The sequence below is a fragment of the Clostridium aciditolerans genome (assembly GCF_016316925.1).
GTDB lineage: Bacteria > Bacillota > Clostridia > Clostridiales > Clostridiaceae > Clostridium_AM > Clostridium_AM aciditolerans.
This window is the reverse complement of record NZ_JAEEGB010000004.1, coordinates 173,015-223,118: the sequence shown is the minus strand read 5'-3', so window position 1 is coordinate 223,118 and position 50,104 is coordinate 173,015. Positions and strand designations below refer to the sequence as shown.

General features: G+C 31.7%; 49 protein-coding genes and 1 pseudogene (1 of these 50 only partly in view). 41 read left to right on the top strand and 9 right to left on the bottom strand.

Annotated features, from left to right (window positions below; genetic code table 11):
- Nucleotides 1-112 precede the first annotated feature (112 nt).
- From I6U51_RS03750 to I6U51_RS03725, 6 genes are all read left to right on the top strand, one after another.
- Nucleotides 113-1,018 (top strand): hypothetical protein, encoded by a 906-nt coding sequence (locus I6U51_RS03750; RefSeq protein ID WP_211141249.1) that lies wholly within the window; start codon nucleotides 113-115, stop codon nucleotides 1,016-1,018.
- Nucleotides 1,019-1,202: 184 nt separating this feature from the next.
- Nucleotides 1,203-1,382, top strand: a complete 180-nt coding sequence (locus tag I6U51_RS03745; protein WP_211141248.1) for a uracil-DNA glycosylase — start codon at nucleotides 1,203-1,205, stop codon at nucleotides 1,380-1,382.
- 128 nt (nucleotides 1,383-1,510) lie between these two features.
- Nucleotides 1,511-2,014: a hypothetical protein gene (locus I6U51_RS03740; protein WP_211141247.1), complete on the top strand. Its 504-nt coding sequence runs from the start codon at nucleotides 1,511-1,513 to the stop codon at nucleotides 2,012-2,014.
- Nucleotides 2,015-2,126: 112 nt separating this feature from the next.
- Nucleotides 2,127-3,350 carry an SGNH/GDSL hydrolase family protein gene (locus I6U51_RS03735; RefSeq protein WP_211141246.1) on the top strand — a complete coding sequence of 408 codons (1,224 nt, stop codon included), beginning with the start codon at nucleotides 2,127-2,129 and terminating at the stop codon, nucleotides 3,348-3,350.
- A gap of 469 nt (nucleotides 3,351-3,819) precedes the next feature.
- The gene (locus I6U51_RS03730) at nucleotides 3,820-5,727 is read left to right on the top strand and encodes a [Fe-Fe] hydrogenase large subunit C-terminal domain-containing protein (protein WP_211141245.1); all 1,908 of its coding nucleotides are present in this window, start codon (nucleotides 3,820-3,822) and stop codon (nucleotides 5,725-5,727) included.
- A 177-nt stretch (nucleotides 5,728-5,904) separates the two neighbouring features.
- Nucleotides 5,905-6,204: a hypothetical protein gene (locus I6U51_RS03725; RefSeq protein WP_211141244.1), complete on the top strand. Its 300-nt coding sequence runs from the start codon at nucleotides 5,905-5,907 to the stop codon at nucleotides 6,202-6,204.
- A gap of 192 nt (nucleotides 6,205-6,396) precedes the next feature.
- Here the strand turns inward: I6U51_RS03725 and uppS are convergent, their stop codons facing one another.
- From uppS to I6U51_RS03710, 3 genes are all read right to left on the bottom strand, one after another.
- Nucleotides 6,397-7,116: an undecaprenyl pyrophosphate synthase gene (gene uppS / locus I6U51_RS03720; RefSeq protein WP_211141243.1), complete on the bottom strand. Its 720-nt coding sequence runs from the start codon at nucleotides 7,114-7,116 to the stop codon at nucleotides 6,397-6,399.
- A 257-nt stretch (nucleotides 7,117-7,373) separates the two neighbouring features.
- The gene (locus I6U51_RS03715; RefSeq protein ID WP_211141242.1) at nucleotides 7,374-7,802 is read right to left on the bottom strand and encodes an OsmC family protein; all 429 of its coding nucleotides are present in this window, start codon (nucleotides 7,800-7,802) and stop codon (nucleotides 7,374-7,376) included.
- Nucleotides 7,803-8,089: 287 nt separating this feature from the next.
- Nucleotides 8,090-8,695 (bottom strand): GNAT family N-acetyltransferase, encoded by a 606-nt coding sequence (locus I6U51_RS03710; protein WP_211141241.1) that lies wholly within the window; start codon nucleotides 8,693-8,695, stop codon nucleotides 8,090-8,092.
- Between the two features lie 565 nt (nucleotides 8,696-9,260).
- On the opposite strand from I6U51_RS03710, the gene I6U51_RS03705 reads away from it, so the two are divergent.
- The 24 genes and pseudogenes from I6U51_RS03705 (at nucleotide 9,261) to I6U51_RS03595 (ending at nucleotide 29,303) form a co-directional block, all read left to right on the top strand.
- Complete coding sequence (locus tag I6U51_RS03705; RefSeq protein ID WP_211141240.1) at nucleotides 9,261-9,689, top strand: CGGC domain-containing protein; 429 nt, start codon at nucleotides 9,261-9,263, stop codon at nucleotides 9,687-9,689.
- A gap of 415 nt (nucleotides 9,690-10,104) precedes the next feature.
- Nucleotides 10,105-10,734, top strand: a complete 630-nt coding sequence (locus I6U51_RS03700; protein ID WP_211141239.1) for an Rv1352/Rv1906c domain-containing protein — start codon at nucleotides 10,105-10,107, stop codon at nucleotides 10,732-10,734.
- A 346-nt stretch (nucleotides 10,735-11,080) separates the two neighbouring features.
- A complete protein-coding gene (locus I6U51_RS03695; protein WP_211141238.1) occupies nucleotides 11,081-13,237 on the top strand; it encodes a cell division protein FtsA in 2,157 nt (718 codons plus the stop codon).
- Between the two features lie 25 nt (nucleotides 13,238-13,262).
- On the top strand, nucleotides 13,263-14,435 hold the full coding sequence (locus tag I6U51_RS03690; RefSeq protein ID WP_211141237.1) for a M20 metallopeptidase family protein: 1,173 nt from the start codon (nucleotides 13,263-13,265) through the stop codon (nucleotides 14,433-14,435).
- A 124-nt stretch (nucleotides 14,436-14,559) separates the two neighbouring features.
- Nucleotides 14,560-14,739: a hypothetical protein gene (locus I6U51_RS03685; RefSeq protein WP_211141236.1), complete on the top strand. Its 180-nt coding sequence runs from the start codon at nucleotides 14,560-14,562 to the stop codon at nucleotides 14,737-14,739.
- Nucleotides 14,740-14,741: 2 nt separating this feature from the next.
- Entirely contained in the window at nucleotides 14,742-15,167 is a 426-nt protein-coding gene (locus tag I6U51_RS03680) for a YxiG family protein (RefSeq protein WP_211141235.1), read from the top strand.
- Between the two features lie 177 nt (nucleotides 15,168-15,344).
- The gene (locus I6U51_RS03675) at nucleotides 15,345-17,441 is read left to right on the top strand and encodes an RHS repeat-associated core domain-containing protein (RefSeq protein ID WP_246517056.1); all 2,097 of its coding nucleotides are present in this window, start codon (nucleotides 15,345-15,347) and stop codon (nucleotides 17,439-17,441) included.
- A 10-nt stretch (nucleotides 17,442-17,451) separates the two neighbouring features.
- The gene (locus I6U51_RS03670; protein WP_211141234.1) at nucleotides 17,452-17,784 is read left to right on the top strand and encodes a hypothetical protein; all 333 of its coding nucleotides are present in this window, start codon (nucleotides 17,452-17,454) and stop codon (nucleotides 17,782-17,784) included.
- Between the two features lie 753 nt (nucleotides 17,785-18,537).
- Nucleotides 18,538-19,962: an RHS repeat-associated core domain-containing protein gene (locus I6U51_RS03665; RefSeq protein WP_474234142.1), complete on the top strand. Its 1,425-nt coding sequence runs from the start codon at nucleotides 18,538-18,540 to the stop codon at nucleotides 19,960-19,962.
- Between the two features lie 12 nt (nucleotides 19,963-19,974).
- A complete protein-coding gene (locus tag I6U51_RS03660) occupies nucleotides 19,975-20,400 on the top strand; it encodes a hypothetical protein (protein ID WP_211141233.1) in 426 nt (141 codons plus the stop codon).
- A gap of 109 nt (nucleotides 20,401-20,509) precedes the next feature.
- On the top strand, nucleotides 20,510-20,797 hold the full coding sequence (locus I6U51_RS03655; protein ID WP_211141232.1) for a hypothetical protein: 288 nt from the start codon (nucleotides 20,510-20,512) through the stop codon (nucleotides 20,795-20,797).
- 559 nt (nucleotides 20,798-21,356) lie between these two features.
- Nucleotides 21,357-21,488, top strand: coding sequence for a hypothetical protein (locus tag I6U51_RS25010; RefSeq protein WP_281395923.1), 132 nt, complete (start codon nucleotides 21,357-21,359; stop codon nucleotides 21,486-21,488).
- A gap of 98 nt (nucleotides 21,489-21,586) precedes the next feature.
- Entirely contained in the window at nucleotides 21,587-21,766 is a 180-nt protein-coding gene (locus I6U51_RS03650) for a hypothetical protein (RefSeq protein WP_211141231.1), read from the top strand.
- Between the two features lie 13 nt (nucleotides 21,767-21,779).
- Nucleotides 21,780-21,971 (top strand): hypothetical protein, encoded by a 192-nt coding sequence (locus I6U51_RS03645; RefSeq protein WP_211141230.1) that lies wholly within the window; start codon nucleotides 21,780-21,782, stop codon nucleotides 21,969-21,971.
- A gap of 123 nt (nucleotides 21,972-22,094) precedes the next feature.
- The gene (locus I6U51_RS25290) at nucleotides 22,095-22,769 is read left to right on the top strand and encodes an RHS repeat-associated core domain-containing protein (RefSeq protein ID WP_211141262.1); all 675 of its coding nucleotides are present in this window, start codon (nucleotides 22,095-22,097) and stop codon (nucleotides 22,767-22,769) included.
- Nucleotides 22,770-23,043: 274 nt separating this feature from the next.
- Nucleotides 23,044-23,433, top strand: a complete 390-nt coding sequence (locus I6U51_RS03635) for a hypothetical protein (protein ID WP_211141229.1) — start codon at nucleotides 23,044-23,046, stop codon at nucleotides 23,431-23,433.
- Nucleotides 23,434-24,160: 727 nt separating this feature from the next.
- Nucleotides 24,161-24,313, top strand: a pseudogene (locus I6U51_RS25470) (RHS repeat-associated core domain-containing protein); the annotation flags it as partial.
- Between the two features lie 154 nt (nucleotides 24,314-24,467).
- Nucleotides 24,468-24,782 carry an immunity 53 family protein gene (locus I6U51_RS03625; RefSeq protein ID WP_211141228.1) on the top strand — a complete coding sequence of 105 codons (315 nt, stop codon included), beginning with the start codon at nucleotides 24,468-24,470 and terminating at the stop codon, nucleotides 24,780-24,782.
- Nucleotides 24,783-24,914: 132 nt separating this feature from the next.
- Entirely contained in the window at nucleotides 24,915-25,235 is a 321-nt protein-coding gene (locus I6U51_RS03620) for a hypothetical protein (RefSeq protein ID WP_211141227.1), read from the top strand.
- Nucleotides 25,236-25,320: 85 nt separating this feature from the next.
- The gene (locus tag I6U51_RS03615; RefSeq protein WP_211141226.1) at nucleotides 25,321-25,791 is read left to right on the top strand and encodes an Imm26 family immunity protein; all 471 of its coding nucleotides are present in this window, start codon (nucleotides 25,321-25,323) and stop codon (nucleotides 25,789-25,791) included.
- Between the two features lie 95 nt (nucleotides 25,792-25,886).
- A complete protein-coding gene (locus tag I6U51_RS03610; RefSeq protein WP_211141225.1) occupies nucleotides 25,887-26,111 on the top strand; it encodes a hypothetical protein in 225 nt (74 codons plus the stop codon).
- Nucleotides 26,112-26,275: 164 nt separating this feature from the next.
- Nucleotides 26,276-26,428, top strand: a complete 153-nt coding sequence (locus I6U51_RS03605) for a hypothetical protein (protein ID WP_211141224.1) — start codon at nucleotides 26,276-26,278, stop codon at nucleotides 26,426-26,428.
- A 254-nt stretch (nucleotides 26,429-26,682) separates the two neighbouring features.
- Entirely contained in the window at nucleotides 26,683-27,642 is a 960-nt protein-coding gene (locus tag I6U51_RS03600; RefSeq protein ID WP_178907387.1) for an RluA family pseudouridine synthase, read from the top strand.
- Nucleotides 27,643-27,695: 53 nt separating this feature from the next.
- The gene (locus I6U51_RS03595; protein WP_211141223.1) at nucleotides 27,696-29,303 is read left to right on the top strand and encodes a putative polysaccharide biosynthesis protein; all 1,608 of its coding nucleotides are present in this window, start codon (nucleotides 27,696-27,698) and stop codon (nucleotides 29,301-29,303) included.
- Between the two features lie 46 nt (nucleotides 29,304-29,349).
- Here I6U51_RS03595 and I6U51_RS03590 read toward each other — a convergent pair whose 3' ends face one another.
- Nucleotides 29,350-30,243 (bottom strand): sulfite exporter TauE/SafE family protein, encoded by an 894-nt coding sequence (locus tag I6U51_RS03590; RefSeq protein WP_211141222.1) that lies wholly within the window; start codon nucleotides 30,241-30,243, stop codon nucleotides 29,350-29,352.
- Nucleotides 30,244-30,710: 467 nt separating this feature from the next.
- Between I6U51_RS03590 and I6U51_RS03585 the strand changes: the two genes are divergently transcribed.
- Nucleotides 30,711-31,766, top strand: coding sequence for a uroporphyrinogen decarboxylase family protein (locus I6U51_RS03585; protein ID WP_211141221.1), 1,056 nt, complete (start codon nucleotides 30,711-30,713; stop codon nucleotides 31,764-31,766).
- 195 nt (nucleotides 31,767-31,961) lie between these two features.
- Here I6U51_RS03585 and spoVB read toward each other — a convergent pair whose 3' ends face one another.
- Nucleotides 31,962-33,467: a stage V sporulation protein B gene (gene spoVB / locus I6U51_RS03580; protein WP_211141220.1), complete on the bottom strand. Its 1,506-nt coding sequence runs from the start codon at nucleotides 33,465-33,467 to the stop codon at nucleotides 31,962-31,964.
- A 207-nt stretch (nucleotides 33,468-33,674) separates the two neighbouring features.
- Nucleotides 33,675-34,841 carry an SH3 domain-containing protein gene (locus I6U51_RS03575; RefSeq protein ID WP_211141219.1) on the bottom strand — a complete coding sequence of 389 codons (1,167 nt, stop codon included), beginning with the start codon at nucleotides 34,839-34,841 and terminating at the stop codon, nucleotides 33,675-33,677.
- Between the two features lie 200 nt (nucleotides 34,842-35,041).
- Between I6U51_RS03575 and I6U51_RS03570 the strand changes: the two genes are divergently transcribed.
- From I6U51_RS03570 to I6U51_RS03555, 4 genes are all read left to right on the top strand, one after another.
- The gene (locus tag I6U51_RS03570) at nucleotides 35,042-35,614 is read left to right on the top strand and encodes a ferritin family protein (protein ID WP_211141261.1); all 573 of its coding nucleotides are present in this window, start codon (nucleotides 35,042-35,044) and stop codon (nucleotides 35,612-35,614) included.
- Between the two features lie 33 nt (nucleotides 35,615-35,647).
- Nucleotides 35,648-36,037, top strand: coding sequence for a bacteriohemerythrin (locus I6U51_RS03565; RefSeq protein WP_211141218.1), 390 nt, complete (start codon nucleotides 35,648-35,650; stop codon nucleotides 36,035-36,037).
- Between the two features lie 158 nt (nucleotides 36,038-36,195).
- On the top strand, nucleotides 36,196-36,960 hold the full coding sequence (locus tag I6U51_RS03560; protein ID WP_211141217.1) for a MerR family transcriptional regulator: 765 nt from the start codon (nucleotides 36,196-36,198) through the stop codon (nucleotides 36,958-36,960).
- 184 nt (nucleotides 36,961-37,144) lie between these two features.
- A complete protein-coding gene (locus tag I6U51_RS03555) occupies nucleotides 37,145-38,257 on the top strand; it encodes a helix-turn-helix domain-containing protein (protein ID WP_211141216.1) in 1,113 nt (370 codons plus the stop codon).
- A gap of 76 nt (nucleotides 38,258-38,333) precedes the next feature.
- Here I6U51_RS03555 and I6U51_RS03550 read toward each other — a convergent pair whose 3' ends face one another.
- On the bottom strand, nucleotides 38,334-38,723 hold the full coding sequence (locus I6U51_RS03550) for a rhodanese-like domain-containing protein (protein WP_211141215.1): 390 nt from the start codon (nucleotides 38,721-38,723) through the stop codon (nucleotides 38,334-38,336).
- A 499-nt stretch (nucleotides 38,724-39,222) separates the two neighbouring features.
- Here I6U51_RS03550 and I6U51_RS03545 point away from each other — a divergent pair, with 499 nt between their 5' ends.
- The 6 genes from I6U51_RS03545 (at nucleotide 39,223) to I6U51_RS03520 (ending at nucleotide 47,103) form a co-directional block, all read left to right on the top strand.
- Nucleotides 39,223-40,698 (top strand): protein adenylyltransferase SelO, encoded by a 1,476-nt coding sequence (locus tag I6U51_RS03545; protein ID WP_211141214.1) that lies wholly within the window; start codon nucleotides 39,223-39,225, stop codon nucleotides 40,696-40,698.
- 288 nt (nucleotides 40,699-40,986) lie between these two features.
- Nucleotides 40,987-42,147, top strand: a complete 1,161-nt coding sequence (locus I6U51_RS03540) for a MerR family transcriptional regulator (protein WP_211141213.1) — start codon at nucleotides 40,987-40,989, stop codon at nucleotides 42,145-42,147.
- Between the two features lie 226 nt (nucleotides 42,148-42,373).
- Nucleotides 42,374-43,423 (top strand): tyrosine-protein phosphatase, encoded by a 1,050-nt coding sequence (locus I6U51_RS03535; RefSeq protein WP_211141212.1) that lies wholly within the window; start codon nucleotides 42,374-42,376, stop codon nucleotides 43,421-43,423.
- A gap of 56 nt (nucleotides 43,424-43,479) precedes the next feature.
- A complete protein-coding gene (locus I6U51_RS03530) occupies nucleotides 43,480-44,991 on the top strand; it encodes a sensor domain-containing diguanylate cyclase (protein ID WP_211141211.1) in 1,512 nt (503 codons plus the stop codon).
- A gap of 224 nt (nucleotides 44,992-45,215) precedes the next feature.
- On the top strand, nucleotides 45,216-45,980 hold the full coding sequence (locus I6U51_RS03525; RefSeq protein WP_211141210.1) for a DUF2087 domain-containing protein: 765 nt from the start codon (nucleotides 45,216-45,218) through the stop codon (nucleotides 45,978-45,980).
- Between the two features lie 328 nt (nucleotides 45,981-46,308).
- Nucleotides 46,309-47,103: a glycerophosphodiester phosphodiesterase gene (locus I6U51_RS03520; RefSeq protein WP_211141209.1), complete on the top strand. Its 795-nt coding sequence runs from the start codon at nucleotides 46,309-46,311 to the stop codon at nucleotides 47,101-47,103.
- A gap of 325 nt (nucleotides 47,104-47,428) precedes the next feature.
- Here the strand turns inward: I6U51_RS03520 and I6U51_RS03515 are convergent, their stop codons facing one another.
- On the bottom strand, nucleotides 47,429-50,005 hold the full coding sequence (locus tag I6U51_RS03515; protein ID WP_211141208.1) for an ABC transporter permease: 2,577 nt from the start codon (nucleotides 50,003-50,005) through the stop codon (nucleotides 47,429-47,431).
- Nucleotides 50,002-50,104 carry the final stretch of an ABC transporter ATP-binding protein gene (locus I6U51_RS03510; RefSeq protein ID WP_211141207.1) on the bottom strand. 581 nt of this gene lie beyond the right edge of the window, so only the last 103 of its 684 coding nucleotides appear in the window; the start codon falls outside the window, past its right edge; its stop codon occupies nucleotides 50,002-50,004. The genes I6U51_RS03515 and I6U51_RS03510 overlap by 4 nt, the downstream gene beginning before the upstream one ends.

Genomic DNA, 50,104 nt, shown 5'->3' with positions numbered 1-50,104 from the left:
ATTAACAAGTTGGTTATAGAATGCTAAAGAATTATTTACCATTATTTCATTTTTTGTTATACTTGTGTATAAGTGATTGATGAAATACAATACAGAAAGGTAAAGATTATATATGGAAAAAAGTAAAAAGTTAAAAATAATGGCTGGAGTAATAAGTATATTATTTTTAGGCTCTGTATTTGGAGGTTATAAGGTAATAAAGGCTAAAAAATTTAATGATTTAGTTAATTCTGGCAATAATAAATTTAAAGTAGGTAATTATGATGCAGCTATAGCATCATATAGTGAAGCTTTGCAAATAAAGGATGACAATGAAGTTAAGAAGCAAATATTAGTTGCCCAAAATTTAAAAGTATTTTTATCAAATAGTGTTAAAACTAATGAAAAAAGTGTTACTGGAGATAAAGAGGAAAGTACACCATTTAAAGATGCCGAGGGTAATGCTTTTGATGGTTTTACTGAAGAAGAGAAAAAAATATTGGCACAAGTTTCTAATATTAATATAAATGATCCAGTTGTTAATGGCTATGATGGTACTTCTAGTAATAATATAAGCAGTAATAAAAAGAACTATAGTTATACAACACAAAAAAATGTACAAAGAAATACTAAAGTAAATACAAGTAATGCCTCTAGTGCAGCTGGAAATATCAATACAAGCTCTAATAGCTCAAGTAATAATACAAGTGCTAAATCAAATAATAGTCAAAGTACTGATTCAAGTAGTAATGCAAATACTAACTCAAATAGTGGAGCAAATAAGCAAGAAAGAATTAATGCTTTGTACCAACAAGAACAAAAAGATTTAGCACCATACATTGAAAAAATAAATAAATTACAGCAAGAATCAAGTCAGTTAATGCTGCAAGTTGATGCACTTCCTCAAGATAGTGCAAGTAAAGCTGAACTATTAAAAAAGAAGGCAGATGTTGAACAAGAAGTAGCGAAACAACTTGAGCAATGTAAAAAAATTGCTAATGATTATTTACAAAAAGCAGAAGCCATTCAAAATGAATAATCTAAGTTATGAATTATTAAAATTTAAGTTTTATTAAGAATGAAGTAGGAGAAATCCTACTTTTTTTATTATCCTTCAGTAAAATAAACATTTGTGAATATTAGGTCTGAGATATAATTGGAGTAATATGGTATAATCCTATTAGTAGCAATTATATTTAAATGAAAGGTAAAGGCAGTAGATAATGGGTGGGAAAGAAGTACAGTGTCACAATTGTAAATATTATTATATTACATGGGATATGCAGTTCCCCTATGGATGCAAATTATATGGAATCAAATCTAAACAAATTCCGTCTATAGTTGTTTCTAAGTCTATAGGAATGCCCTGTAATGAATTTATAGAGAAATATAAAGATAAATAAAAATACATGACGAACATTGTCAGTACTGTAATTATTATATGAAATAAGAGTTAAGCATAGATAAACTGACAAAAGTTATGATTTTCTTAAACCAAGTCTATAGTTTTAACTTAGGGGGGATTAATACTATGAAAAAGATAATAATATCGATATTCTCTGTTTTATTGATAAGTGTTTTATGGTATATAAAAGATGAAAGAGTAAATGTTAATATACCAATACCAAATAAGATTATAATTTATAAAAATGGAGGAAGTAAAACACTGACTTCTAATGATAAAAACTTTAATGATATCATTGAACTTACTAATAAGAGAGTAAATAAAAGTAAGAGTCGTAATTTAGAAGAAGACTCTGATTATGTAAACTATTTATATAAAAACAAATTATCTTGGAAATGTTTAGAGTTTGTTTATGATGCAAATAAAAGTTTTCAATTAAAAATAAAAAATAATAAGGTTGAATATAATTATAAAAAATTATTTTTTACAATAAAAGCAGAAGGCGGCAAAGATTATGGAGCAGATATGGCTTATGGAGACAAAGAATATATTTCTATAATATCAGGAATATCTTATGATGAAAAGATAATGATGAAATTATTAAACATTATAGATCAAGAGATTAAGTAGACAAACCATACTTCATAATGTATGTAATATAGGAGTTTTACAAATATTAAAGCATATGAACTTAAAGCAAAGGAGAAAGAAAAACATAAAAAATATATAAAGGAGTATGAACATGAGAGGAAGATCAGTAATAATCATTTCTGCTGTAGCTGTATCTTGTGTGATGATTTTTGTAAGTTTATCAAAGAAAAATAATCTATCGAAGAACGTTAAAACACCGCCGAAAGCGACTCAAGAGCAATCACCTTATAAAAAATATGGATATAATATAGATAAAAGTCTGTCGAAATATAAAAATGCATTGAAAAATACAAGTACTCAGAAAGTAAAAATATATTGTATAGGTGAGTCTAATACAAGAGGAGAATATTCTAGTGATGAAGTAAATAAGTCTTGGGTTGGTGTAATGAAATCATCCTTACAAAATCAATATGGCAATGCAGGAGAAGGCTTTATTAGTATCTACGAAGGTGCCTTACCCTATGGCACTAAGCCTAGATGGACTTTAGGGCAGGGATGGAGTGTTTCTGGTGCTCTTAATACTGTGACTTCTAATGTCGGTGGTTTTGGCGGTTGTGTTGGAACTTCCAATAAAAATACTTCACCGGCAACTTTAGTTTTTAATGGAACAGATTTAGATTTACTATACTCTAAGGCAATAGGTGGAGGTACGGCAACAGTAACAATAGATGGTAAAGAAGTGGGTACTATAAATTGTTTAGATAAAGAAGCAAGTTTCTCACATAAAGCTTCTTATTCAGGTTTAAGTAACACTACTCATACATTAGCAATAACTCCTAACACAGCCTCAGATATTTTTATAGAAGGTGCAATTGCTTCATCAAATACAAGGGGAATTGAAGTAGATAAAATAGCAATTTCTAGTAAAGGGGCAAGTTATTTTAATGCATCATTACAGAAAGGAAGCTGGGATACCTTACCAGCACCAGATTTAGTACTTTTGTCTTTTGGTCTTAATGAAGCAGCAAACCGCATTCCTGTTGAAGACTATAAAGCAAATATGATAGCCTTAGTAACCTATTGGCAGGGAAGAGGTAGTAATGTGTGTATAGTGCCAAATCAAAAACCTGCTGAGTCATGGACAAAAAATTGGCCTGCTTATGTAGCATCAATGTATGAAATAGCAGATACTTATAACACCGGTATTATTGATATTTACAAAGCATTTTTTGAAGATTATACTGCCGCACAAAAAGAGGGGTTATTTGGAATGGCAGCCAACGATTATTCCGGTGGTAGTGGAACAAATACCGGTCATCCTAGTGACAAAGGTTATAAATATATTGGAGACGTTATTTATATCAACTTGCAATAAGTATAACTTTTAAAAATGATTAAAGAAAAAATTGTGATATTTTAGTGTTGGATGATTTGTAGGTAAAGCAGTAGAGAAGGTATAAAGTTATCTTCTCTTATTTTTTTATTTTTGGAGCTATATGATGTATATTTAATTTTAAATTAAGCATACTAATGTCGAAATTTAATACTTGAAATATAATGAAAAAAGAGTATAATAATAAATATCAAGAGAAAGTAGTTATTACTTGATAGAAAATAAAAAATGGTTTTGCTACGTATATAGATTTAGAGCCATTAAAATATCCCCCTTTCGAAGGTACAATTAATTTTGTACCTATTTTTTTATTCAATTGCTGCCATAAAATACACTAGTAATTAAAAAGAAATAAGTTAATGGAACAATATAACAAATGATGATATAATTTTGTATAAATAAACTAATTGGGTTTTAGGTTATTACGTTTAAGTAAAAGGGGAGTATTTTTATGAATAGTGTAAGTCCAATAAAGACTGTAAAGGAAAAGTGTACAGGCTGCAATAAGTGTATAAGAGAATGTCCTATACTTGGTGTAAATATTTGTTTTTTAGGGGAAAACAAAGAAAATAAGGTAGTTATTGATGGAGAAAGATGTATAGGTTGTGGTAAGTGCATAGAAGTATGTCAGCATGGTGCTAGGTATTTTGAAGATGATACAGAAAGATTTTTTAAAGATTTAGCTAATGGGAAGGCTATAAGTATAATAGCAGCCCCAGCAATACGTGCAAACTTTTCTGATTACAAAAGGCTATTTGGATATCTAAAGCATTTGGGAGCTAAGATCATATATGACGTGTCCTTTGGTGCGGACATAACTACATGGGCATATTTAAAGTATATTAAAGAAAATAATGTTAAATCATTAATTGCACAGCCATGTCCTGTAGTAGTTAAATATATTGAGAAATATAAGCAGGATTTAATAGGATATTTGGCACCTGTACAAAGTCCTGTTATGTGTACTGCTATTTATTTAAGGAAGTATAGAAATGTAACAGATTCTATAGCATTTCTTTCTCCATGTATAGGGAAGTTAGTTGAAATTAATGATAAAAATACAAAAAATACTATAAATTATAATGTTACATATAAAAGACTAAGTGAATATATAAAAGAAAATAATATAGATATAAGAAAATACGACGAGGTAGAGTTTGAAAACGTATCCAGTAGTTTGGGGAGCATATACAGTATGCCGGGAGGACTAAAAGCAAATATTGAAGCAAGAAGAAAGGATTTATGGACAAGGCAAGTAGAAGGTCATAATGAGTTTAAAAATTATATAGACACATATAGTGAACATATCAAAAAAGGCAGAGAGACCCCTAATGTAGTTGATATACTAAATTGTTCTAAAGGCTGCAATATAGGAACTGCCTGTGTAGAAGGATTAGATGATTATGACATAGAGCATAAGTTTTTAAATCTCAAAGAGAGTAAGCTTTTAGAAAAAGAAAGTATGTTTAAGAAAAGAGTTCAATTTATAGACAGCTATTTTGATAAAAATTTAAAACTTGATGATTTTATAAGAAAATACAGTGAAGAGAATGTTCATCAGATTAAAGAACCTTCCTTCTCGGACTATGATGTTATTTTCAATGATATGCTAAAATATACAAGCAGTGATAGAGAACTTAATTGCTCAGCCTGTGGTTATGATAACTGTAAGGATATGGCCAAAACTATTTATAATAACATAAACATAAAAGATAACTGTATGTATTATATTAGAAAAGCTATTGAGATTGAAAATAAAGAACTAGAAGAAAAAAATATACAGGTACAAGAAGCTATAAAAAATATAGAAATGATGAACAAGAATAGAGAGGAAAATGCTGAAAAACTAAGCAAATATGTTAAAGAAATTGCCTTATCTATAGATGAAGTAGCAAAGGGAAGTGAAGAAAGTGCCTCCGCAATTCAGAATATATCTGAAGAACTGCAAGATATAGTAAATACTTCAAATTCTCTTAAAGCTGGCGTAGACGAAATAAAAAACAGTGTTGAGCATTTTTCTAATGCGTCTAAGGAAATTGTAAATATAGCTGGACAAACAAGCTTACTTTCCTTAAATGCTTCTATTGAAGCTGCCAGAGCAGGTGAAGAGGGCAAGGGGTTTGCAGTAGTTGCTGAAGAGGTAAAAAAGCTAGCTGAACAGTCTAAAAGTGTTGCTATATCAACCAAGCAAGATGAGGAAATAATGATAGATTTAATAGAGAAAATTTTAGAGATATCGGACAATCTGTCAGGGAAAATGAAAAATATAGCTAAGGATATTGAAACTATTTCTGATGCAATACAAGAAACCACTGCAAAGGGAGAAGAAATAATATCCTCAGCAGAAAGTCTTATGTAATAAAATTAAAAGATAAGTTAACGTTTTCTGTTGTAAAATGGCGAATTATTAATAAAAATTCAATAAAATGTGATACATTATTTCACTTCATTATTAACAAGTGCTATGAATTTTGCATAATATATGATATACTAATTACGAGAATGTTATAATCATTAAGCCTGGGAGGTTATAAGAATGGTTGCTTTTAAAAAGATGTGGGATGATGTATGTACAATATTAGCAAATAATGAAATTAAAGACCTACAAATAGTAGAAAATTATAATAGTGGTTTTGTTGTAAAAGAAAACGAAAACACTTATTTTGTAAATAAAGATGATTTCGTTGATTTTTGGTGTAACATGTTATTTTTTAATAAGGTAGATGAAGAGAGCTTTGCACAAGAAGGAAAATCATCCTTTAAGTATGTATATAAAATCATTAAAAAATTACCTTATATAACAGAAAGTGAAGGATCATTAAATCTTACAGAGTAGTTTATTGGATGTTTAATTTTAATGCTATATAATTTTATTAAGCCATTAAACTCATATTCTTAGAATATGAGTTTAATGGCGTTTAACATTTTGCTGAAGCATTAAAAGTATATAAGTAGCATATATAATTATCTTCTACTATAGTTCAATAATTAATTACCAAACACATAGATGATTCATATAATAAGAAAATTACGAATCTACTACATTGAAATATTTAATTGCCTCTTTCAAATGGTTATAGTTAAAATCTGGCCAAAAATCATTTGTAAACCATAACTTCGATTTAGCAGATTGCCATAGCAAAAAATTACTTATTCTCATTTCTCCACTTGTTCTAATAACTAAGTCAACATCAGGTAATCCTGAAGTAAACATATAATTACTAATTAAATCCTCGTTTATTTTATCAACATTAAGATTTCCAACATCTATATCATGCATTATGTTTTTTGCAACATTTATTATTTCTGAACGACTTCCATAATTTAGTGCAATATTTAATATCATACCTGAATTATTTTCAGTTGATTTTTCTGTTCTTTTAATTTCATCTATCAATTCAGAGGAAAGGTTATCTGTAATACCAATATGTTTTACTCTAATATTTTCTCTAGCTTCATTGCGTAATTTTATAAAGAACTCCACAAAAAGCTTCATTAAGAAATCTACCTCTTCATAAGAACGACTCCAATTCTCAGTAGAAAAGACATAGAAAGTCAATACTTTAACACCTAATTCAGAACAGTCCCTAGTAATATTCTCAATTGGCTTTGTACCAGCTTTATGACCAAAAGTTCGAGGAAACCCTTTCTTTTTAGCCCACCTACCATTTCCATCACAAATTATAGCAATATGCTTTGGTATCTTAATCCTGTCACCATCTAATAAATCTTTAGTTAAACTAATCACTTTTGGTAACTCCCTTTCTTTTATAGCTTTTTGCTACTGACTTTATATATAAACAAAGTATATTCTATTTATACCATATAAAAGTAAAATTTATTGACACAATAAATTGCAAACTCGGTCTAACTATTAAATATACTATACCATAAAATTCCATAAAACATTTACTTTTCAGTAAATAACACGTATGCTGTTATTAACCCAAATTCACAAAATAAAAAAAAGAGAAATACTCTTTATAGACAGTATGCTTTCTATTTTTATCGATATATTATATTGTATTCACTGCTAATATCGACATTATTTTTTACCATGTTCCAAATAGGACATAAAGATTCTTCCGACAGTTTTAAAGCCTTTTCAATATCATGAGGCTGTACATCCTTTGATGCAAGTTCAAAGCTTAACTGTATACTTTTAAAATATGTCGGATAGGTTGCTCTTCTTTCACCTGAAGCAATTACTTTTAGTTCAGATACATCCTTGTGCATCTTCCTAAGCAATAAAGTCAAGGTCATTCCACTACAGGTTGCCAGGCTTATAAGAAACAGTTCAAGTGGAGTATATCCCTCTCCATTACCTATGGGATGCACATAATCTATGATTACCTCATGATTATCACGTGATAACCCTGAAAATTTTACCTTGTCATTTATTAAATCTGCTGTTACTGTTAAATTGTTGCTCATAATAAAGCCTCCTGAAATTCAATTAATATCATTAATATATTACGATTCCGACTTAACCCTTACAAATATCATCGTACCATAAAATGCTAGTACTTGTAAACTTGTACAAATATCTATGTGTAGATAAATCGTTATATCAACGCCATCTATCACTATACGTCATTGCTCTTAATGTGTGCTTTAACGTTTTAACAATTATATAAAAATGAAAAAGAGCATTTCTGCTCTTGATGTTAAACAATATAAGAAGAATGTGAATTAAGTATCTAATTATTTTATGCCATCTATCATAATTGAGTATCGGTAATATGTTTTTCCTTATATGGAAACTGTTTTTCGAAAATATTTAATTCTTCATCATCTACTTCGAAAACAGAATCCTCATAGTACTTACCTGAAATTCCTTTAAGCGAACCTTCATACAACTCAAGTACCATGAATGCTTCAAAATTGGCACCCCAAGATGTTTGAATATTATACTTCTCAGCACTTTCAAAACCAAAACGATGATAATAGTTTGGATTACCAAAAATAATAATTGCTTTATAGCCTAATGTTCTTGCAACATTAACAGAATGCTTTATAAGTAAAGTTCCAATACCTTTACCTTGATAAGAAGGCAATACTCCAATAGGACCCATGCACAAAACTTGAAACTCTTCATTATCTTCACTAATTATCTTTGCTTTCGAGTAAATAATGTTACCAATAGTTATTTCTCCATCACACGCAATAAAATCCAACTCTCGAATAAATGCACTTACTTTTCTAATTTTATGAACAATTAAATGTTCAACACATCCTGGTTTATATACATCCCAAAAGGCCTCTCTAATTATATTTTCTACATTTCTAAAATCATTTTCATTTTCTAATCTAATTGATATATTCATTTTTAATATACTCCTTTGATATGTTATTTTTTTACTTAACCAATTTTATGGTGATAAAAGAATAACACGCAAAGCTATAATATATGTTCCAATAGTATCTTTGGCGTGTTATTCAAAAACCACCCTTGATACACTGCTCTTTTTGTTCATCACGAAAACACTTCCTTTTTATATTTAAATATTCTAAAAATAAAGCTCATTATCATTGATGAAACTCTGACAATAAAAATTAAATTAACATATTTTTTAAATTATAGGCTATTAATCTAAATATTATTTCGGCTTGTATTATATACCATTTAACAATATTAAACAATTTAATTGTAATAGTTATATAATAATATCTTACAGATAGGGCTTTATGAATTAATATAATTATATAATTTTTACCAATACAAATAAAGGAATTTTATTATAATAATAAGTAGTTTTACATTCTTTTAAACAAGAGTGTAGGACTTGTTAGTTTTACAATATAAGAATTAAAAGTCCTAAGAGGAAATTCGGTTAAGATATAGAAATATATATTTAAGATATAAGAACGAGGTAGGGGGAGAGGGGTAAGATGAGAATTGGAATTTTAACTTGTTCTAGCGCAACTCAGGATTTAGGTTGTTCATCTGTTAGTTGTCTAAAGGATTTAAGAAAAAGAAAAGGTGCATTTAGTCAATACCCAAATGATGAGAAGCTAGACCTTATTGGAATTATTAACTGCTCAGGATGTCCAACTTTAGCGGGGCCTGAAAAGTTGCTGGGTCGAATACGTGCGTTAGCGGAATTTAGGATTGATGCGATTCACTTTTCATACTGTATGGAAGCCTTATGTCCTTATAAAGAAAAGTATAAGAAACTGTTACAAGAGCGCTTTCCGGACATTAAGATTATTATAGGAACCCATGAGGCTCACATCACACAGGAGCAATTTCGAGAAGGTGTTAAGGAATTATTTTGCCAACCAAAGCGAACTATGGTGGATTTGATAAAAGGAAAATAGCCATTTAAATCATACTAAAATACATATGATATAGTATATGAGCCTGTATTCGAAAGTTAATACAGGCTTATTTAAGTTTACAAAACAAGAGAGATATGTAATAAGAATAAATGCCTATCACTTAATCTTAAATTTTAATTTGAGATTCTAATCTGGTTATTGTATTTTAGTTAGTTTTTCTACCAAAAACATGACAATTATTGTTTTATTATTGTACAATCGTATATCGTATTATACTTACTTTAATATCTTGAACTAATTCGTATGTAATATTTTACTCTCATAAAAAATCAATAGATTTATATAATATATTTTGCACAAGTGTGAATTTATTGTAAGGCTTACTATATATTTGAAAAAACCGTAAAATCTTGATATAATTAATCTTAGTTTTATATATTTAGGGGGAAATAAAATGTTAAAAAGATTAATAGTAGGATTAATAGTGATAGCTTCAATATCTTCATTTACAGCATGTAGTTCAAATAAAAAAGCTGTGGAGACTAGTAATCAACCAGCTAACGCTCAAACTAACACACAAGCCAGCAAACCTAATGAATCTACTCCTAAAAAAGATGATTCAATAAAAGCAGGACAATACAAAGTTGGAGTAGATATTCAACCGGGAGAGTATTTAGTAGTTGGCGATAGTGGAGGAGGATATGTAGAAGTAGCAAAAGACAGCAAAGGATCAATAGAGAGCATTGTAATGAATGATAATATACAAGGAAGAGTTTATGTTACTATTGAAGCTGGTCAATATATAACAATTAAAGATGCAAAAACATATACAATCGATAAAGCTCCTAAAGTAGCTGCTAAAGACAATAAGTTACCAAGTGGACAATACAAAGTTGGAGTGGATATTCAACCAGGAGAGTATAAAGTTGCATCAGCATCTGAAAGTTATATAGAAGTTTCAAAAAGTAGCAGACATAAAATTGAGGATATAGTTACAAATGATAATTTTACAGGGGAAAAATATATAACAATAGCAGATGGTCAATATATAACAATCAAAGATGGTGAATTGTTATTAAAATAAATAAAAAGAAATTAATTTTAATATAAAATTATAAACAAGATAAAAGCTTTGGTTTTATACGCCAAGGCTTTTATAATTCTAAAATATTATTTCACAAAGCACTCCGGTAATAAAAACACACGCTATATATAAAAGCACTGAAGTAATCCAGAGCTCTTATTAACATAATCCCTTTGACGTCAAAAATAATTTATATAATATTAAATATTTTCATGATCTAAATCTTGACAAATTGATCCATATAGGCTAGTTTACAAACATTTTATAATTAACTATAATTTTATTAAGACAATAGATCATATTCCTAGAATATGAGCTTTTAAATTATAAAAAAAGAGGTACTATTATGGACGGTAATAATGTTAACCCAAAAGATTTAATATTTGCACTTGATATTGGTACACGCTCAGTTATAGGTACTGCAGGTATTATAAAAGATAAGAAGTTTCATGTAGTAGCTGAGTATTGCGTGGAACATGAAGAAAGGGCCATGGTGGATGGGCAAATTCACGATGTATCCTTAGTTGCTAGCGCAGTAAGTACTGTGAAAAAGCAAATTGAAAGTAAGCTAAATGTAAAAATGGAATGTGTGGCAATTGCAGCGGCAGGAAGATTCTTGAGAACAGTGGTCTGCAAATCTGAACTGAAAGTTGACTACGATAAAGAAATTGACAAGGATGCAATTAGAAGCCTAGAGCTAACCGCTGTTAAAGCAGCAGAAGAAAAAATTAATAATCAGACAGAAGGAAAGCTGTATTGTGTTGGATATAGTGTGAAAAATTATTATTTAAATGGATATGTTATTAGCAATCTACTTTCTCATAAGGGAGAAAATATAGGAGCAGAAGTTATAGCCACATTTCTTCCAAGATCCGTTGTAGACAGCCTTTACTCTGTAATGAATAAAGTAGGGCTTCAGGTTATAAGTCTTACATTAGAGCCAATAGCAGCTATGGAGGCAGCAATACCTAAAAATTTAAGACTTTTAAATTTGGCACTAGTGGATGTAGGTGCTGGAACTTCAGATATAGCTATAAGCAGTAAAGATACTATTAGTGCCTATGGGATGGTTCCTATGGCTGGAGATGAAATAACGGAAATTATAGCTCAGAACTATTTAGTAGACTTTAATACTGCCGAAATTATAAAAAAACAGTGCAGCGAAAAAGAAAAAGTTACATATACTGATGTTTTAGGTCTTGAAAATGAAATTGTATCAGAAGAGGTAATAAAATTAATAAGTCCATCTGTTAAAAAAATAGCTGAGGAAATAGGAAGCAAGATAATAGAATTAAATGGAGATAAAGCTCCTAATGCGGTATTTTTAGTTGGTGGAGGAGCACATACACCGAAGCTAAAAGAATTTCTTTCAGAAAAACTAAATATTCCTCTTCAAAGAATAGGAATAAAGGGAAGAGATGCGGTTATAGATTGTGTATGTGAAGATAACTCGTTAGGTAGTATTGGTGTTACTGTTTTAGGAATTGCTTTAGTTTCAATTAAAAGGCTAGGACATGATTTTATAGATGTATTTTTAAATGACAATGTTATTAGTTTATTTAATTCTCATAAGCATACAATAATGGATGTTATGATGCAAGCTGGGGTAAATCCTAAGGTGTTGATTGGAAAGAATGGTAGGAATATAAGGTTTATGCTGAATGATATAAAAAGAGTAGCCTTTGGAACACTTGCAAGTAATGCAGAAATTAAGGTGAATGGTGAAAAGTCCAGTATCGATGAAGAAGTAAAAGAAGGAGATAGCATAGAAATAAATTATGCTGTTGATGGAAATGATGCATGTCCGAAAATTAAGGACTATGTAAGAAAAATTCATTCTATAAGCTTCTTTGTTAATGATATTCTTGAAAATTTAGAACCAGTTATATATATTAATGATGAAAGAGTTGATTTAGAAGCACAAATTAAGGAAAATGATGATGTTCAAATAATATATCCAGAAGCACTAGGAGATTACAAGAAGTATTTTGCAGATAACAATTCAAGTTTTAATTATTTTCTAAATGGAGAGGAACTTTCTGACGATTATGCTATAAATGAAGGGGATAGAATATACAGAATCAGTAAAGAAGAATTGACAGCGGAAGAAACTAAGTCAAATGAGGAAGTTACAGAAAGTGATAACATAAAAGAAAATGAAGATAAAGTAAAGAAAGAAATCATTGATGAAGAACAAGAGAATCTAAGTAGCTTTAATACGCAGAAAAACAGTGAAGATACAAATATATATCAAGAAGCTGCTGCTAGTATAGCAGAAGAAAGTAGCTCAAGTACAGTTAAGGATTACATTCAGGTTATAGTCAATAAAGAACCTGTAATTTTAAAAGGTAAAGAGGACTATATATTTATAGATATATTCAATTATATAGAATTTGACTTAACAATGCCAAAAGGCAGTTTATATCTATTGTTAAATGGGAAAAATGCTGGATATCATGATAAGCTGCTAAACGGGGATGTTATAGAGCTTGGTTGGCAATAATATTACACAGATTGGAGAGGTGGAAATGGGACTAGATTTTTTTAAATTAGCAACTGATATTAAAGAAGAATTAGTAGACTTAAGAAGAGATTTTCATATGCATCCAGAGTTAGGCTATGAAGAACATAGAACTTCTGATAAAATAAAGGAATTTCTAGCAAAGGAGGGCATAGAATATACAGAAACTGCAGGTACTGGAATCTGTGGAATAATAAGAGGTAATGGAGAAAAGACTGTTGCCCTTAGAGGAGATATGGATGCCCTTCCTCTTGAAGACAAAAAGAGTTGTAGTTATGTCTCAACAGTTAAAGGAAGAATGCACGCTTGTGGACATGATGCTCATACTACAATACTTCTTGGAGCAGCAAAGGTTTTAAATAGCATAAAGAGTGAATTAAAGGGAAATGTAAAATTATTTTTTGAACCAGCTGAGGAAACGACAGGTGGAGCTAAGGTAATGATAGATGAGGGCGTATTAGAGAACCCTCATGTAGATATGGTATTTGGACTTCATGTAGAAGAAGACTTAGAAACAGGGAAAATAGGTGTAAAAACTGGCGTGGTAAATGCAGCATCTAATCCTTTTTCAATAAAAATTAAAGGAAAAGGTGCACATGGGGCACGTCCACACACAGGTGTTGACCCTATAGTTATAGCTAGTTCTGTGGTTTTAGCTCTTCAAAATATTATAAGTAGAGAATTGCCACCTACTGATCCAGCGGTTTTAACTATAGGTTCAATTCATGGTGGTACTGCTCCAAATATAATACCTGAAGAAGTGACTATATCTGGTATTATAAGAGTAATGACAACAGAACACAGAGCTTATGTAAAACAGAGAGTTGTGGAAGTTGTGGAAGGTATAGTACATTCAATGAGAGGACAGTGTGAAATAGACATTGAAGAAAGCTATCCTTGCTTATACAACAATGATGAGGCTGTGGATATACTTTTAAACTCTGCAGAAAAGGTTATAGGAAAAGATAATATAACGATGCTTCAAAGTCCAAGTATGGGAGTGGAGAGTTTTGCATACTTTTCACTAGAGAGACCTTCAGCATTTTATTACTTAGGATCTAGAAATGAAAGTAAAGGTATAATCCACCCAGCTCATGGAAGTTTATTTGATGTTGATGAGGATTGTCTTGCAGTTGGAGTTGCAATACAATGTCAAGCAGCCTTTGAATTTCTTAAATAATATGTGTCAGGAAATATTGTCTTAAATGAGGTATCTCATTTCTTATATTAAATAGTAAAAATGTTCGTATTTACTTACAATTACATGTAATAAATATGGGCATTTTTACATTACAGTAAGAGCTATGGAGGCCGGTTCAGGAGGAAGGAAAAATCCTTATTTTAGAGTTAGTATAAACGGAAAAGGTTCTTTAACGCCTGAAGGACGGCTTTCCAATGATAAAGCATTAATTCATATAGATTTTAGTGATAACTACATTGAGCCAATTGATAACATGATAAAAATATTCAAAGGAAGTGAATAAATTTGCTACACTCAGAATTGCAATTAAAATTAAATGAATTATGGGATGGTACTATTGAAAAATTTAATGTTGATATCTTAAGAAATACACTTTCCTTTAAATTGAAAGTAATTGCTAATGAAGTTAGCAAAGAATTTAATTTAATATTTAAAGGTGTAAGTTCATTTTATTTCATAGAAGACATAGGCGAAAAAAGATATAATTTAAATAAATATGATAATAATGATTATATGGAATTAACGTCTATCGACTATTACGAAAAAGGGATTGGCAAAATTACTATAGATTCTTTATCTGAAGATTGGGCTACACAGTGGAAATCTTCAGCTAATTTTACAATAGAATTATGGAACTCTATATTATTTTTAGAAGCTAAATGCGTTGTAATAAATGATGAAAGTTTTGATATTAGTTACCCTTGTATTTAGTTTATATTTATAAAACTAAGTTTTAGAAACGCTATCTTTTACCACATCAATAAGTTTTAAATGAATTTGATAAAAAAGCAATCTAGGGTGGAATAATCCTCAAAAGGATAATGTGTTTCACCCATTTTATATACTTGTGATATTTGAGATGAATTTATATCTAAAACTTACGATGGTATGGATAGACTGACTGATGTAAGTAAAAATGTAGATGGTAAAGATATAACAAATAGTTATGCTTATGAAAATGATAAAATTAAAACCATAACACATAATGGTTTTAGTTATAGTTTTGATTATGATTCTTTAGGTAATAATATAGCGGTTAATGTTGGAACACAGAATCTTATAAAGAATAACTATGATTTAACTACAGGAAACCTTCTTCAATCTACCTATGGAAATGGTCAGATTGTAAGCAGTGATTATGATAACTTAGACAGAGTAGTGGCTAAAAATTATTATATAGACGGTAAACCACAACAAAGATACACTTATCAGTATGATGCTGCAGGAAACTTAGGTTATCAACAAGACCTTGTAAATAATGTAAGTTACAGATATGTGTATGACTTAGCAGATAGACTTGCAAAAGTTGTAGACAGCCAGGGAAACAGTACAGTGTATGGTTACGATGGAAACAATAATAAAAATAAGTTTACAGAAAAGATAAATGGAAAAACCTATGATGTTCAGTATTCAAATAATCATATTATGTATACTTATGATTCCTTAGGAAGAAAAACAAGAGATGCATATATAACACCAACTCAATTTGGAAGCAATGGCTATTATGTGGATTACACTTATACAGATGGAGCAGGAGGTTCTACTACAACAAAAGTAAGTTCTGTTAATTTCTTGCACAAAGGAAGAACAATAAATTATAATTATGATTCTAAGGGTAATATAGATACGATAACTGACAATAATAAGAAAATAAAATACTACTATAATGAGCTTAATGAAGTAACAAGAGAAGATAATCAGGTATTAAACAAAACAATAGTATATACCTATGATGCAGGAGGAAATATACTAACAAAGACAGAATATAACTATACTACAGATGCTAATCCTTCAAACCCTGTAAATACCTATAACTATGCATACGGAGATAGTAACTGGAAGGATAAGCTTACATCTTATAATGGAAAGACAATAACCTATGACGCTATAGGAAACCCACTTACCTATGATGGATGGACATTTACATGGGAAGAAGGAAGGCAACTTTCTTCTATGTCAAAGACAGGAACAAATATATCTTACAAGTACAATGATAAAGGAATAAGAACAGAAAAGAGTGTAAATGGAGTAGTTACAAAGTACCATTTAAATGGTGATGATGTAACTTACGAAGATAACGGTACAGATAAAATTTATTACACTTATGACAGTAGTGGTAAACTCATAAGCATGAACTTAAATGGAACAGAATACTACTATACAAGAAATGCACAGGGAGATATAATAGGCTTATTTGACACAAATGGAAATGATGTAGTAAGTTATACTTATGATACTTGGGGTAAGGTTGTATCTATAGATGGAAGTCTTAAGGATACTGTTGGAGTTAAGAATCCATATAGATATAGAGGATATAGGTTTGATACTGAGACTGGGTTGTACTACTTAAATGCTAGATACTATAATCCTGAATTAGGCAGGTTTATTAATGCAGATTCTATAGGTGGAAAAGTAGGAGAGTTACTATCTCATAATGTATTTGCGTATTGTACAAATAATCATGTTAATCTTAAAGATTCTAACGGAAATTGGCCAACTCTAACTGATATTTGGAATGGAATTAAAAATTCATGGAACTATGTTAGTAAGCAAGTTCAAGTATCAGTTAAGATTGCTATTGTAACAATTGCGGTAGCAGTAGGAGTTAAGTATATTGAGAATAAGGTAGTATCTAGAAAAAATTTTAAAAGCAAGAGTAATGCAGGTTGGGATATGCCTCAAAGGGGTAAAATAATTAATGGTAGGGAATATTCCAAACATGCATTAGAAAGAATGGCTCCGAAAACCCCTCAAGTAAAAGCAGAACTAGAACAAAGAGCACTAGTAAATGGCTTAAAAAGAGGTACAAAGGCTTTTGAAAAATATGTGGATCCAAGAGGTGTACCGCCGATGGTAGTTGAAGATGCTATTCAAAATGGAACTCGATTGCCAGGGAATATGCCTGGCACATGGGAACACATTACCAATGATGTTAAAGTAATAACTAATGATGCAGGAAAGGTTATTACAATATATCCTAAATAGGAGGGATTATATGAGTATCTTTTATGATAAATATAGTTTATTAAACTTATTCTGCGATGAACCAGTTTTTATAGACAAGGAAGCTAAAATATTAACATATACTTATGAAGATAATTTTGGATTTAAATTTATCTTGCATTTTTCTACATTTGAAGAGTATGTTTCAATAACGCTAAGCTATAATAATATGACAAACCCAATTTTCGATATATTACTAAGTAATGTAGAAAAAATAGACGCGGACAATGAAAAATTAATAATTTACGTTAGAGATAATGATAAAAAGATATCAGTTTATCTTAAACCAAATATCTCGTTAAGTTTTGACGAAAATGTTATATAAAATATAGTTAGTACTTAAATTAAATTTCTATAATTGTCCTTAACTAAGTAAATAAGCTAATAGCTGGGTTAAATGTTTTTCAAATTCAAAATAGCTATATAATTATAGTTAGAGCTAACTTCATAATGATTGATGTTGTATGTTTTGTTTACAAATCATTAAATAATTAATAAAGTAGAATTTAATCGTAGCATAATTAGAATCTTGCAGCGAGCAGCTGATTAGTAACAACTAAGACACCACACAATTAATAGTCCAACAGGTCACAGTACTTGTTGGACTATATTATTAAAATTCCCTCAAGAGAATTTAGGCGGAGCTAGTAGAATGTAATTAAGTTCCGCTCATAAAAGAAAAGATGGTTATTTGTAGATACTACGTAATTGAAATAATGTATTGAGTCTAAGCTATCCTATCCTATTAGAGAATGTGCTCTAAAAACTCTAATTGAACACCAAAAAGGAGCTAATAGGACACTATCCTAGGAAAACACATAAGCTAGTTAATGAAACTCCACAGAAAGGCTAATATAAGCTAAAAAACAATAGCTCAACAGGTCATATAGTACTTGTTGAGCTTCTTCCATTAGGTGAAATAAAAAGAAAATCAAATATTTGCTAATAATCTAGCGAATATGAAAGATTCAAGTGGATTTCTCTTCAATTCAATTGCTAATAGGATTAACTCATATGCTTATAAAACAGTAATGGCAATGGTTGCAACGGAGGTTCTACTACAACAAAAGTAAAGTCTATTAATTTCCTACATAAAGGAAGAACCATAAATTATACTTACGATTCTAGAGGAAATATAGATACGATAACTGACAATAATAAGAAAATAAAATACTACTATAATGAGCTTAATGAAGTAACAAGAGAAGATAATCAGGTACTAAACAAAACAATAGTATACACTTATGACGCAGGTGGAAATATACTAACAAAAACCGAATATAACTATACTACAGATGCTAATCCTGCAAACCCAACGAAAACATATAATTATGAATATGGAGATAGCAACTGGAAGGATAAGCTTACATCCTATAATGGAAGGACAATAACCTATGATGCTATAGGAAACCCACTTGCCTATGATGGATGGACATTTACATGGGAAGAAGGAAGGCAACTTTCTTCTATGTCAAAGACAGGAACAAATATATCCTTTAAGTACAACGACAAGGGAATAAGAACAGAAAAAAATGTAAATGGAGTAGTTACAAAGTACCATTTAAATGGTGATGATGTAACTTACGAAGATAACGGTACAGATAAAATTTACTACACTTATGATAGTAGCGACAAGCTTATAAGTATGAATCTAAATGGGGTAGAGTATTACTATACAAGAGATGCACAAGGGGACATAATAGGGTTATTTGACACAAATGGAAATGATGTAGTAAGTTATACTTATGATACCTGGGGAAAACTTATATCTATAGATGGAAGCTTAAAGGATACTGTTGGAGTTAAGAATCCTTATAGATATAGAGGATATAGGTATGATACTGAGACTGGGTTGTATTATTTGAATGCAAGATATTATAATCCTGAGTTAGGCAGATTTATAAATGCTGATTCTCTAGGTGGAAAAGTAGGAGAATTAGTATCACATAATATGTTTGCATATTGTGTAAATAATCCTGTAAATATGCAAGATTCAAATGGTAATTGGCCTACCTTAACTGAAATGTGGCAATCAGCTAAAAGTGCCGTTACGGGTGTAGTAAATACAATAAAGCAACATTTAGTAACAGCAGCTGTAACAGCAGGAGTTGCACTTGTTGCAGCGGTCGGTATAAATTATGTAATAAAACATCCACGCACAGCTTCGATTATATCAGGTGGGGCTAGTGTGGCGAAAAATCAAAGTGATAAAGTCTCTAAGGGTGTTAATGGGGTAAGTAAAACGTTTCCTAAAAACCCACATGACTTTAATCCTATTGGATTAAAAAAGCTTGAATTTAATACTAAAGCTAACGGAAGAATTATCAAATGGCTAGACGACACAAAAAAAGCGTTATTCGAGTGGAATGAAGATTTACAATATGGCGAGCATTATCATATTACACCGGATGGGGAGAACCGAATCCCTCATCCTACAACTGAGAATACACATATACTGCCTGGCGATCCAATTCCAGATGATTTTATACATCTATTCAAGTAAGGAGGCATAGAAGTGATAGTAATAGATAAAAAAACACAGACCAATATTAGCTATATGAATATACACGATTGGCAGATTAGACAAGTTATATGCAATTACGATGATTATAAAGTTATAATTCCAATTTCAAAAATTGTTTCTAAAAACCAACAATTAGAGGCAAAATTGATCTTTGAGGAAGTTATTTATAATGAAATTAGCTATTACGAGTTATGGGGAAGTGGAAACTATATTTCACACTGTGACATGGATGATAATAGTGAATTAATTAATAAACTCGAAAAATATAAAGACGATGAACAATTCTGGTGTAGTAGGCTTGCAAATTATACTAGTATATCAGATGAGTTTTTTAGCTTTAATATAACACTTAATTCAGGTGATACAATTAAAATTTTGGCTCGTAAAGTAATTTGGGATATGGATAAAAGTATATAAATGGAATAACTAATATTTATCACTATAGAATTACAGTTAAATTTTTGAATATGCCAGAAAAGCTATGGGATCACTAGTTTAAATATAAAAAATAGAAAGAGAAATAATAATGAACTCAAAAGAAAAACTTCAGTATCTACTAGAAAAATATATTAAAGAGAAGTATGATGTAAATTCATTCTGTGAACAGTTTACAGTAATATATAATCTAGACACAGATTATAGTACCTTAAGCACAGTAGAAAATTCTCTTTTTAAAGAACTTTGTGAGTTTACTGCTAGATATTCACCTTTTGAAGATGATCTTGCAATCTCAAATGTTTATGTAAATGAAAATCAGATAAGGAATAAAGCAAATGATGTGTATAGTAAGCTGATGACAGATATAACTAATTAATTATACTAAACAGTTTAATTTGATTACAAAATTAGAATTTATCATTAATATAGTGATATAGAGAAAAAGGTATAGAATGTAGAATATATAGAGGAACTGAAAGTTATATCAGTTCCTTCTTTTTTGGGGTCAACTATTATAAAATAGAACACTGTTCAAGAACGTTAACTCACATTAAAATATGGGTTGAGGAGAAAGTGAGAAGGTTTGCAAGAAAGGCAGAAAAGAAATTTGGCTTTGGTTGGAAAGAGTGGAGTAGCGAAATGATATACGACAAATGGGGGCTTTTTAAAGATTAGCAGGTTAGATATTATAATATGTGAAAGTGAAATCCAGACAATAGGATACATAAACTGTTAGAAGAATTCAGCAATTGGGCCGTATGAGGGAAAACTTCACGTACGATTCTTAGTCGAGGGTAATGGAAATAGAACTAAGTAATATAACTACGCCATTACTCTACCCGGCCTGTTAACTTAGATGATCCAAGTGGTTGATGGTCTAATTGCGGTAAGATTTTTGAAGCAGTAAAAAAGATAGTTAATAAAGTGTTAAAAAAGTGACTCAGTTTCTAACACCATCTACATCAACTAAGGCTGCTGTTGCAATAGCCACGGGAGTTGTTGCTTATAAAGTTCTCAAACTCTATAAGATATCGGCTAAGGGGACAGGTAAAGCATCAGTAAAATAAGTAAAAAAAATGCAGGTCATATTTTTAGACAAGCAGAAGGACACTTTAAAGTTGATACATCAGCAAACAGAAAGCTTCTAACAGATACAGCAAATGATATGGCAAATTTTTTGGGAAAAGATAAGTATGGAAGTGAATGGTACGCTAGAATAACCGAGGAAGGTAAACAAATATGGGCACAAGTTAGGAATGAAGAAATTAGAAATGGCGGAATAAATGATTCTATTAAACTATTTCATCATGACACTGGTTTATCGAGCCCTGTAAAACCTAAATAATGGAGGTGCGAATATGGATTTAAGTATAGAAGAAGCGTATAAAGCTATGGTTTCTTTTCTAGAAAAGTATTATGAAAGAACAAATTCTGATGAAATTGGTGGTTTGCTTAGTGATATGATACTTATTGAGCAACAAAGTACAGCTGATCCTGCCATTTGGCATGATTGGTTAGATTGTATTAATCAAATAAAAAATACTGATTAAAGCATACAAAAATGGGGCTGTTGCATTAAGAATAAATACTACAATATATTGTGCTAATTTTAAATTTACAAAGCAATATATTGTATGAAAATTCCTTAGTGCGGCAGCCCCATTACAACATAGATTCCTAAGACTTACTTAACAGATAAGGGAGTAAGAACAGAGAAAAATGTAAATAGAGTTGTTACAAAGTATCATTTAAACGGGATCGAGTATTACTACATAAGAAATGCACAAGGAGATATAATAGGCCTATTTGACACAAATGGAAATGATGTAGTAAGTTATACTTATGATACCTGGGGAAAACTTATATCTATAGATGGAAGCTTAAAGGATACTGTTGGAGTTAAGAATCCTTATAAATATAGAGGATATAGGTATGATACTGAAACTGGGTTGTATTATTTGAATGCAAGATATTATAATCCTGAGTTAGGCAGGTTTATAAATGCTGATTCTCTAGGTGGAAAAGTAGGGGAGTTACTATCTCATAATGTATTTGCATATTGTACTAATAATCCTGTTAACTTAGATGATCCAAGTGGTTGTTCATCTTTCTGGGGGAAAATTTGGGAATCAACAAAAATGATAGCCAGCAAAGTTGCAGAAGCTGTTAAAAAAGTGACTCAGTTTATAACACCATCTACATCAACTAAGGCTGCTGGTTTAATAGCTACGGTAATTGTTTCTTATAAATTTGTTAAACCTCAGAAAGTATCAGCTAAGGGAGAGCTGAAGCTAAAAACATTCCAGGGAGAGGTTATCACAATGAAGTTTATGCTAATAAACCTGTAAAAGTAAAAGATGCAGTAGGCAAGTGGGACGAGTTTTTAGGACCAGGTGGGCGGACTAATATTCATCAAAGAACAGGATTAAAAGATCTAGATAGAATATTTTCAGCAGATGGAACTCGAAGCATAAGATTCAGTTCACATGAAATGAATTCAAATCCGAGTAAATTTCATTATCATGAGGAAATATGGACGTTTGATCCTATAAAGAATGTTATGAATGTTGATAATACAGTGGTTAGAGTGCCTTATAAATAATAAGAAATGGTGAATAATTAATGATAGTTAAAATAGTAAATATACTTGAGAAGGGTTCTAAGAGTTACAAAGTCATAGTAGAACTTGATAATGAAAATATTGTAGCTGAATGGGATGGCAATAAGCCAGAGAAAAATAGAGAATATGATGTAGAGCTAGATATAGATGAGAATTTTACTTGGGGTAAAAATATAGTTTCAACAACTAAAAACAAGAGCTTAATTAGGCAAAGTGGTAAGTATATTACAATAGTAGCTAAATTAGATTTTAATTATGAGGATAATTTTGCATCTATTGATATGAATGAAAGTGTAATCCTTATAGAATTAGAAGGACTTCAGCATAACGTTTCTGGTGAATGTGTAGAATTAAATTGTAGAACAATAAATGTACATGATACTAATCTATAAATTTGAATGCAAAATTAATAAATATATTACTGCATAAAAATGATATGTGAACTAAGCTGGGAAAATCGACAATAGATGAAGAATAATCTAATGCATAATAATAATAATTCTGTAGTGAGCGAATGAATAAAACTTAAATCAATGTTAAAAGGGTAGTAATAGGTAAAAGTTGTTACTACCCTTTAGGTGCGCCTAGCATGGGTGATAACTTGATGGTGAAAGTCCGTTGTGGGCTTGATAGTGAGAACCACTAGCTGAAGGCAAGGGTGTCCTCCGTGAGGAGGAATCTGAAGGAAGTCCTAAGTAAAGTCTCGGTCTGAGGAACACGAGCCACATATAAGGCTTACATAGAAAGGACGAGTTTGCCTAGCAAAACCAAGTCCAACACTATACGAATTTCTATGGAGTAAATGTGGTAGATATATGAGATGAAGGTTGTCGTTCTTACATGGTGAGGTCTCATGGACGTACGGTAATGAATTCGAACCGTACGGTTGAAATAAGATTTATCATGAGAAGTCAGTCAGCAGAGGTCATAGTATCAAAGCAGTCATGAATGCTTTGAGAAGGACTGAACAAAAGGTACATGGCATATGATTTGTACAAGAGAAATCATATAACTTACTCATAAAGTAATAGTAATACAACTAATAATCATCAGAATACTCAGCCCAAAAATCCAAATAATAATACGAAGCCTTCTAGTAATGGAAGGGTTAAAAATAAACTTAAGCCTGATCCAAATGCAAAAGGTGATCATAGTACGTTTAAGAGAGATCCTAATACTGGAGAGATCACAAATTATGAGACATATAAACCAAATCCTTTTAATCCGAAAGGATTTGATTTAAGGATAAGTTATGATGGAGCAGAAAAGCCTCATAGAAATCCAGTGACACAAGAAGATCTTCTACCACATGTACATGACAAAACAGTGCCAGGTGATGTAAGAGAACCGTTATCATGGGAAAGACCTAATAAACCTTAAAAGTTAAAAAATTGCTTTGAAAAATTAAAAATGGAGCGTGATCATTATGAATATAATTAAATGGATACAGGATTGGTATATAGAAAATTGTGATGAGGATTGGGAACATTGTTATGGCGTTACAATTTCAACACTTGATAACCCAGGATGGTTGGTTGATATAGATCTAGTTGACACTGATTTAGAATTTAAAAAGTTTGATGAACTAAATATATATATAAACGAGTCAAATTGGATACAATGTGTTGTTGATAACGGAGTTTTTAAGGGGAGAGGAGATGCTAGGAAACTAGAAGAGATATTAACAGTATTTAAACAATGGGTGTTGTTTAGGAAACCAGAAGATAAAATGGGAAAATAGTTTTAATTTTAAATTAATCTCTTGTGCTAGTTAATTATTTTGACATAATTTATAGATAGAAAAGTTCAAACATAATATACTAACCTTTCATTAAATTAATTATTCAAAAGCATCATGAAGGGTGGAATAAATTTGGATATTAAAAAAATGAAGGAATGGATATATGATAGCAATATTGAGAAAAGAGCAGTTTCGAGTTTTTGGAAAACCTTTGAGATATACAGAAATGAATCAGAAGAAGAGTTTTCTAAAGTATTTGGAAAATTTAATAGTAACGAATTAATATCAGAAATACAAACCATTTCTTTAAAGCTTGGGAATTGGCCTGATTGTGATTATAATCATATAGCAGTAACAATACCAAATTTTTACAAAAATAAACATGTAGGCACATATGATTTATTATTTAGCTTGGATGGACAAATTGATGATGATTACTTTATAATATTCTAAAATAGGATGATATGTAGAAGAATTAAGTGAATGGTTAATTAATGAGAGTTTTAGAGATAGGTCTATAAGGTGAGGGGCTAATATTATGGCTAAAAGAAAAAGAGTAAAAGTAGAAGATGTCTTCATAATACCTGTTGATAATGAAAAAAATTGTTATGGGCAAGTTGTATCAGATGGAATAGATAAATGCTATGTGATTTACGATATTACTAGCGAAGATATACTTATACCTGAACAAGTTATATGTAATCCTATTGCTTTTTTAACATTTACAGTTGATAATTTTATTGAAGAAGGTAGATGGAAGGTAATAGGCAATGTTGATGTTCCACAAAATATTATTTTTCCTATATATAAGGTGGAGACTTTAAATGGATATATGGTCACTGATCATAAAGGAAACTATTTAAGATCAGCAACTGATAAAGAGATTAGAGAATTGAAATATCATAAATCAGTATCGCCAGCACTACTAGAACATGCAGTTCAGGCTAAATACGGAAATAGAAAATGGGAAAATTATTTTGATGAAATTATCTATAAAGAAGAAAAGTAAAATACGATTAAAAAAGCCTAAATATAATGTTAGATAGGCATGTAATTCTTATGATTAATGTATAAAAATAAAAATTAGGAAATAAGCATGTTCGGATGGAACTACCTTCACAAAAGTACGGTGTTCCCCCCGTTTTATGTTGCTTTAAGAATATTGCAACGATTAATATAGTTGATACTGAATTTGAAGAGGAAAATGATGAAGTAGTTATAGTCAAATGCTTTGGTAATGTTAAAATTGGGTTAGCAGTTTCACAGAGATATAACGGTGATTCTGTATTATGGTTTAGTGTTGATGAAGCACAACAAATTATTTCATAGTAGCCTTTCGTAATGATAATAGTGAAAGGATAAGCGAAAAAATTGATAGAAGGATTAACCCTTTAATTACTACAGCATTTTGGGGTAATGAAGAACAGACTATTTCAAGAGACAAATATGATGATTTTGTTTATAATGGTGGGTTTCTACTTGAAAGACAGATAATGGATTTAGAAAAGAGTACAGAGTCATGGATGGAATATTATGATATGATGCAAAAACAATGTGACTTGCTAAAAATTATATTTAACAGAAAGGAAATGCATTCAAATCAAGTAGTGAAATTAACTAAAAACGAAATAGAAGTTATATGGTAGAATATATAGAGAAACTGAAATTTATATCAGCTTCCTCTATTTTTTTTGATCAACTATTATAAAATAGAGCATTAGCTGTTATAAGAATTCAGCTCAGTGGTAGCCGCTGGATAAAATATTAGTATTTATATGTATTGATTTTGGTAACAATAGTAGTATATAATTAGATGTTGTTTAATATATTAAAATGTCAATATGAAGATAAAAATGAAGAATAATGCAGAACATTATTATAAAATACTAGGAGTGATTACATGAAAATTGAAATTGGACCAAATGAGGCTGGACAAAGAATTGATAAGTTTATGAGAAAGTGGCTTAAGGATGTTCCTTTAAGTGCTATATATAAGACTATAAGAAAAGGTGACGTAAAAGTAAATGGAAAAAAAGTTAAGGAAAAGTATTCTCTAGTTGAAGGTGATTTAGTAGAGACAAGAGATATATCTTCTAGCGAAAAGAAAGAAAAGTTCACAAGAATAGAAAGCAATTTCTTAAAGATTACTTATGAAGATGAAAATATGTTAATAGTAGAAAAATGGCCAGGAGTGTTGGTACATTCTGATAGTAAAAAAGGAGATTCTACGTTAACTGATTATGTGCTTTCATACCTGTATGATAAAGGAGACTATAATCCGGAAAAGGAAGTAACTTTTACTCCAGCACCTTGTAATAGACTTGATAGAAATACATCTGGTATCGTTATTTACGGAAAAAACTATGAAGCACTAAGATTATTAAATGAAATGATTAGAGAAAGAAAAATAGATAAGTACTATATGGCCGTTGTAAAGGGAAGAGCAAAAGATGGCTTATATGAGGCATACATAGCTAAAAATGAAGATGAAAATATATCTAAAATTTTTGATTCACCAAAGAAAGATACAAAAAAAATATCTACTAGGGTAAAGACTCTTCAAAGTGTTGGAACATATTCATTGGTTGAATTAGAACTATTGACAGGAAGAAGCCATCAGCTAAGAGCTCACTTGAACCATCTTGGAAATCCAATAATAGGTGACGCTAAATACGGAATATCAAAGTTAAACAACTTTTTCGTTAATAAGTATGGACTAAATTATCAGTTTTTATATGCATATAAGCTTATATTTAAGGACTGTCCAGAAAAATTATCTTACTTAGAAAACAAGACTATAGCAGAAAGCTTACCGCCAGTATTTAAAAAGATAAAGAATGATATATTTGAGAAATTCTAATATATTTAACTTTTAATTTTAATTAATTAAGGTTCGGATAGGGAGTTTTTAAAATGAAGGAACAATCAACCACTAAAGGTTTTGCTATACTTTCTGTGGCAAGTATGATGGTAAAGATACTGTCATTACTTTATATACCATTTTTAAGGATAATTATAGGTGATGAAGGTTACGGAATATATGGAGCTTCATATCAAGTATATGTATTTATATTTGTGCTGACAAATTCAGGTATACCAGTGGCTATTTCAAAACTTGTATCTGAGCTTATAGCAGTTAAAAACTATAAGGATGCAGTAAAAAGTTTTAAAATAGCTAGGGCTATTTTATTTACAGCTGGGGTTGTCATGTCGATAATGTTGCTTATTTTTGCAGGGCCTTTTGCCAATGCTGTGCACTATAAAAAAGCTTACTTGTCGCTGTTAACATTAGCACCGGCAATTCTCTTTACATCAATAGCTTCTGCTTATAGAGGATACTTTCAAGGCAGAGGAAATATGACTCCTACAGCTGTTTCACAGGTAATAGAGCAAGTTGCAAATACTGTCTTTTCTCTATTGTTTGCTGCTATGCTTATAAAATATGGTGTTGAAGCTGGATGTGCAGGAGGGGCCATAGGTACATCTATAGGAGCACTAATATCTGCTGCATTCTTGATGTTTTATTATGAAAAAAATAAAAAGTTTAGAATACATAAAGACGACATAAATGAAGAGGTAAGAAGATTTACTACTAAACAGCTAGTAAGAAAGATTATAAAATATGGAATACCTATTACTGTATGTGTTGGTATGACATATGCAGGAAATTTGGTGGATTTATATAATACTAAGGTTAGATTGATGGCTGGTGGAGTACCGGAAATACAAGCAACTATATTATATGGATTTTTAACAAAATACCAACAGCTTTTAAATGTTCCTATAGCTATAATATCTTCTCTATCTATGGCAATACTTCCAGCAATATCAGCAGCTTTTGCCATCAGAGATAAGAAACAGGTAAAAGATAAAATTAATTACTCCTTTAGACTTTGCTTTTTAATTGCTGTGCCTTGTGCTGTAGGACTTGCAGTACTAAGTGATCCAGTTTTCCAAATGCTCAAATTTGGGGGAGGATCATATATAATGACATACGGCTCAATAGTTTTAGTATTGATGTCTGTAATGCAAATACAAACCACAATATTACAAAGTATAGGAAAACTTTACACTGCAACACTATATTCTGTTATAGGAATAGTTTTTAAAATAATTACAAATTATTTCTTAATTGCTATACCAAGTATAAATATTCTAGGAGCAATAGGTGGAAGTGTAGTTGGTTTCTTAGTTCCTATAATTTTAAATCATAGAATAATCAGAAGATCTCTAGGAGTAAGATTGAGTATAGTAGTTCATTCCATAAAACCATTATTTGCTTCTATATTAATGGGAGTAACAGTATTTGTTGTGAACTATGTATTCAAATATCCACTTGGTTTTTCAAAGAGAGGATATTTTCTTAATACATCTCTAACTATAGTATGTGTTATAATAGGTGTGCTTGTATATATGATTGGATTAACAATAACTGGAGGCATCACTAAGAAGGATTTACAGGGGATGCCAAGAAAACTAACAAGACTTATACCAAGATTTATTTTAAGAAGGATTAAGTAAATAAATATAAAGAATAACACTGATGTAAAATCAGTGTTATTTTTTATTAAGCAGATTTTTCTAATTCTGAGGTTTTATTTTTGCTGGATTTAAAGGATTTATACATTATAAATGCTGTATACAATACTACACCGATAACTAACCATTTTAATGTAGTAAGTGGTAGAGATTTAACAAGGTAAGCTGCTACTAAAACACCTATTGGACCCATAATATTAATAGCCAGAGAAGTCTTAGGAGCGTGAGCACCTTCTTTTATGAACTTAAAGGATGCAAATGGAAGTAGTATCGCACCTGAACCCATCATTATTGGGAAAGCAACTTTTGGATCCATACCTAAAGCAAACACTAGAGCCATACATGGAGCAAATAATCCTATACCTAGAGTATTAAGAGCACCAAATATAAAATTACCTATAATTCCGATTATGAGTTTTCCACCAGATAAGCCGATAGCGTTTCCTCCAACTGGGAAAAGATTTAATTGTCCTGCTATCATTATGAGTGCTATACAAACAAGGGCAAGTCCCATGGAACCTTGAACAGCTTTTTCATTTAGTTTAGATATGATCCCAGCTCCTATAAGAGCACCAGCTACAGCTGCTAGAATCATACTTATAAGAGTTATTGGTTCAACTTGTACCACTGTTAAAAATATTAAGGCTTCACAAACTGTTGGAATTGTAGCACCAACGTTTAATGTGCCAGGTATTTTTTTATCGCCTACAAGTTTTAGATTTTTAAATAATGAAGTTTCGATAGCAAAGCTTCCTATACCTAAAGTATCGAAAAAGTTTGCAACCATTCCCACAAGACCTGATGTTAAAAAACTTTCATTTCCAAGTTCACCTTGCTTTGATTTATTCATGTAGTCCTTTACAAGTACAAATAAAAATATTACACCTGTAACTAAGATTGCTGCTAATAAAATTTTTAACATGATTATTCCTCCTTAGTCATTAATTGTATTATTGCGACAGTGATATTTTACTGGGATTCTAATCTCTTTACAATAGTTATTTGATTTTCAAATTTTTGAAACCTTTTCTATTTAAAATGCATATAAAGTTTCATGATTAATATATCTAGTTTTAATATGTGAAGTGCTTTATTCAAAATAAAATTGAAGTAAAAGCATACATTACTTTATCCGATGTCTACCGCCACTAACACCCCAACTTCTCAAAGTTGAGGATAAGTGGCGCTACGACCCTGGATAACGGCTTCTAAGCTTCAGATGGAGTTTAAAACTTCACCTGAAGCTAAGAATCCTGTTTATAAGAAAAAGATATAAACATATATAAGCTTATTAAATTTAATTATAATTGTTGTTTTGATTTCAAAATAAAAATACAATAGGGAATTGAGACAGTTTACGTTTATTAGGCTATAAGAGGAGGAACAAGTATGAAAATTAGAGAAGATATTCTAACTCCAAAAGAAAGAAATAAAGCATTTTCAGAGGGAAAACCAATAGATAGGATAGTTTGTACGCCTATGCTTGCAAGCAGTGCAGTTTACTTAATAGGAAAGAAAATAAAAGAATTTCAATTAAATCCTGAAGTAATGGCAGAGTCTCACATTACAGCCTATAAAAGGTTTAGGTATGATTCCGTTGGGTTATGTACACATTGTGCCATTATAGCTGAGGCTATGGGTGCCAAACTTACATATCTCGAGGATGATGTGGCAAGATGCGATGAACCTATACTTAAGTCTAAGGATGACTTAGATAAGATTAAGATAAGCACAGAAAAGGATGGGAAGCTTTGGGTATTATATGAAGCAGCCCAGATAGTTAATAAAGAAATAGGAGATGAGGTTTCACCTTCTATATCAACACCTGGAGCTTTTACAACGGCTGCTACTTTAAGAGGTGTTGAAAACTTTGCTAGAGATTTGTACAAAGATCCTGAGTTTTGTCACAAATTGCTGAGAATGACAACAGAAAGCGCAAAAAATCATATTAGAGCTGTTGCTGCATCTGGAGCAGCAATTGGGGGAATTGCAGAACCTATTGCTTCAGGGAATTTAATTGGCCCTAAAATCTTTGAAGAGTTTGTTTCCCCTTATATTAAGGAATTAGTAGAGTTTATGAAAACCTTTAATACTTCTGCAGGACTTCATATTTGCGGAAATGTAAATAAGCTAATTGAGCCAATGATTGCAACTGGTGTTAGTACATTAAGTGTAGATAGAATTGATTTACAAGTTTTAAAAGAAAAAGTAGCTGGCAGGACAAAAATATTAGGCAATATAGATCCTACACAAGAAATGTTATATGGTCCAGTAGAAAAAATTCATGAGGCGTGTAAAAGGGCTATTGATATAATGAAGGACTATGAAGGAGGTTATATTCTATCAACAGGATGCGATATATCTCCAAAAGCCCCTTTTGAATATGTACAAGCCATGATGGATGCAGCAAGAAGCTATGGCGCTTATGAATATATAAGACAATAGAGAATTAAAATTTGAAAAATAAATTGAAAGAAGGGTAAACTCACATTAAGGAGAAAGAATAAAAAGAGTGCTATAAACTAAATGAGGCATATAAATTTACTATAGAATTGAAATAGGAATTGATATCTATATGTTAAAACATAAAACAGGTAGTCGAAAAAGACTGCCTGTTTTACATTATCCAGTATAAAATGTTTATTTATGCCTGTTTTTAAGTATATATAAGGCAAAAACAAGTGATATGAGAAAAGCAATTGCTATCATGGATAAGTTTTTAAGTGCAAACATTTGTGAAGGTAATACATTGTTTAATATAGCTAATACAAAATAAAGAAGAATTCCTAAAAGGATTATTATAAACATATCATATTTGCTAATGTTTAAATTACATATTCTCTTTATCTCATATAAGTTTAGTGCTAATGTGGTTATAGAGGTTATTATTAGAGATATACCACAGCCATAAATGTTTATCCATGATATTCCTGTGAGTACATACAAAAGGAACAATTCTTCAAATGCTACGATTAGTGAATTACGTAAAATTATATTTTGCTTTCCTAATCCATTTAATATGCCAAAGGTGGTAGCAGAGGTAAAAGCAATAGGAGCGGCAAAGGAGCAAAACTTAATGTATGATCCTAGGTCCTTTCTACCATAGAAAAGTTCTCCTAAGGAATTAGGCATATTTAAGCATATTACCATAGTAGTAATACCTAATAATAAGGCGATTTTTAGAACCTGTGATATTCTATGCTCTGCATCCCAGTAGTTTTTTTTCTCTATTTTTTCAGAGAGATCTGGTATGAGTACAGTTGAAATTGACATAACTATGAGCATTGGAAAGAAGATTATATTTAAAGACATACCTTTGAATTTACCAATCATGGACAGTGCCATACTGTATTCTATTCCTGCGCCCACAAGTCTTCTTGGTACTATTAAAGTAGATGCAGCAGATATAGCTGTTGATAAAAAACCATTTAAACACAGCGGAAAAGATATAACCAGTATATTAAATAAAAGCTGAAGCTTGTCTTCAGCTGCCGTAAAGTTAAATTTATAATGGGATTTTTTAATTTTATAAGCAATATAAAGAAGAACAAAACTTACAAGTTCGCCAACTGTCAATGTTACATAAGCGGCAGTTACAGTATTTTTAACATCATCAAGTGAAAAAAGAGTTACTATAGTTACTAAAACAACTATTCTTAAAAACTTTTCTAAAATATCAATAAAAGCAGGTATTTTAATATTAGAAGTACCATAGAAATATCCTTTTAAAATTGCGGATAATGCTATGAAAAGCATAGCAGGGCACATAACCTGTATAGCATGTATGGTTCTCACGTCTTTTATAATATAAACACTTATGTACTGAGCGTAAACAAATACGAGACTTACTATAATTAGAGCCCATACACAATCGAATAATAATGAAATATCTATAGATCTGTTTAAGTTCCTAAAATCGTCTTTAGAAAAATATACTGCTGCAACCCTTGATATAGCTGCGACCATTCCGCCTGATATAAGACATATGAATAAATCATAGATAGGCATTACAAGACCATAAAGGCCCATTCCTTCAGCACCTAATTCGCGAGATAAAATTATGGAGAATATAAAACCAAATACTCCTGTAATTAAATTAGAGCTAATTAATATAAGTGAATTCTTTAAAAATCTATCCCTTCTCATACACAAACCCCTATACTAAATAATGTTTTTTAGGTTATCACTTTAGTAATTAAAGTACAACTAAAGCAGATGTAAAATAAAGCTTGTATTCCCTAGTATTAATAACTATGTTAAATTAAATAATTATATTCCATTTAATGATGTATGTGTAAACATAAAAAAGCACAGCCCGTAAAAGCTGTACTTGAAGAGATACTTATAATTTTTTTAATTTATATAGCTTAAATATTTGCTAGATGCCCATCCTTGAACTCCATTAACGCTGATTTTCATCCAACTTCCATCTACAGAGTAATCCAATACTTGAGCATATTGGCCTTGGCTTAACACCCCTATAATATTAGAAGATACCGTTGTAGGGTTATTTCTTATATTTAGCTGATAAGTGGAATTGTTTACTGTTACGTATTCGCCACTTTTTACTGGAGCAATCAAATTGCCATATATCCAACCTACTTGTCCATTGTATTTTATTTGATACCAGCCGTTAGAATAATCAATTAAATATGCAATAGTATTCTTAGGAACAGTACCTATAATATTAGCGCTAGTTGAAGGATTAGCTCTAAAGTTTGCATAACTATTTACATTTGTTATTTGACCAAATGTTCCTGCGCTAACTGAATTTGATGTAGATGAACCATTTGAGCTGTCTTCAACGATGTTAACATATCTACCTGGAATATATCCATTATTGATATCATCCATAGTCATAAAATATCTTTTTGTACCTTGTATTCCACCAAAGACATCTTCATAAGTAGATTCATATGTGAAAGCACCTTGCACTCCATTTAATGAACCCCATCTGTCGAATATAGCTACATGATCACCAGGCCTGTCCAATATGTCCATGTGTTTAATATCACTTAGATTGATTTTAGTAAAGTATTTGTCAAACATAGTTGAAGTAGATATTTTACTATCTTTAATATTAAAAGTTGCTTGTACAAATCCAGAACAGTCAATACCGGCAGTGCCAGGCACATATTGCTGACCAGCAGTCGTGTTAACATTGCCAGCATAAGCTCCTTTATTAATAGCGTCTATAAAGTTTGACCATGTAGAATCAATTGAATTTGAATCTAAACTGTCTTGTCCACCCCAGTTATAAGGGATACCCGTAACTTGAGCAGTGGAAACATTAGCAAACTGCTTTGGCTGAGTAACACTTGAAGCATAATTAGGGTCAATTTTTCCATTTTTGCTGGCAGAGTATGTCCAAGTTAGATTAATCATACTTAAAGCTCTTTGCTCTGCTTGAGCTCTTGTAATTGGGGTTTGCACTGTACTAGCACTTACAATGCTCATAGGTGTAACTAGTGTAGCAACTGCAAATAAGGAAGCAAGAAATAATGATTTATATCTTTTCATTATATAAACCCTCCTTTTATAATGGATTGAATGCACTTAGTGAGGAATTTTTTCGAACTGCAATCATAATTATAAACAGGAATATGGTTTACATCAACACGCAAATTATGGATTAAAATATTAAGATTATGGGTAATATTTCATAAAATTATGGTATACTTATTATGATTATTATGCTAATTGAAGGAAGGGATGGAACTATGGGAAAATTAGTATGCGTAATTTGTGGTATGGAGATTAATGATAAGAATTATAACTTCAATAAAGAAGCTTTTATTAGCTCAAACAGTAAAGAGGATATAAGATATTGTCCATTTTGTGGTGCACCGGAACAATATTTACAAATAGATGGTAAAGAGTTTGATTATGATAAAAGTAAACTTGATGATAATGCTTTGAAAATAGTTGATCATGCTGTTAAATTAGAAATATTTAATGGAGATTTTTACAAAAAAGCATCAACAATTGCTAAAGATGAGAAAGTTAAAAAAATATTTGAGGCTTTATCAAGAATTGAATATATGCATGCAAGAATACATAAAAAAATAGGTGGTTTTAAAGAGGATCCAGTTTTAAGAGACATGGATTATTCAAAGTATGACAGTGATGATATATTGCTGGAAATGGCTTGTAAGAGAGAAAAACATGCCGTTGAATACTATGAAAAGTACAGCAAGGAAATAGAGGATAAAACTATAGTAGAAGTATTTGCTGCTTTATCTGGAGTAGAAGAGGAACATATTGAACTTACAGGTAAAGGAGAAAAAGTATAAAAATTATATAACAAGATTTTAGGAGGAGAGCTTATGCTAAAATGGAAAGATGAATATTTAATTGGTGTGCCGGAAATTGATAAGCAGCATGAAGAATTATTTAATATAGCAGGAAAAGCCTATGCTGTATTAAAGGATGATTTTAGTGTGGACAAATATGATAAAATCGTTGCAATTTTAGAAGAGCTTAAAGAGTATGCAGTTTATCATTTTAGATCAGAAGAAGAATATATGGCAAGTATTCATTATAAGAAGTTTTTTTCCCAAAAGCTTGAACATGATGAGTTTATTAAAAAAGTAAATAATGTTGATCTAAGAAAAGTGGATGAGGACCAAGATAAATATTTACTTGATGTACTTAATTTTATTGTTGAATGGACAAGTGATCATATTCTGAAAAAGGATAAAGGAATAACTTCATAAATCGATTTAAGCACTGTAAACAGTATGGGTTTGCAGTGCTTAAATTTTAAAAAAACTTATTGACATTCACGTTGCGTAAAGGTGTATATTAATGTTGTCAGGAGGCATACTGACTGATAGCCTTAATATGCATATTGAGAATACAGGAGAGGGTACAAATGGAATACACGGTGCAAAAACTAGGGAAAATGGCAGGTGTCAGCACTAGGACACTACGATATTATGATGAGATTGGAATTCTTAAGCCGGCAAGAATCAATTCTTCAGGATATCGCATTTACGGAGAAAAAGAAGTTGATAGATTACAGCAAATACTATTTTATAGAGAGCTAGGGGTAAGCTTAGAGAGTATTAAGGAAATAATAACTTCGCCCTCCTTTGATGGTACAGCTGCACTTAGAGAACATCGTGAGAAGCTTCTTGAAAAACGAGAACAATTAAACATGTTAATTGCAAATGTTGATAAAACAATAGCTGCAACGGAAGGGAGAATTAAAATGAGTAATAAAGAAAAATTTGAAGGCTTTAAACAAAAGATGATTGATGAAAATGAGAAAAAATATGGTAAAGAAATCAGAGAAAAATATGGTGACGAAACAATAGATAAATCAAATAAAAAATTGAAAAACATGACAGAAGAGCAATATGCTGAGTTAGAAAAACTTGGACGTGATGTAATTGAGACGCTAAGCAAAGCCTTTGAGACTGGTGATCCTGAAGGTGAACTTGCACAGAAAGCTGCAGATTTGCATCGTCAGTGGCTAAGTTATTCTTGGCCTAGCTACAGCAAAGAAGCACATGCAGGCCTTGCTCAGATGTATGTAGATGACGAAAGATTCACAGCATACTATGATAAGAATCAACCAGGCTTAGCAGCTTTTCTAAGAGATGCTATTTTAATTTATACAGGAATGAATAAATAGAAATCATAAAACATCGGGGTACTTCTCCGATGTTTGTTTTGTCTAAATTTAGTTGTAACTTAACTAGCGGTTAAATTTATCATGCAGCATTCAACTATGTGTCTATTGGTATATGAAGAAAATTAAATTACAATAAAAGTATAAGAGCTCTTAAAGCAAAATGAAATTAGGAGAGTGATTAAGCGTGGATAAATTACTTATAGGGGAAGTTATTTTAAAACTAAGAAAAGAAAAGGGAATTACTCAGGAACAATTAGGAAATTTTATTGGAGTATCAACAGCAGCAGTATCAAAATGGGAAAGTGGAAGTTCATATCCAGATATAACTTTATTACCAGTGATTGCAACATTTTTTAATATTACAATTGATAAATTACTAAATTTTAAAATTGAGCTTTCAGATGAGGAAGTTATGAAAATATTTAGTGAATGTGAGAGTCTATTTAGCAATGGTGCTTTAGATGAGGCAATAGATAAGTGCAAGAATTATGTATTAAAGTATCCATCAAGTTATTATTTAAAACTTAGAGTAGGATTTCTATTTACAATGTATTCATGGAAAAGTTCAGATAAAGAAATCGGTAAGAATATGATAAATTACTCTATTGAATTATTTGAAGATGTATCTCAAAATTGCAGTAAAGCAGAGTTAGTTGAAGCGGCATTATATCAACTTGGTGCATTGTACCCATCAATAGAGGAAGAGGATAAAGCTATAGAGGCTTTGAGTAAAATTAATAAAAGTAAGCTTGACCCAGATATGTTGCTTGCTGGCATACATATCAAAAGGAATGAACTAAAAAAAGCGAGAGAACTACTACAAAGTAGTCTGTACAAAAGTGTCAATGATATAGGTATGGTATGTATGGGACTGGCCAACTCATTTATGAAAGAAGAAAAGGATTTAAAGATGATAGAAAAATATTATAACTTATCTATTAATGTAAAAAAAGTCTTTTCTACTGATGAATATTCAGCATTTGGATTAACAATGGAATATTTAAATTTCGCTGAAACATATTTACAATTTAATGAAACAAAAAAAGCGATAGACATGTTATATAATATGATAGAAGATATAAAGAAGAATGATATAAATGAGCCAGCTAAATTTAGTTCTATTTGGTGTTTTAATGAAATTCCAGTTGGAACTCGCACAATAACAATGAATTTATATGAGAATATATTCAAGATTTTTGAACAGCCGATATTTGATATAATTAGAGAAAGTGAAGAATTCATAAGTATAATGAATGAGTTGAAAAAGTTAGAGGAAAATTCCTTAAGTAAAAAATAATTACATTAGTTTAGAGTCATAGTATAAATGTGGTAATCCAGCATTTTGGACTACCACATCTTATCTTACTTATATATTATTTTAAGCCATATTTCCAACCGGATAAACCGCGATTCATATGATATATTTTACTAAAATTATGTTTTAAAAGAACTCTTACTGCTGCTGGGCTTCTACCGCCTGAAGCACAGTGAACTAATATAGGATTATCTTTATATTTTTCAAGTTCATTAATTCTTGAAGAAAGTTCTCCTACAGGAATAGACTTTGAACTAGGTATATGACCAGACTTAAACTCTTGCTTTGACCTTACATCTAGAATTATGAGATTTTTAGTAGTTTTAATTAACTGATGAGCTTCATCAGCGGTAACATTCTGTATATTCTTATTAGTAGTAAAGGCAAATCTACGGTATAGTATAAAAGCTAAGATAGCAACACCAAGTATTAAAATAAAGTTTTGCATTGTAAGCACTCCTCATCTATAATATTAATTTTCATATTAATAGTATAATCCAAATTTCTAACTATAAAACAATTATACCACCTAGGGGTATAAAATCAAGAGTTATTTTTATTGAAATAACATATTCAGTAAGAGATGATATAAAAGAAAAGGCGATTTTTTATTTTTTAAGATATTAAAGTCTCTTACTAGAAATAAACCGACCAAGTTTTAAATCATTATATGAATAAAATAAAGTTAAGAATAAAAATATAAATAAAATAACTTAATATAGTGTTTTAAAAGATGGTGGGTTTATAAAATTTAAGTTCAAAATACTTATAGAACGCATCTTTGTGTAAAGAGTATAATAAATTAGCAGAAGCAGACACTAAAAAGGGTTGTGTTATGTTGACATAGAAAATAAATAACTAAAAATATCATAGAATACCTATAATTTTTATTTTATCTAAAAGAAAAAGTTAAGATACAAAAAAATAGAAGGAGGAAAGGAGATACTATGATAGAGACAAAAGAAATAATAGAAACAGGATGGAATTTAGACAACAGTTATGCTCGTCTTCCAAAATCATTTTTTACCAGACAGAATCCAACTCCTGTACCCTCACCGAAGTTGATTATTTTCAATGATTCCTTAGCAACATCCCTGGGGTTGAACTTCCTGGCATTGAAAAGCGATGATGGTACAGAAGTATTTGCTGGCAACAAGATTCCGGACGGCGCGTTACCTCTTGCTCAAGCTTATGCAGGGCATCAATTCGGACATTTTACAATGCTTGGCGACGGTAGAGCTGTGCTGCTTGGTGAACAGATTACTCCCAAAGGCGAAAGATTTGATATTCAGTTAAAGGGTTCAGGTGAAACGCCCTATTCCCGCGGAGGCGATGGCCGAGCGGCACTTGGACCGATGCTGCGGGAATATATTATTAGCGAAGCAATGTATGGACTTGGTATTCCAACCACCCGCAGTCTAGCAGTGGTGACAACCGGTGAGTCAATAATCCGCGAAACAGAGCAGCCTGGCGCAATTCTTACCCGTGTGGCGGCTAGTCATCTGCGGGTGGGTACCTTTCAATATGCTGCACAATGGGGCACTACTCAGGAGCTTCAAGCTCTGGCTGATTACGCATTGAAAAGGCATTTTCCTGAGGTTAGTGATGATGAGAACCGCTATCTCTCCCTGCTTAAAGAAGTAATCAAACGGCAAGCTGTGCTGATTGCAAAATGGCAGTTAGTTGGTTTTATTCACGGAGTTATGAATACTGACAATATGACCATTAGTGGAGAAACTATTGATTACGGCCCTTGCGCATTCATGGATACTTACGATCCAGCAACGGTATTTAGCTCTATTGACATTCGTGGCCGCTATGCCTATGGCAATCAGCCCAATATTGCAGCGTGGAACCTAGCGAGATTTGCTGAAACTTTACTACCGCTGCTGCATGACAACCAGGAGCAGGCTGTAAAACTGGCCCAGGATGCAATTTCAGATTTTGCTGAGTTATATAATATTAATTGGCTGGAAGGAATGAGAGCAAAACTGGGAATCTTTAACGAAGAACAGGAGGATGAGGCTCTAATTGAAGACCTACTAAATATGATGCAGAAGTATGGTGCGGACTACACCAATACCTTCCGTGCATTAACTTTTAATAAGTTGTCGGATACGATGATGTTTGACACCACAGAATTTACTCAGTGGCATGAGCTGTGGCAGGCGAGACTAGATAGACAGCAGGAACCAAAAGCCTCCTCATATCAGTTGATGCAAAGCAATAACCCAGCTATAATTCCTCGGAACCACCGCGTAGAAGAAGCACTAGAAGCTGCGGTGAAACATGGAGACTACAGTGTGATGGAAAGACTTATTAATGTTCTTTCCTGCCCTTACGGACACTCTCCTGAACAGGAGGATTATTCCACATTACCAGAGAAATCAGACCGTCCTTACCGAACTTTTTGCGGTACATGATATAGAAGCATTAAGCTAGCTAACTAGTACCAATTGAAAACTAAAAAAGATAATTTTCAATATAATGTATTTAAGTAATAGAGGAGAACCAAATCTAGAGGGAGGAGGTTCTCCTTCTTATTTTGTTTCAAGAAGAAAGTTGATGATAAATCCTTTGTAAAGTGTTGACCCTAACACCACGGCATAGTGTAATATAAAAATAGAGCTTGAATATATTAACAAAAGCTCATAGCCGGCTGAGTATTAGATAATATTATAAGCTCTAAAATCAAACTTTGAGGTGTAGCAATGAGAACAGTAAAACAAGTTTCGGATTTGACAGGAATAAGTGTGCGCGCACTACATTACTATGATGAAATAGGATTGTTAAAACCAAGTGAAATTACAGAGGCAGGATATAGACTTTATGATGATGAAGCCCTTAAAACTCTGCAGCAAATTTTATTTTTCAAAGAACTTGATATACCTTTAAAAGATATTAAAGAGATAATGTTGAGTCCATATTTTGATAAAATGCAAGCTCTAAAAAATCAGAAAAAGTTGCTTATGTTAAAACGCAAAAGATTGAATGGTTTAATAGAGCTTATAAATAAAACATTAAAAGGAGAAAGCACGATGAATTTTAAAGAATTTGATATGAGTGAATATTATAATGTATTGGAAGAATTTAAAGTAGAACATGAGGATAAGGTAATTAAAAGTTGGGGTAGTGTAGATAAATATAATGAACTTATTGAAAAATGTAAATCTAAGGAAGATGAAATTGCTAAAATGGCCATAAAGCAATATGGAAGTATTGAGAAGTATGCTAAAGCTGTAAAGAAAAATCTTAATAGTGACACGCTAATTTTAGCAGAACAATATGATAAGTTTAAAAAAGATTTTTTGGAAGATAAGCATCCAAAATTAAAAGAACTATTTAAAAAGCTTGTATCTGACTTAAGTAAAGATCCTTCTTCAAAGGAAATTCAACAAATTGCTGAAGAAATAACAAATATAGCTAAAAAAGATTATGAAGCTTTCAAAACTGATATGGGAGACGATCATTGGTACTATATGGTGCAAATTTATTTAGTATTTCCTAAGTGGATAGAAGAAGTTGATAAGAAATATGGTAATGGTGCGTCTAAATTTATCGGAGAAGCTCTAAAAAATTATTTGGGAGATAAACAGCCTAAAATAGAGGAACTATATAAAAAGCTTGCATCGGACTTAAGTAAAGATCCCTATTCAAAAGAAGTTCAACAAATTGTTGAAGAAATATCAGGTGCAAATAAAAAAATTCAAGAATTTTACAAAGTGGATGAGGGAGAGAATCATTGGGGTTATACAGCAGAGCTTTATTTGTCAGATTCTATTTTGAAAAAAGCAATTGATAAGCAATATGGCAGTGGTGCATCTAAATTTATTGGAGAAGCTTTAAAATTTTACTCTGAAAATAATAAGTAATGAATTATATAGTAGCTTATTCTATAGATGCTCAATTAAAAAATACTTAACTGACAAATAATTATGTAGATATTAGTGAAAGTGACTAGTAGCGCCAAAGAAAATTCTACCATAAATTAAAAGAATATGATTTAATAGTAATAGTAAGTATTAAAATAACATTTATAATTTTTACTTCATTCTATAAGTTGGATAAAATGTAATTTGTGTTGAGGAGAGAATGAGTATGGATTTTTTAAAGGTAGAAAAAGAGAAAAAATATTTTAAAAATGTAAAGATTACAAGAATTAATGATAACAAAATAAATATTAGCTGGAAGTCGGAAGAGGAACTTAACCAGGTTAAAATTTATTGGAATAAAACTCCTGAAATAAATGGAATTGAAGAATGTATTACAACTGTAGAAGGAAAAGCGGAAGTCATTTTTGATGATCCAGATACTAATAGAAGAAATTATTTTATTTTAAAAGCCGAGGGATATGATCCAGAAATAGTTGCGGAAGTATTAATACCATTTAAGGGCACTAGTAACTTTCGTGATATAGGAGGATATAAAACAAAGGATGGTAGAAGAGTTAAATGGAATGTTTTTTATCGTTCTGATGAATTAGCGGGCTTAACGGAAGAAGATATAGAATATCTAAAAACCTTAGGTATAAAAACAATTTTGGATTATCGTTCAAAGGGGGAAGTTAATGCAAAACCAGATCCATTAATTGAAGGCATTAAAAATCTAAATATTTCTGGAATGAAATCTTTAGATAATAGTGATGTGAATTTTGATATGTTTTCATTAATAAAAGAAAGTAAAAGCTTAGAAGCATTAGGGAAACCAGGGGAGCTTCTTAAAAAGGGTTATTTAGAGATGGTATTTGAAAACAAAGCCTTTAAAAAGCTTATGGAGTGTATTGAATATCCAGATAAAATGCCTATAATTCAGCATTGTACAGCTGGTAAAGATAGGACAGGTATAGGTTCTGCGTTAATATTGCTAGCATTAGGCGTACCAGAGGAAACCGTTATAGAAGATTATTTATTAACTAATATATATCGCTCAAATATGAATGAAGCATTAATTAAATCCCTTAGCAATTTGTTAATGGATGAAGACAGCAAAGAAATTTTCAAGTCCTTTATAGAGGTAAGAAGAGAATATATAGAAAGTGCTTTAAATGCAATTAAAGAAAGATACGGCTCTATTGATGAATATTTAGAAAAAGAATATGGTTTTAATAAAGAAAAGAGAGCTAGATTACAGCAAAATTACTTGTTGTAGCAGAAGATGCGTTGTTCAATGTAATTAAATTTCCTTAGAAAGGGAAAGAGTTTTATATGAGAGGTTATTCAAAATTTATTGATGAAATTTCAATAAAATCACTTTTTAAAATGGATTTTAAAAATAGCAGAGAATTTGAAAGAAAGTATATTTTAATAAGTCTACAGCGTGGAAGGTTATTTAATTGGATAATTTTTATAGCAAGTTTTTATAGCTTCTACGCTGACTTTATTTTCTATAAAAATAATAATATAAATGTACTTTACAGAAAAACACTAATAGTTATACATATTATAGTTTTCATATCTTCTATGATTTACATTATAATTTTCAAGTTATTGGAGAGTAAAGAACGGTATAGAGCTTCTCTTATTGCTAAAGCAGCAGTAATTTCAGATATTTTTTTAGGGATTTTTTCAGCAGCAGTCACTTCTCTAAATAGTCAAAGATTTTCCGGAAACATTGATGCCTATATCATAACTGTTCTTGTAGTGGTATTAATAATTCCCATATACCCCAAAGCGATGTTTTGGATATATAGTCTTAACCATACTTTTTTTATAATTGGCCTTTCATTTTTTTGTGAAAATAAAGAGAAGGCAATAATAAATCAATTAAACTCCACTACTACAGTTATAGCTTCATTTGTTTTATTCTTTGTTTTGTACAGATATAATGTTAAAAATTTTTTAAATGATGAAAGAATCAAAGAGGATAAGCTAACTTTTCAAAAATTGTTTGAGATGAATCCTTTTCCTTTATTTATATCTAGACTTAAGGATGGCAAAATACAAGATGCGAATAATAAAGCCATGGCATTTTATAATATTACAAAAGATCAAGTTGATACTTTAAATCACAAGGATTTATATAAAAACACAACTGATTTGGAATTAATACTTGATATGCTGCAGAAAAATGGACAATTTCGTGATTATGTAGTTGAACATAAAACTTTTTCAGGACAGAGCAAGTGGGTTATTGTTAATTATGAGCTTATTGATTATTTTGGAGAGAAGTCTATTTTAACCGGCATAGCAGATATAACAGAAATAAAGAGGATGGAGAATGAATTGACCACACATGCGTCTATAGATGCTTTAACAGGCGTTTTAAATAGAAGAATTGGAATGGATATAACTAAGAGGAAGCTTGAAAGACTACAAAATGAAAATGATGAATTTGCTATTTGCTTTGTTGATATAGACAAACTCAAAATGGTAAATGATAACTTTGGACACAATGAAGGCGACTATTTAATAATTGAGATCTGTAAGGCCATTAAAGAAGAAATACAAGCCAATGATGTTATTTTCCGTTATGGCGGAGATGAGTTTATAATATTATTTGATAATAAAAGTGAATATGAAATAAATAAGATCTGCGGCAGGATAAGGGATAGATTTAAAGATTTGAATAAGAATAAATGTAAGCCTTATTTTATCAATGCAAGCTTAGGTATATTCTTATATAAATCAGAAATGAATCTTAATATAGAACAGATTATTGAATTAGCAGATAAAGAGATGTATAAAAATAAACTAGAGAACGGCCGTAAATTTGTGTAGAGTCTCCAGTAAATCTAAGTATAAATAGTAGCATATAATTGTGAGTGGAGCTACTTATTTATACTTAGATTTTTTATAAGCAGCACTATATAAAATACCACATTAAAACTATATGTTCAAATGATAAACAAACTTAATTGTAAAAAGTTTATTTATACGTAGACAAAAATGAAAAATGTGCATATAATTAACGTATAAACAAATATAAAAGAGGTGCTGAGAATATGAATAATAAAGAAATATTTTGGGATGCAACTATTGAAGATGTAAAAAAAGGCTTCATTGAGAGTGATGAGCATTATAAATGTATAATTTGTGAGGAGGAATTTACAAAGGGAAGAATATATGAAATAGATTCTAACCTTTATGATTCAAGGAAAGCAACTGAGCTCCATATAGAGAAAAGCCATGATTCAACATTAGAATATTTACTAGGTATGAACATCGCCTTTACTGGCATATCTGAGGTTCAGCGAGATGTACTTGTATTAATAGCTTCAGGATTAACTGATAAGGAAATTGCTTTAAAGCTAGGAGTTGCACAGTCTACTATAAGGAGCCATCGTTATAAATTGCGAGAAAAAGAAAAGCAAGCAAGATTGTTTTTAGCAATGATGGAGCTTATATCTAGTGATACAAGAAAAAAGGTTAATATATTAGATAAAGAGGCTTTGTGTGACGCACATAAAACAGCAACTACCATAGATGATAGATATAATACTACAGACAAAGAACGAGAAAACACTATTAAAAATTATATGGATGAAAATGGGGCAATAAAGACCTATCCTGCTAAAGAAAAAAATAAGATAATAGTTCTATCAGAAATAGTTAAGAATTTTTCAAAGGGAAAGAAATACTCCGAAAAAGAAATAAATAGAATTTTAAAAAGAGTATATGATGATTATGCTACTATCAGAAGGGCTTTAATAGAATATGGGTTTATTGAACGCTCTAATGATTGTAGTACTTACTGGATAAAGGAATAGCTTAGTGTAATTTAATTTCAGTAGATGACCTTCCAACAGATATTTTACCGATGCATCCTCAATGGCTGAAAGATGCTCTTTGTCAGCAAGAAGCAGCTTTTATTCGTTAGTAAAAATACAAATACTATTATCCGTAACTGCCTATTGAAATAAGCGTAGGCAGTTTTTATTTTTTAAAAAGAATTATTTGAAAAGCTATTTAACAATTACCGATAAGTAGTATATAATGGATAATAAGAACCTAAATTTTTGTAGTAATCTGTAATTTTTGTTTATATTATGGATAATTTTTGAAGCAAATGGATGTTGCAGCTGAAGGAGGGGTATTATGATAAAAAGGTCCCTGGTTATATTTTTAGTTATTATGGTTTCTATTATGGTCGCTGATAATTACTCTGGCAAGAGGTTTACCGTTAAAAGTAAAAATGTAAAAATAATAGGTCATAGGGGAAGCAGTAAACGTGCGCCTGAAAATACCTTAAGCTCTATTTTATGTGCTGCAGAAGATAAGGCAGATTATGCTGAGTTGGATGTACAGGAAACAAAAGATGGGGTAGTTGTATTAATGCATGATAAGAACTTAAAAAGAGTAGCAAAGGTAGATAAAAATCTCTCAGAAGTAACATATAAAGATATAGAGAAGTTAGATGTAGGCAGCATTTACTCAGGAAAGTTTAAAGGGGAAAAAATACCTACACTAGATCAAGTTATAAAGGCAGCAAAGGGAAAAATTAAATTAGACATTGAAATTAAGAATTATAAAAATGATACGGATCTAGCAGGAAAAGTAGTACAACTTATTGAAAATAATGATTTTGTAGATAACTGTTTAGTATGTTCCTTTGATTACCGCACGCTGATAAAGGTGAAAAAGCTAAATCCTAAAATTAGGACAGGATATATCACAAATTTGAATAAAGAAGATAAGTTAAATCTAGAATATGTTGATTATTATAGCATTTACTATCCTAAAGTTAATAAGAGTATAGTAGAAAAGCTCCATAAAAATAATAAAAAAGTGCATGTATGGACAGTAGACAATGTAGATGATTGGAGAAAACTTATTCAGATGGGAGTTGATGACATAATTACTAATTATCCAGGTGCTTTGAAAAGTATTTAATATAACATAAAGCGAAGGGGCTGTCGCATTAGCATAAAAAGATATGCTAACGCGGCAGCGTTTTTTGCATGTCTTATAGAAAATCTGATGGTATTTTAACTCCAAATAGGTTCAATAACTGAAAAATGGCGTATTTTAATAAACCTTTGATATTAAGACTTTTTTTATTACCGCAGGGTAGCACTCCTTTGTAATTTACATTACTTGTGTAGGATGAATTCTGTATTTTCAATGTCTAAATCGCCTTTCTGGACGATTACGAATCACTTGAACCCAATCATGCAAATGTTTTTTGATTTTCTATCAAGTTAATATAGATTTTGAATCAAGTCATGTCATCCCGAAGCGCGTCAATGATATTTTCTTTTTTTATCTTGCGAGTGGCATACAGCATTGTAATGAACACGATAAAGAGCACGCTGAACACGCTGATTGCCATACTGCCCCACGGGAATACAAAATCAAAGTTATCCAGCCTTTCTACAGACACAAACCCTTTGTAAATCAGCCACGAGATGATTCCCGCTATTGGAAGACCGAAGAGCAACGCCCTCATGCCATAAAAGGCACACTCGAAATTCATCATCTTTTGGAAATCACGTTCAGACATCCCTACCGAGCGGAGCATGGCAAGCTCCCGCCTGCGCAACCTGATATTCGTGGAAATGGTGTTGAACACATTGGCAACCGCAATAAGCGAAATCATGATGACAAAAACATAGGTGAAAACATCAATAACAAATGTTAGGCTGCGGTATTGTTCAACTATCGTGTACATATTTTGTAGGGTATATGCAGACGTAATTCCTGCGTCCTGAATCATCGATTCCATTTTAGTCACCGATTGCGAAGGATTCTTTGACAGAAAGCTCAGGCCTATATCCGCATGGGTATCTGGGGTTTCAAACTTCTCTTTGAGCGAATAGGGGGCCATCACCATAAAAACGTATGGAGTCTTGTCGGAAGATTGCTTTAGGGTCTTAAGAGGATCCACCGGGTACGTATCGACAAACGTAATGTTTATACTTTGCCCCTGTTCCATCTTCGACTTGTCATTTGTTTCGGGAGCAACACTGAAAGTCATGGAACGACTCGCAAACATATCAAACAGTTCGCTCGACCCGTCTTTCTTGGCAACCGGCTTTTTGGCAACGGCAATCATTTTCGCGTCCTTCCCGGTATATTCTTCTGTGGACAAGCCCAATTTTTTGATAAAACTCAGATATTCGCTGTCCTCAATAAACTGGATGTCCATTGGCAGATGAACCGTTTGGTCCGGCGCAGCATAACCCGCGGATTTCCGGTAACGATCCGAAAAATCGCTTGTCTTAACCGCGCATGAATATGCGAAAATCGATTGGTACGAGCTTTTGTAAACCCCATCTGCGGTTTTTAGCTTGTCGTAAAGCGGGAACATTTCGCTGTCGTTCATGCCCTCAGTGGTAAAAATGATGTCATAGTCAAAGTCCATTACCGACCGTTCTGCAAGCCGTTTCAGAGTTGTTCCAAAAGCATTTCCCGATACAAACAGCACAACGCTTAAAACAAGGGATAGCACAATGCTGCGATAGCGTTTTTTGTTTCTCTTAAAATTCTTTAGCGCAAGAATACCTTCCAAACCGTAAATGCGCTGCGCCAGTTTTGACGTGTTCACAGCTTTCGATTCGGTTTTGATCTCACTCGTCTGGCGAATACTCTCCATCACGGGAGTGTTTGCGGCTTTCCTGGCCGGGATGTAGGCTGAAATCAAAATGGTAACTAAACTGACCATCGCCGCTGCGACAATGGCTGGGACAGACACCGACAAGGTTAAAGGCACATGGTTTGGGATAATGTTCCCGAATTTCCCAGCAACAATAGGAATTACAAGGCTGATACTGCCTATGCCGACCATAACGCCAATGGGTATGCCGATTGCACCAATGCAAAGTCCCTCAAACAGCACCGAATTTCGCAGTTGCCTTGCGGTGGCGCCAACCGATGAGAGAATCCCGAATTGGCGTGTGCGTTCGTTTAGCGAGATGTTAAAGGAGTTATAAATCAGAAAAATCGAGCCTACCATTATTATGGCAACTAAAATGCCGCCAACCGTGTACAGAAGCGTGTTGAACAGTTTATTGTCCGAAAGACCCATGAAGCGCAGCACATTATCGTTAAAGACATAAACCCCTGTTCTGGCTGTGCTGCTTGCGTAAGCCTTAACTCCGCGCGGGTTTTTAAGCGTGACAAATATGCTGAAGCTGTCCGCTTTGTCTTGAGTATCTGCTTTCGTTATCAAGGTGTATCCCGGTGCGGAATGTTCCTCAAAACCGGGTCTTTCGCAGATACCCACAACCGTGTAGGTTCTCGCTGCTTTTGGCACAAGAGTTTCTTTCCCTGAAATGTAAGGGTCGTGTTGACCGAGATTTTTGTTGTTATCCATGCGGCTTCCCACAGCAAGTGAAAGCTTGTCGCCCACCGCGAATTTAACGCCGCCCTTTATCGCGACGTGCGCTGGGACAAGAATCTCCCCACTGTTTTTCGGCAATCTGCCTGAAACCAGGGTTAAGGGCAAGGTATTAAAGGCTTCCTTGCTAAATCCGGCTATAAAAAGATAGGGCTTTTCGGGGCTTTTCCCGCCGTCAAGTTTTGCGTAGCCGATATTTTCAAATGTTGCGGTGTTTGAAACTCCCTTGTCCTGGGTTCGCTCCTGCACGAAAGAGGAATTAACATCTAAAAACTCAACGTGCCAACCGCCGTATTTCACAATAGAACCGTTTACCAGAAAATTCAACAGGGAAGTGCCAAAGGTAGCGACTGCCGTAATCATGGCGGCGGACAGGATAACTCCGATAACCGTGACAATCGTTCGGGTACGGCTTTTTTTCATGCCTTGCAGGGTAACTTTGTTGAAAATATTCATGGTCTCACCCTCTCATCTCGTACTACTTTGCCGTCTGATATGCCGATAATGCGGTCTGCTTGCAAAGCTATATTTTCATCATGGGTGACGACGATAAGG

Bases quoted from the DNA above. Each gene is read 5' to 3' on its own strand.
- I6U51_RS03715 (WP_211141242.1), bottom strand. From the start codon at position 7,802: ATGAGCAACAATTTAACAGTAACAGCAGATTTAATAAATGACAAGGTA.
- I6U51_RS03600 (WP_178907387.1), top strand. From the start codon at position 26,683: ATGAAAATTGAAATTGGACCAAATGAGGCTGGACAAAGAATTGATAAG.
- I6U51_RS03685 (WP_211141236.1), top strand. From the start codon at position 14,560: ATGGAGGCCGGTTCAGGAGGAAGGAAAAATCCTTATTTTAGAGTTAGT.
- I6U51_RS03605 (WP_211141224.1), top strand. From the start codon at position 26,276: ATGGATTTAGAAAAGAGTACAGAGTCATGGATGGAATATTATGATATG.
- spoVB (WP_211141220.1), bottom strand. From the start codon at position 33,467: ATGAGAAGGGATAGATTTTTAAAGAATTCACTTATATTAATTAGCTCT.
- I6U51_RS03520 (WP_211141209.1), top strand. From the start codon at position 46,309: ATGATAAAAAGGTCCCTGGTTATATTTTTAGTTATTATGGTTTCTATT.
- I6U51_RS03595 (WP_211141223.1), top strand. From the start codon at position 27,696: ATGAAGGAACAATCAACCACTAAAGGTTTTGCTATACTTTCTGTGGCA.
- I6U51_RS03695 (WP_211141238.1), top strand. From the start codon at position 11,081: ATGGACGGTAATAATGTTAACCCAAAAGATTTAATATTTGCACTTGAT.
- I6U51_RS03515 (WP_211141208.1), bottom strand. From the start codon at position 50,005: ATGAATATTTTCAACAAAGTTACCCTGCAAGGCATGAAAAAAAGCCGT.
- I6U51_RS03645 (WP_211141230.1), top strand. From the start codon at position 21,780: ATGGATTTAAGTATAGAAGAAGCGTATAAAGCTATGGTTTCTTTTCTA.
- I6U51_RS03655 (WP_211141232.1), top strand. From the start codon at position 20,510: ATGAACTCAAAAGAAAAACTTCAGTATCTACTAGAAAAATATATTAAA.
- I6U51_RS03635 (WP_211141229.1), top strand. From the start codon at position 23,044: ATGATAGTTAAAATAGTAAATATACTTGAGAAGGGTTCTAAGAGTTAC.
- I6U51_RS03735 (WP_211141246.1), top strand. From the start codon at position 2,127: ATGAGAGGAAGATCAGTAATAATCATTTCTGCTGTAGCTGTATCTTGT.
- I6U51_RS03710 (WP_211141241.1), bottom strand. From the start codon at position 8,695: ATGAATATATCAATTAGATTAGAAAATGAAAATGATTTTAGAAATGTA.
- I6U51_RS03525 (WP_211141210.1), top strand. From the start codon at position 45,216: ATGAATAATAAAGAAATATTTTGGGATGCAACTATTGAAGATGTAAAA.
- I6U51_RS03585 (WP_211141221.1), top strand. From the start codon at position 30,711: ATGAAAATTAGAGAAGATATTCTAACTCCAAAAGAAAGAAATAAAGCA.
- I6U51_RS03730 (WP_211141245.1), top strand. From the start codon at position 3,820: ATGAATAGTGTAAGTCCAATAAAGACTGTAAAGGAAAAGTGTACAGGC.
- I6U51_RS03570 (WP_211141261.1), top strand. From the start codon at position 35,042: ATGGGAAAATTAGTATGCGTAATTTGTGGTATGGAGATTAATGATAAG.
- I6U51_RS03705 (WP_211141240.1), top strand. From the start codon at position 9,261: ATGAGAATTGGAATTTTAACTTGTTCTAGCGCAACTCAGGATTTAGGT.
- I6U51_RS03565 (WP_211141218.1), top strand. From the start codon at position 35,648: ATGCTAAAATGGAAAGATGAATATTTAATTGGTGTGCCGGAAATTGAT.
- I6U51_RS03675 (WP_246517056.1), top strand. From the start codon at position 15,345: ATGGATAGACTGACTGATGTAAGTAAAAATGTAGATGGTAAAGATATA.
- I6U51_RS03530 (WP_211141211.1), top strand. From the start codon at position 43,480: ATGAGAGGTTATTCAAAATTTATTGATGAAATTTCAATAAAATCACTT.
- I6U51_RS03670 (WP_211141234.1), top strand. From the start codon at position 17,452: ATGAGTATCTTTTATGATAAATATAGTTTATTAAACTTATTCTGCGAT.
- I6U51_RS03700 (WP_211141239.1), top strand. From the start codon at position 10,105: ATGTTAAAAAGATTAATAGTAGGATTAATAGTGATAGCTTCAATATCT.
- I6U51_RS03650 (WP_211141231.1), top strand. From the start codon at position 21,587: ATGGCAAATTTTTTGGGAAAAGATAAGTATGGAAGTGAATGGTACGCT.
- I6U51_RS03610 (WP_211141225.1), top strand. From the start codon at position 25,887: ATGGAACTACCTTCACAAAAGTACGGTGTTCCCCCCGTTTTATGTTGC.
- I6U51_RS03725 (WP_211141244.1), top strand. From the start codon at position 5,905: ATGGTTGCTTTTAAAAAGATGTGGGATGATGTATGTACAATATTAGCA.
- I6U51_RS03575 (WP_211141219.1), bottom strand. From the start codon at position 34,841: ATGAAAAGATATAAATCATTATTTCTTGCTTCCTTATTTGCAGTTGCT.
- I6U51_RS03690 (WP_211141237.1), top strand. From the start codon at position 13,263: ATGGGACTAGATTTTTTTAAATTAGCAACTGATATTAAAGAAGAATTA.
- I6U51_RS03615 (WP_211141226.1), top strand. From the start codon at position 25,321: ATGGCTAAAAGAAAAAGAGTAAAAGTAGAAGATGTCTTCATAATACCT.
- I6U51_RS03745 (WP_211141248.1), top strand. From the start codon at position 1,203: ATGGGTGGGAAAGAAGTACAGTGTCACAATTGTAAATATTATTATATT.
- I6U51_RS03550 (WP_211141215.1), bottom strand. From the start codon at position 38,723: ATGCAAAACTTTATTTTAATACTTGGTGTTGCTATCTTAGCTTTTATA.
- I6U51_RS03740 (WP_211141247.1), top strand. From the start codon at position 1,511: ATGAAAAAGATAATAATATCGATATTCTCTGTTTTATTGATAAGTGTT.
- I6U51_RS03545 (WP_211141214.1), top strand. From the start codon at position 39,223: ATGATAGAGACAAAAGAAATAATAGAAACAGGATGGAATTTAGACAAC.
- I6U51_RS03535 (WP_211141212.1), top strand. From the start codon at position 42,374: ATGGATTTTTTAAAGGTAGAAAAAGAGAAAAAATATTTTAAAAATGTA.
- I6U51_RS03560 (WP_211141217.1), top strand. From the start codon at position 36,196: ATGGAATACACGGTGCAAAAACTAGGGAAAATGGCAGGTGTCAGCACT.
- I6U51_RS03590 (WP_211141222.1), bottom strand. From the start codon at position 30,243: ATGTTAAAAATTTTATTAGCAGCAATCTTAGTTACAGGTGTAATATTT.
- I6U51_RS03540 (WP_211141213.1), top strand. From the start codon at position 40,987: ATGAGAACAGTAAAACAAGTTTCGGATTTGACAGGAATAAGTGTGCGC.
- I6U51_RS03750 (WP_211141249.1), top strand. From the start codon at position 113: ATGGAAAAAAGTAAAAAGTTAAAAATAATGGCTGGAGTAATAAGTATA.
- I6U51_RS03625 (WP_211141228.1), top strand. From the start codon at position 24,468: ATGAATATAATTAAATGGATACAGGATTGGTATATAGAAAATTGTGAT.